Annotated in this window: 61 protein-coding genes (1 of these 61 only partly in view); 30 read left to right on the top strand and 31 right to left on the bottom strand. The window is 57.2% G+C overall.

Annotation, left to right across the window (positions count from 1 at the left end; genetic code table 11):
• The 3 genes from AC2FNC_RS03780 to AC2FNC_RS03790 form a co-directional block, all read left to right on the top strand.
• Window positions 1-595, top strand: a 595-nt coding sequence (locus AC2FNC_RS03780; RefSeq protein ID WP_496714662.1) for a sulfite exporter TauE/SafE family protein, incomplete at its 5' end; no start/stop codon positions are given.
• A gap of 91 nt (window positions 596-686) precedes the next feature.
• Window positions 687-1607, top strand: a complete 921-nt coding sequence (locus AC2FNC_RS03785) for a sulfite exporter TauE/SafE family protein (RefSeq protein WP_480475128.1) — start codon at window positions 687-689, stop codon at window positions 1605-1607.
• A 2-nt stretch (window positions 1608-1609) separates the two neighbouring features.
• A complete protein-coding gene (locus AC2FNC_RS03790) occupies window positions 1610-2377 on the top strand; it encodes a TIGR02186 family protein (RefSeq protein WP_480483180.1) in 768 nt (255 codons plus the stop codon).
• Between the two features lie 3 nt (window positions 2378-2380).
• Here the strand turns inward: AC2FNC_RS03790 and AC2FNC_RS03795 are convergent, their stop codons facing one another.
• From AC2FNC_RS03795 to AC2FNC_RS03820, 6 genes are all read right to left on the bottom strand, one after another.
• Entirely contained in the window at window positions 2381-3109 is a 729-nt protein-coding gene (locus AC2FNC_RS03795; protein WP_496714663.1) for an SDR family oxidoreductase, read from the bottom strand.
• On the bottom strand, window positions 3097-4638 hold the full coding sequence (locus AC2FNC_RS03800; RefSeq protein ID WP_496714664.1) for an AAA family ATPase: 1542 nt from the start codon (window positions 4636-4638) through the stop codon (window positions 3097-3099). Before AC2FNC_RS03800 ends, AC2FNC_RS03795 begins: the two co-directional genes overlap by 13 nt.
• 60 nt (window positions 4639-4698) lie before the next feature.
• The gene (locus tag AC2FNC_RS03805) at window positions 4699-5337 is read right to left on the bottom strand and encodes an acyl-homoserine-lactone synthase (protein WP_480518471.1); all 639 of its coding nucleotides are present in this window, start codon (window positions 5335-5337) and stop codon (window positions 4699-4701) included.
• Between the two features lie 82 nt (window positions 5338-5419).
• A complete protein-coding gene (locus AC2FNC_RS03810; protein ID WP_496714665.1) occupies window positions 5420-6139 on the bottom strand; it encodes a helix-turn-helix transcriptional regulator in 720 nt (239 codons plus the stop codon).
• A gap of 367 nt (window positions 6140-6506) precedes the next feature.
• On the bottom strand, window positions 6507-7790 hold the full coding sequence (ccrA, locus tag AC2FNC_RS03815; RefSeq protein ID WP_480475116.1) for a crotonyl-CoA carboxylase/reductase: 1284 nt from the start codon (window positions 7788-7790) through the stop codon (window positions 6507-6509).
• A gap of 134 nt (window positions 7791-7924) precedes the next feature.
• Window positions 7925-9289, bottom strand: a complete 1365-nt coding sequence (locus AC2FNC_RS03820; protein WP_480475114.1) for a 1-acyl-sn-glycerol-3-phosphate acyltransferase — start codon at window positions 9287-9289, stop codon at window positions 7925-7927.
• Window positions 9290-9340: 51 nt separating this feature from the next.
• On the opposite strand from AC2FNC_RS03820, the gene AC2FNC_RS03825 reads away from it, so the two are divergent.
• The 3 genes from AC2FNC_RS03825 to deoD all read left to right on the top strand — a co-directional run bounded on the left by AC2FNC_RS03825 (window position 9341) and on the right by deoD (window position 12571).
• Window positions 9341-11401, top strand: a complete 2061-nt coding sequence (locus AC2FNC_RS03825; RefSeq protein ID WP_480475112.1) for a methylmalonyl-CoA mutase family protein — start codon at window positions 9341-9343, stop codon at window positions 11399-11401.
• 124 nt (window positions 11402-11525) lie between these two features.
• Window positions 11526-11843, top strand: coding sequence for an H-NS histone family protein (locus AC2FNC_RS03830; protein WP_480494290.1), 318 nt, complete (start codon window positions 11526-11528; stop codon window positions 11841-11843).
• 17 nt (window positions 11844-11860) lie between these two features.
• A complete protein-coding gene (gene deoD / locus AC2FNC_RS03835) occupies window positions 11861-12571 on the top strand; it encodes a purine-nucleoside phosphorylase (protein ID WP_480622915.1) in 711 nt (236 codons plus the stop codon).
• Window positions 12572-12595: 24 nt separating this feature from the next.
• Here the strand turns inward: deoD and AC2FNC_RS03840 are convergent, their stop codons facing one another.
• From AC2FNC_RS03840 to AC2FNC_RS03895, 12 genes are all read right to left on the bottom strand, one after another.
• Window positions 12596-13459: an urea carboxylase-associated family protein gene (locus tag AC2FNC_RS03840; RefSeq protein WP_480518457.1), complete on the bottom strand. Its 864-nt coding sequence runs from the start codon at window positions 13457-13459 to the stop codon at window positions 12596-12598.
• A gap of 290 nt (window positions 13460-13749) precedes the next feature.
• On the bottom strand, window positions 13750-13890 hold the full coding sequence (locus AC2FNC_RS03845) for a hypothetical protein (protein WP_267363816.1): 141 nt from the start codon (window positions 13888-13890) through the stop codon (window positions 13750-13752).
• A 122-nt stretch (window positions 13891-14012) separates the two neighbouring features.
• Window positions 14013-14792 carry a succinate dehydrogenase iron-sulfur subunit gene (locus tag AC2FNC_RS03850; RefSeq protein ID WP_117870326.1) on the bottom strand — a complete coding sequence of 260 codons (780 nt, stop codon included), beginning with the start codon at window positions 14790-14792 and terminating at the stop codon, window positions 14013-14015.
• Window positions 14793-14823: 31 nt separating this feature from the next.
• Entirely contained in the window at window positions 14824-15450 is a 627-nt protein-coding gene (locus AC2FNC_RS03855) for a sulfotransferase (protein WP_496714666.1), read from the bottom strand.
• A 96-nt stretch (window positions 15451-15546) separates the two neighbouring features.
• Window positions 15547-17352 carry a succinate dehydrogenase flavoprotein subunit gene (sdhA, locus tag AC2FNC_RS03860; protein ID WP_480554209.1) on the bottom strand — a complete coding sequence of 602 codons (1806 nt, stop codon included), beginning with the start codon at window positions 17350-17352 and terminating at the stop codon, window positions 15547-15549.
• Window positions 17353-17370: 18 nt separating this feature from the next.
• The gene (gene sdhD / locus AC2FNC_RS03865) at window positions 17371-17742 is read right to left on the bottom strand and encodes a succinate dehydrogenase, hydrophobic membrane anchor protein (RefSeq protein WP_480475100.1); all 372 of its coding nucleotides are present in this window, start codon (window positions 17740-17742) and stop codon (window positions 17371-17373) included.
• 13 nt (window positions 17743-17755) lie between these two features.
• Window positions 17756-18142: a succinate dehydrogenase, cytochrome b556 subunit gene (sdhC, locus tag AC2FNC_RS03870; protein WP_480475098.1), complete on the bottom strand. Its 387-nt coding sequence runs from the start codon at window positions 18140-18142 to the stop codon at window positions 17756-17758.
• 215 nt (window positions 18143-18357) lie between these two features.
• Window positions 18358-19020 carry a DUF1194 domain-containing protein gene (locus tag AC2FNC_RS03875; protein ID WP_480475096.1) on the bottom strand — a complete coding sequence of 221 codons (663 nt, stop codon included), beginning with the start codon at window positions 19018-19020 and terminating at the stop codon, window positions 18358-18360.
• 54 nt (window positions 19021-19074) lie between these two features.
• Window positions 19075-20103: a MaoC family dehydratase gene (locus AC2FNC_RS03880; protein ID WP_480518447.1), complete on the bottom strand. Its 1029-nt coding sequence runs from the start codon at window positions 20101-20103 to the stop codon at window positions 19075-19077.
• Complete coding sequence (locus tag AC2FNC_RS03885; RefSeq protein WP_209506521.1) at window positions 20103-20309, bottom strand: DUF1737 domain-containing protein; 207 nt, start codon at window positions 20307-20309, stop codon at window positions 20103-20105. Before AC2FNC_RS03885 ends, AC2FNC_RS03880 begins: the two co-directional genes overlap by 1 nt.
• A gap of 12 nt (window positions 20310-20321) precedes the next feature.
• Window positions 20322-20876 carry an NnrU family protein gene (locus tag AC2FNC_RS03890; protein WP_496714667.1) on the bottom strand — a complete coding sequence of 185 codons (555 nt, stop codon included), beginning with the start codon at window positions 20874-20876 and terminating at the stop codon, window positions 20322-20324.
• A 6-nt stretch (window positions 20877-20882) separates the two neighbouring features.
• On the bottom strand, window positions 20883-21740 hold the full coding sequence (locus AC2FNC_RS03895; protein WP_480494304.1) for an HpcH/HpaI aldolase/citrate lyase family protein: 858 nt from the start codon (window positions 21738-21740) through the stop codon (window positions 20883-20885).
• Between the two features lie 169 nt (window positions 21741-21909).
• On the opposite strand from AC2FNC_RS03895, the gene AC2FNC_RS03900 reads away from it, so the two are divergent.
• The gene (locus AC2FNC_RS03900; protein WP_480494306.1) at window positions 21910-22215 is read left to right on the top strand and encodes a hypothetical protein; all 306 of its coding nucleotides are present in this window, start codon (window positions 21910-21912) and stop codon (window positions 22213-22215) included.
• Here AC2FNC_RS03900 and AC2FNC_RS03905 read toward each other — a convergent pair whose 3' ends face one another.
• Window positions 22216-22971, bottom strand: a complete 756-nt coding sequence (locus AC2FNC_RS03905; protein ID WP_480475086.1) for a sulfite exporter TauE/SafE family protein — start codon at window positions 22969-22971, stop codon at window positions 22216-22218.
• Between the two features lie 161 nt (window positions 22972-23132).
• On the opposite strand from AC2FNC_RS03905, the gene mdh reads away from it, so the two are divergent.
• The 10 genes from mdh to lpdA all read left to right on the top strand — a co-directional run bounded on the left by mdh (window position 23133) and on the right by lpdA (window position 34886).
• Window positions 23133-24095, top strand: coding sequence for a malate dehydrogenase (gene mdh / locus AC2FNC_RS03910; protein ID WP_480518443.1), 963 nt, complete (start codon window positions 23133-23135; stop codon window positions 24093-24095).
• Between the two features lie 308 nt (window positions 24096-24403).
• Window positions 24404-25597 carry an ADP-forming succinate--CoA ligase subunit beta gene (gene sucC, locus AC2FNC_RS03915; RefSeq protein WP_267363198.1) on the top strand — a complete coding sequence of 398 codons (1194 nt, stop codon included), beginning with the start codon at window positions 24404-24406 and terminating at the stop codon, window positions 25595-25597.
• Between the two features lie 97 nt (window positions 25598-25694).
• On the top strand, window positions 25695-26522 hold the full coding sequence (locus AC2FNC_RS03920) for a glycosyltransferase family 25 protein (RefSeq protein WP_496714668.1): 828 nt from the start codon (window positions 25695-25697) through the stop codon (window positions 26520-26522).
• 13 nt (window positions 26523-26535) lie between these two features.
• Window positions 26536-27417: a succinate--CoA ligase subunit alpha gene (gene sucD / locus AC2FNC_RS03925; protein WP_209506539.1), complete on the top strand. Its 882-nt coding sequence runs from the start codon at window positions 26536-26538 to the stop codon at window positions 27415-27417.
• Window positions 27417-28157: a hypothetical protein gene (locus AC2FNC_RS03930; protein ID WP_480554212.1), complete on the top strand. Its 741-nt coding sequence runs from the start codon at window positions 27417-27419 to the stop codon at window positions 28155-28157. The genes sucD and AC2FNC_RS03930 overlap by 1 nt, the downstream gene beginning before the upstream one ends.
• Window positions 28154-28696, top strand: a complete 543-nt coding sequence (locus AC2FNC_RS03935) for a DUF805 domain-containing protein (protein ID WP_480554213.1) — start codon at window positions 28154-28156, stop codon at window positions 28694-28696. Before AC2FNC_RS03930 ends, AC2FNC_RS03935 begins: the two co-directional genes overlap by 4 nt.
• The gene (locus tag AC2FNC_RS03940; protein WP_480475078.1) at window positions 28693-31650 is read left to right on the top strand and encodes a 2-oxoglutarate dehydrogenase E1 component; all 2958 of its coding nucleotides are present in this window, start codon (window positions 28693-28695) and stop codon (window positions 31648-31650) included. Before AC2FNC_RS03935 ends, AC2FNC_RS03940 begins: the two co-directional genes overlap by 4 nt.
• Before the next feature lie 3 nt (window positions 31651-31653).
• On the top strand, window positions 31654-33153 hold the full coding sequence (gene odhB / locus AC2FNC_RS03945) for a 2-oxoglutarate dehydrogenase complex dihydrolipoyllysine-residue succinyltransferase (RefSeq protein ID WP_480518439.1): 1500 nt from the start codon (window positions 31654-31656) through the stop codon (window positions 33151-33153).
• 2 nt (window positions 33154-33155) lie between these two features.
• Window positions 33156-33425, top strand: coding sequence for a hypothetical protein (locus AC2FNC_RS03950; protein ID WP_480483134.1), 270 nt, complete (start codon window positions 33156-33158; stop codon window positions 33423-33425).
• Window positions 33426-33497: 72 nt separating this feature from the next.
• Entirely contained in the window at window positions 33498-34886 is a 1389-nt protein-coding gene (lpdA, locus tag AC2FNC_RS03955) for a dihydrolipoyl dehydrogenase (protein WP_480554216.1), read from the top strand.
• A gap of 21 nt (window positions 34887-34907) precedes the next feature.
• On the opposite strand, the gene AC2FNC_RS03960 is transcribed toward lpdA, so the two are convergent.
• A complete protein-coding gene (locus tag AC2FNC_RS03960) occupies window positions 34908-35486 on the bottom strand; it encodes a TetR/AcrR family transcriptional regulator (RefSeq protein WP_480475070.1) in 579 nt (192 codons plus the stop codon).
• Between the two features lie 102 nt (window positions 35487-35588).
• On the opposite strand from AC2FNC_RS03960, the gene AC2FNC_RS03965 reads away from it, so the two are divergent.
• Window positions 35589-36182, top strand: a complete 594-nt coding sequence (locus AC2FNC_RS03965; protein WP_480518435.1) for an NAD(P)H-dependent oxidoreductase — start codon at window positions 35589-35591, stop codon at window positions 36180-36182.
• 19 nt (window positions 36183-36201) lie between these two features.
• On the opposite strand, the gene AC2FNC_RS03970 is transcribed toward AC2FNC_RS03965, so the two are convergent.
• The 4 genes from AC2FNC_RS03970 to AC2FNC_RS03985 are packed head-to-tail and all read right to left on the bottom strand — an operon-like array spanning window position 36202 to window position 39107.
• Complete coding sequence (locus AC2FNC_RS03970; protein WP_480475066.1) at window positions 36202-36807, bottom strand: pyridoxamine 5'-phosphate oxidase family protein; 606 nt, start codon at window positions 36805-36807, stop codon at window positions 36202-36204.
• Window positions 36794-37534 (bottom strand): lysophospholipid acyltransferase family protein, encoded by a 741-nt coding sequence (locus AC2FNC_RS03975; protein WP_480475065.1) that lies wholly within the window; start codon window positions 37532-37534, stop codon window positions 36794-36796. The genes AC2FNC_RS03970 and AC2FNC_RS03975 overlap by 14 nt, the downstream gene beginning before the upstream one ends.
• Entirely contained in the window at window positions 37534-38433 is a 900-nt protein-coding gene (locus AC2FNC_RS03980) for a cell division protein FtsX (RefSeq protein WP_480518429.1), read from the bottom strand. The genes AC2FNC_RS03975 and AC2FNC_RS03980 overlap by 1 nt, the downstream gene beginning before the upstream one ends.
• Complete coding sequence (locus AC2FNC_RS03985) at window positions 38430-39107, bottom strand: cell division ATP-binding protein FtsE (RefSeq protein WP_480476894.1); 678 nt, start codon at window positions 39105-39107, stop codon at window positions 38430-38432. Before AC2FNC_RS03985 ends, AC2FNC_RS03980 begins: the two co-directional genes overlap by 4 nt.
• Window positions 39108-39289: 182 nt before the next feature.
• Between AC2FNC_RS03985 and AC2FNC_RS03990 the strand changes: the two genes are divergently transcribed.
• Window positions 39290-40012: a zinc-ribbon domain-containing protein gene (locus tag AC2FNC_RS03990; RefSeq protein ID WP_480475061.1), complete on the top strand. Its 723-nt coding sequence runs from the start codon at window positions 39290-39292 to the stop codon at window positions 40010-40012.
• Window positions 40013-40015: 3 nt separating this feature from the next.
• Here the strand turns inward: AC2FNC_RS03990 and AC2FNC_RS03995 are convergent, their stop codons facing one another.
• The 4 genes from AC2FNC_RS03995 to argH all read right to left on the bottom strand — a co-directional run bounded on the left by AC2FNC_RS03995 (window position 40016) and on the right by argH (window position 45751).
• Window positions 40016-42499, bottom strand: coding sequence for a TIGR02302 family protein (locus tag AC2FNC_RS03995; RefSeq protein ID WP_480518636.1), 2484 nt, complete (start codon window positions 42497-42499; stop codon window positions 40016-40018).
• 96 nt (window positions 42500-42595) lie between these two features.
• Window positions 42596-43861 (bottom strand): diaminopimelate decarboxylase, encoded by a 1266-nt coding sequence (gene lysA / locus AC2FNC_RS04000; protein WP_480518427.1) that lies wholly within the window; start codon window positions 43859-43861, stop codon window positions 42596-42598.
• A 304-nt stretch (window positions 43862-44165) separates the two neighbouring features.
• Window positions 44166-44366 carry an argininosuccinate lyase gene (locus tag AC2FNC_RS04005; protein ID WP_480518426.1) on the bottom strand — a complete coding sequence of 67 codons (201 nt, stop codon included), beginning with the start codon at window positions 44364-44366 and terminating at the stop codon, window positions 44166-44168.
• Window positions 44363-45751: an argininosuccinate lyase gene (argH, locus tag AC2FNC_RS04010; RefSeq protein WP_480518424.1), complete on the bottom strand. Its 1389-nt coding sequence runs from the start codon at window positions 45749-45751 to the stop codon at window positions 44363-44365. The genes AC2FNC_RS04005 and argH overlap by 4 nt, the downstream gene beginning before the upstream one ends.
• Before the next feature lie 21 nt (window positions 45752-45772).
• Between argH and AC2FNC_RS04015 the strand changes: the two genes are divergently transcribed.
• The 10 genes from AC2FNC_RS04015 to yddG all read left to right on the top strand — a co-directional run bounded on the left by AC2FNC_RS04015 (window position 45773) and on the right by yddG (window position 53599).
• Window positions 45773-46339: a TlpA family protein disulfide reductase gene (locus AC2FNC_RS04015; protein ID WP_496714669.1), complete on the top strand. Its 567-nt coding sequence runs from the start codon at window positions 45773-45775 to the stop codon at window positions 46337-46339.
• Between the two features lie 63 nt (window positions 46340-46402).
• Window positions 46403-46528 (top strand): hypothetical protein, encoded by a 126-nt coding sequence (locus AC2FNC_RS04020; RefSeq protein WP_480554220.1) that lies wholly within the window; start codon window positions 46403-46405, stop codon window positions 46526-46528.
• Window positions 46529-46642: 114 nt separating this feature from the next.
• Window positions 46643-47029: a hypothetical protein gene (locus tag AC2FNC_RS04025; protein ID WP_480554221.1), complete on the top strand. Its 387-nt coding sequence runs from the start codon at window positions 46643-46645 to the stop codon at window positions 47027-47029.
• Complete coding sequence (locus AC2FNC_RS04030; protein ID WP_209506579.1) at window positions 47026-47997, top strand: sterol desaturase family protein; 972 nt, start codon at window positions 47026-47028, stop codon at window positions 47995-47997. The genes AC2FNC_RS04025 and AC2FNC_RS04030 overlap by 4 nt, the downstream gene beginning before the upstream one ends.
• Before the next feature lie 91 nt (window positions 47998-48088).
• A complete protein-coding gene (locus tag AC2FNC_RS04035) occupies window positions 48089-48277 on the top strand; it encodes a hypothetical protein (RefSeq protein ID WP_480475045.1) in 189 nt (62 codons plus the stop codon).
• A gap of 103 nt (window positions 48278-48380) precedes the next feature.
• Window positions 48381-49214 (top strand): EAL domain-containing protein, encoded by an 834-nt coding sequence (locus AC2FNC_RS04040; protein ID WP_480554222.1) that lies wholly within the window; start codon window positions 48381-48383, stop codon window positions 49212-49214.
• Between the two features lie 190 nt (window positions 49215-49404).
• On the top strand, window positions 49405-50580 hold the full coding sequence (locus AC2FNC_RS04045) for an acetyl-CoA C-acetyltransferase (RefSeq protein WP_480475041.1): 1176 nt from the start codon (window positions 49405-49407) through the stop codon (window positions 50578-50580).
• 187 nt (window positions 50581-50767) lie between these two features.
• Window positions 50768-51490, top strand: coding sequence for an acetoacetyl-CoA reductase (gene phbB, locus AC2FNC_RS04050; RefSeq protein ID WP_209506587.1), 723 nt, complete (start codon window positions 50768-50770; stop codon window positions 51488-51490).
• Between the two features lie 298 nt (window positions 51491-51788).
• Window positions 51789-52736, top strand: a complete 948-nt coding sequence (locus AC2FNC_RS04055; protein WP_480622938.1) for a transcriptional regulator GcvA — start codon at window positions 51789-51791, stop codon at window positions 52734-52736.
• A complete protein-coding gene (gene yddG, locus AC2FNC_RS04060; RefSeq protein ID WP_480554225.1) occupies window positions 52733-53599 on the top strand; it encodes an aromatic amino acid exporter YddG in 867 nt (288 codons plus the stop codon). Before AC2FNC_RS04055 ends, yddG begins: the two co-directional genes overlap by 4 nt.
• Here the strand turns inward: yddG and AC2FNC_RS04065 are convergent.
• From AC2FNC_RS04065 to AC2FNC_RS04075, 3 genes are all read right to left on the bottom strand, one after another.
• A complete protein-coding gene (locus AC2FNC_RS04065) occupies window positions 53596-53760 on the bottom strand; it encodes a YdcH family protein (RefSeq protein WP_083445267.1) in 165 nt (54 codons plus the stop codon). The genes yddG and AC2FNC_RS04065 overlap by 4 nt on opposite strands.
• A gap of 131 nt (window positions 53761-53891) precedes the next feature.
• Window positions 53892-54656: a tRNA1(Val) (adenine(37)-N6)-methyltransferase gene (locus tag AC2FNC_RS04070; RefSeq protein WP_480554226.1), complete on the bottom strand. Its 765-nt coding sequence runs from the start codon at window positions 54654-54656 to the stop codon at window positions 53892-53894.
• A complete protein-coding gene (locus AC2FNC_RS04075) occupies window positions 54653-54868 on the bottom strand; it encodes a putative signal transducing protein (protein ID WP_050604033.1) in 216 nt (71 codons plus the stop codon). Before AC2FNC_RS04075 ends, AC2FNC_RS04070 begins: the two co-directional genes overlap by 4 nt.
• Window positions 54869-54924: 56 nt before the next feature.
• Between AC2FNC_RS04075 and AC2FNC_RS04080 the strand changes: the two genes are divergently transcribed.
• A protein-coding gene (locus AC2FNC_RS04080; RefSeq protein WP_480554227.1) for a polyprenyl synthetase family protein crosses the window boundary here: on the top strand, window positions 54925-55476 show its 5' portion. Its footprint extends 447 nt past the window's final position; only the first 552 of its 999 coding nucleotides appear in the window; the start codon lies at window positions 54925-54927; the stop codon falls past the right edge of the window.

A 55476-nucleotide genomic window follows, 5' to 3' on the forward strand; every position in this document is an offset into this window, starting at 1 on the left:
CGATCTGGCTGTACAGATTTGCTATGTCGTGTTTCTGGGGGCCATCGGAACCCTGATGTTCATTGAAAGCCTTGCCGCCATCCGAAAAGCCAGAAAGTCCGGGTATCAACCTGCCCCCAAGCGACGCCAGCGTACATGGGTTCACGCACTGCCCTTCAAGATGCGGTTTCGGGCATCAAGCCTTTACATCTCGGTCATACCACCTGCACTGGTCGGGTTTGGTGTTGGCATCCTGTCGGCGATCATGGGTGTCGGCGGCGGGTTCATCATGGTACCCGCGATGATCTATGTTCTTGGCATTCCGACCAAAGTGGTTATCGGGACATCCCTGTTCCAGATCATTTTCGTCGCCGGTTTCACAACCATGATACATGCGTCGACAAATTTCAGCGTCGACATAGTGCTTGCCCTGTTCTTGTTGCTTGGCGGCGTTCTGGGCGCGCAATTGGGGACGCAGATCGGTGCACGTCTGAAAGCCGAACAGCTGCGCATTCTGTTGGCGTTGCTGGTCATGGGCGTTGCCGGAAAGATCGGATTTGACCTTCTATTGCCGCCGTTGGAGATCTTTTCTCTGGCAGAGCCTGGAGGGGTATGATGTTGTTTTCTCCGTACCACGCGACAATAACCGCTCTTGAATTCGAGTTTGATAGAAGGCAAGCCAAGACCCAGCGCAAAGTGACGGTATCATGCATATTTACCTGCCCATAGCCGAAGTCTCGGTAAATGCATTTCTACTCCTTGGTCTGGGTGGAATGGTTGGAATTCTGTCGGGGATGTTCGGGGTCGGCGGCGGGTTTCTCATGACGCCGCTGCTGTTTTTCATTGGCATACCACCGGCTGTTGCGGTTGCGACAGAGGCCAATCAGATTGTTGCATCGTCCTTTTCCGGGGTGCTGGCCCATTTTCGACGAAAGACCGTTGACCTCAAGATGGGTACGGTTTTGTTGACAGGCGGTCTAGTCGGGGCTGCATTGGGCGTTGTTGTCTTTAACTATCTAAAAAGCCTGGGCCAGGTCGACCTTCTGGTAACCCTTTGTTACGTGGTCTTCCTTGGTATCATTGGCAGCCTGATGTTCATCGAAAGCTTGAGGGCGCTGCGCAAAGCCAAGAAAGGCGGGGCAGCGCCAGCCAAGCGCCGCCAACGTGGCTGGGTTCATTCGATGCCCTTCAAGATGCGCTTTCGCACATCAGGTCTTTATATCTCGGTCATTCCACCGGTTGTAGTTGGTCTAAGCGTCGGGGTCTTGTCCGCGATTATGGGGGTCGGTGGCGGCTTCATCATGGTCCCGGCGATGATTTACCTGCTGGGAATGCCCACGAAAGTCGTTGTCGGCACATCGTTGTTTCAGATCATCTTCGTAACCGCATTTACCACGATGCTGCACGCGACCACCAACTATACAGTGGACATTGTCCTGGCGGTATTGCTGCTGGTCGGGGGCGTCATTGGCGCCCAGATCGGAACCGTAATCGGTTCGCGCATGCCGGCAGAACAACTACGCGTTCTGTTGGCGGCGCTGGTTCTGGTCGTCTGCGGCAAGCTGGCCCTTGATTTGCTTCTTGAACCATCCGAGCTTTATTCGCTTGGCAACAGCGGGGGGCATTAAGAATGCTGCGCTATGTCTTTGCCGCTTTGTGCCTGTTCTGCCTGCCCGCCGCAGCCGATGAAGAGCAGGTCGTCCTGGGCCTCAGCCAGGATCGTGTTGCGATCACTGCCGACTTTGACGGGTCTGAGATCCTCATTTTCGGGGCCATCAAACGGGAATCACCCATTCCGCCAGGCCCACCAGTCGCGGTTATTGTAGCGGTTGCAGGCCCGTCCGAGCCCGTAACGGTTCGCCGCAAAGAGCGAAAGCTTGGGATTTGGGTAAACACCGATAGCGTTCTGGTCGACCTGGCACCAAGTTTCTACGCAGTTGCCACCAGCGAACCGTTGGATCAAATTCTGACCGATACCGAAGACCTGCGTCACCGCATTTCGATCGAACGCGCGATCCGGTCGGTCGGAGCGGCGATGCACATCCGTGGTGCTCAGGATTTTGCAGATGCCGTGATCCGTATCCGTGAATCTGAACAGCTGTATTCCATCCGCGAGAACACTGTGGCCGTGGACGAACAAACCTTGTTCCGGACGTCAATTGACATGCCTGCGGACCTGACCGAAGGGGATTACTCAGCTCGGATCTTCCTGACCCGCGGAGGAGAGGTTGTATCGCAATACGAAACCAAAATCGACGTCCGCAAAGTCGGGTTGGAGCGGTTTCTGTACAATATGTCCCGTCAGCAACCCGTTTGGTACGGGCTGATGTCATTGGTTATCGCAATTGCCGCGGGTTGGGGCGCGTCGACAGCGTTCCGTCTGTTGCGGGAAAACTGACACTCACCCCCTGCCGATATAGGGCATGGTCGTGGCCATGACCGTCATGAACTGCACATTCGCTTCGGGCGGCAGGGTGGCCATATGCAGAACGGACCGCGCGGCATCTTCAACCGCCATGGTTGGGTCCGGCGTCTGGCCTGCCGCCTGCGCCGCATCCACCAGATCCTGAACCATCTGCGTGCGTGCGTTGCCGATATCGATCTGACCACATGCAATTCCAAAGGATCGTCCATCCAGTGAAAGGCTGCGCGTCAGCCCCGTAATGGCATGTTTGGTCGCCGAATAATGTACAGAATTCGGACGCGGAACATACGCTGCAATCGATCCGTTATTGATGATCCGCCCGCCCTGCGGGCTTTGATGACGCATGATCCCAAAGGCCTCACGCGCGCATAGAAACATACCGTTCAGGTTGACGTTGACGGTTTGATACCAATCGTCCAACGCGATTTCGTCGATTGTGCCCCCGCGGGCAAAAATACCAGCGTTGTTAAACAGAACATCAAGTCGCCCTGTCCGATCCATGAATACGTGGAACGCCTGTTTGACTGCGTCCGGGTCGGTCACATCGGCGGGCATTGCTATGGCCGCCGGGTATTCTTGCGCGAGGGCATTCAGCTTGTCCGCGCTGCGCGCCAGCAGCCCGACCGTCCAGCCCTGCGCCAGAAAAAGCTCGGCGGTGGCCCGACCGATGCCAGAGCTTGCACCAGTTACGATTATGGAACCCATGTCTCTTCTGCCTTCAGTGCGAGTGAAACTGCGGGGACCGCGCGCAAATCATCTATCTGCAACGGGTGGGTGGGTTTTGACAATCGATTGCGAACCACCCAGATCAAACGCTCCTGTGCGCGGGTGATCGCGACATAAGCCAAACGCTTCCACAAAGGCTGCCCGGCCTCAGTACGGCCCATCCGGGCGGCGGCGTAAATGTCAGGGGCAAACACCTGAACCGTGTCCCACTGTGATCCTTGTGCCTTGTGTATCGTCACTGCAGCCCCGTGCAAAAACGTCGCCCCCATACGGGCGGCAAAAGGAATGAAGGGCTCTTCCTCATCCGGTTTTTCGATCTGGACAATCGACGCGGCGCTGACCTGTGGGTCTTCGGCCCCGATCACATGCAAGCGAGAAAACCCCGGCTTGCGACCGGGACCAAGATAGACAACCTGGGCCCCCTTGATCAGGCCGCGCGCCTCAAGATCCAACCGCTTTTTGCGGTGCTTCAACGGCAACTCGATCCCGTCGCAGATCAGCGGCTCACCTTCCAAAAGCTCCGTATCCGGTGCGCCATGAACTTGCCTGAACGCCTGTATCAAACGAATGCGCGTGGCGTTGCGCCAGACCAGAACCGGGCTGCGCGCCATCAGATCAACTTCGACCCGCTGCCCCCAAACGACCCTGTCATCCCGGCGGGCGGTGTCTTCGACCAAACGCTCAAATTCTTCAAATCCCATCGACGGATTGGCAAGAGCGTGCGCCAGATCCAGGATCGGGTTATCCGCGTCTTGCCGATGTACCCGCTGAAGCGTCAGCTTTCGTGGTTCGGGCAAGGCTTCAAACACCATGCTGCCGGACTGATTGACCGGAGCCAGCTGTGCGGGATCACCGAACAGCAGAAGGGTCGGGAATATCTCTTTCAGGTCTTCGAACTGACGATCATCCAGCATCGACGCCTCGTCGACAAACCCGATGTCCAGCGGTTCCTCGCGGCGTTTCCAACCTGTAATGAAGTCAGATCCGCGCAATCCGGCAGCGGCCAGCGCTCCGGGAATCGATTTGTTGTTACGATAAAACGCAGCAGCACGGTCCAAAGCTTCGTCTGTCAGACCTTCGATCTCGGGGCGCTCGTCATTTCCGGCCAGCCATTCGGCGATACGCTCGTATTCCGGGTCATAGACCGGCGTATAAAGGATGCGGTGAATTGTGGTTGCCGGAACACCTCGAAGGCGCAGAACACTTGCGGCTTTGTTCGTAGGGGCCAGAATAGCAAGGCTGCGCTTGTCTCTGGATTTACGACTTTCGTAGTCGCCGGACACGACCTGAACACCGGTCTCAGCCAGCGCTTTGTAAAGTTTGGCCAACAGCAACGTCTTGCCGGACCCGGCCTTGCCGATCACAGCCATCACGCCAGACTTCCCTGCCCCCGGCAGTTTCAGAAGGGCATCGTCCTCCAGGGCGACACCGGCTGAGCGCAGCATCTCGGCGATGCTGTCATACGCGGCGGCCTGATCATCTGAGAAGGTCACATTCGGCAAAGACATGGCGCGACCCTACAGGGCCGCGCCAACCATCACCAGATGCGGATTTGCGTTTTCCGGTCCTTAGGCAGACAGGGCAAATCGGTGCAGTTTGGATCGCCCGAAAGCTGCATTGAACCACATGCGCGAAAGCTCACGCGGGATGCCCGCCCGTTCGGCCACGCGGTTGCAATCATCCGCTGAATAGGGCCATAGCCCGACCGAGATCTGGTCACGCCCTGTGCCTTGGGTTCCAAGAACCTCGGGGGACGACCCGATCAGACGATAGATCCGGATCATGCGGGCATCAAATACACCGGCAATATGCGTCAGGCCAAAGCCCTCCATCATCTCACCGCCGCTGAGCATGATGGCCCCGGCAGTGTGCGGGCTGGCTGTGCGGGACAGGCAGAACCGGGTCACCTCCCAGATCAGAGGGCTGCAAATCGGCTTTCCACCGTTGAGATGCCCAAACACCTCATTGATCATTACCCGGCCGGTTGTCGGCAATACCCGCATTGACCCACCATGGCTGCCATCCGGTTCTTCCCAGATGACATAAAGCGGGTTGAGGTCGTCGTACTCATCCCGCTCTTCTCCTTTTTTGTTGACATGGACGTCCCACCCCAACCGGGTTTTGAACTGATCTGCGCGATCCTTGAACATCCCCTCAGCCAGAGTCGGAAATCTGTGTAACTCATCGGCATACAGATAACGCAACATGACTTTTCCCCTTGTCGTCCTGTGCAGGAACGAAGGGGGTACAGAGTCGTGGTTAATATTGCGTTTTGAGGACGCTTTGCCCTTAAACGACTATTAATCCCCGGCTGAGTGCCGTTGCGATTGCGTGGGTCGTGTTAAGGGCTCCGAGTTTCGATCGGGCGCTTTCAATGTAAACGCGTAACGTGTGTTCGGAAATCGACAGGGAATGCGCCACCTGAGCGCGGCTGTAACCCAGTGCCAAAAGGGTAATGGCGTCGATTTCACGGGGCGACAGGCTGCGCGTTGCATCCGGTTGCCTGTCTTTTTCAAACTCCAGCGCTTTGCGATTGATATAGTGCGCAACAAGAATCAACTCGCGCCCAAAGGTCGAGATGAAGGTCTGCCAAGTTTGATCGTCGCAACTATGGTTAACGGTAAAAAGAGCGAACTGGCCGTTTGGCCCTCGGATCGGGATCGAGTATCCCTGATTGCCGACCCCATGGTCGTGGGCATCCTGAAGGAATGATTTGGCCACCTTGCTGGACCAGTCCAGAGACTTCCAGTCAACCGGGTGAAATCGCTGGAAACACCCCAGAATTACAGGATCAATACGATGATAGTTTTTTTCCCTGTATCGTTCGTACCAGGCGTCTGAGTAGGTCGTATAGCCGTATTGGTCCCCCGCGCCGTCAACCCAGTGATATGTCAGATGTGCGACCTTCAAAGTGTCTCGCAGACATTCGGCAACGGTGCTGAGCTCTTCAAGCGTGCTGGTGTTTTCCAAATCCTGAAGGATTTGACCCAAATCGGTTTTCGTTCCCATCCGCGGGCGCCCGTGCCTCGTTCTTTAGGGACGCGATCTCGGCCGCCGCAATCAGCCTTGTATCATCAAGCTGTTCTGCAAGCGCGCTCAACCCATTCGCAACGGCAAAAGCGTTGAGGTCCGATAGTACGTCCAATATCCACTCATTTTGCGCCATCAGGGTCTCTCTGAAACAGTTAACGAAGCGTTAACACAACCATAACATGTATGATCTTTTTCGACCTATTCACCGGTTTCTACTCCCCAAAAATAGCGGGAGTAATAATCGCAAGCATTTGAAACCATGAAAAAGGTCTGCAAACAGCAAACCACCCGCGAACCGGCAGTGCGATTCGCGGGTGGTTTTTGTCTAAGGTCCTGAACTGTTTCAGCCTGCGTCCAAAACTTCTTCGAGTGTGCGCAGCCCGGTACGCGGCGCCTGAACAAGCACAGACATGTTGCCCGGCTTGTGTTCATTCCGCAGCATTTTCATATGTGCTTCCGGAAGGTCGTTCCAGGCAAACACCTCGGACATACAGGGGTCCAGACGGCGCTCGACCATCAGCTTGTTCGCCGCTGCCGCTTGTTTCAGATGGGCAAAATGCGAACCCTGCAGGCGTTTCTGGTGCATCCACATGTAACGTACGTCGAATGTGCAGTTGAACCCGGACGTCCCCGCACAAATCACAACCATGCCGCCTTTTTTCACCACGAAGGTCGAGACCGGGAAGGTGCTTTCGCCCGGATGCTCGAACACCATGTCGACATTGTTGCCCTTGCCGGTGATATCCCAGATCGCCTTGCCGAACTTGCGGGCCTCTTTGAACCACTCGGCGTATTCAGGCGTATTGACCGTGGGCAGTTGGCCCCAGCAATTAAAGTCGCGGCGGTTCAAAACCCCTTTTGCGCCCAGACCCATGACGAAATCGCGCTTGCTTTCGTCCGAAATCACCCCGATCGCGTTTGCCCCGGCTGTGTTGATCAACTGGATAGCATAAGACCCCAGACCGCCCGAGGCACCCCAGACCAGAACGTTCTGACCCGGTTTCAGGTCGTGCGGTTCGTGACCAAACAGCATACGGTAAGCTGTCGCGAGTGTCAGCGTGTAGCACGCCGCTTCTTCCCAGGTCAGGTGCTTGGGGCGCGGCATCAACTGCTGAGCTTGCACGCGTGTGAACTGGCTGAACGAGCCGTCAGGTGTTTCATAGCCCCAGATCCGCTGGCTGGTCGAGTACATTGGGTCGCCGCCGTTGCATTCTTCGTCATCGCCATCGTCCTGGTTGCAGTGGATGACAACTTCATCGCCAACCTTCCACCGCTTGACCTTGTCGCCAACAGCCCAGACGATACCCGATGCATCAGAGCCTGCGACATGGTACGGTGCCTTGTGGCCATCGAAGGGGCTGATCGGCTGGCCCAGTGCGGCCCAGACACCGTTGTAGTTAACGCCTGCTGCCATCACCAGAACAAGTACCTCATTGCTGTCCAGCGTGGGTACATCTACCACTTCCTGCTGCATTGCAGTGTTTGGCTCGCCATGGCGTTCCTTTCGGATGGCCCATGCGTACATTTGTTTCGGGACATATCCCATCGGAGGGATCTCACCCATTTCATAGAGGTCTTTTTCAGGTGCCTCATACGACGCGATACCGGTTTCGGTGTCCAAAGCCATGCTGGCCTCCTTTTTCAATACTTTTGCCGCGACGCAGAATCGCGTGCTTTATCAGATGAAATATTGGCCATCGCGAAATATTGCAACCGTTTTTGATGCTAAATTGTAATTTTATGACCCAGCGGTTGCAGAAATTATTTTGCATACGCAGAAACAGAAGGGCGCGCGGAAACCGGTACAGATGCTGCATAATACTCCAGCAAATCACCGCGTTGCCCAGATTCGGAAAGAACATGCCCCTGCCGCTTGAGTATCCGTCGTTCAATCAACTGATCCAAAGCGCTTGATATGGCCGACGCATTGTCTTGGGTCTGCTTACCGTCACGTTCCATCATCGCCTGAATACAGGACCGCAGATCCTGTTCCGCCATCGGCCCATTGTCACGTATCAGCAAACAAGCCGCAGGGGCCGGGACCAACGGGATCGCGTTCTGGATACGCTGCATCAATGTGCGCGCCAGATCGGTCATCATGTCATCACTGCCCTTGGCCCGGAACTCTTTCAGAGAAATCGGGATTCCGTACCGGACCGATGCCAGCCCAAACCGCTTGTAACGCCCGATCACTCGCCGCCAGAACTGTTTGAGAATCCAACGCGTGATGACCCCGATCCGGGCCCGAAAACGACGCTCTTTTCCCAGTGCCGCACGGGTCAGAATGGTGTCTTCGAGCACACGGTCATAATTCAAAGCGACAGGAACGAATACGACATCACGCCCCTGCGACGTCGTCCCATCCATTATATACTTGAGCAATCCAAGCTTTGGGCGGGCGAGCGCTCCTGTCAGGCTTAAACCACCTTCTGGAAACATGGCTTGCGTAACACCGGCTTCGGTCGCATGGCGCACATAGGTGGACAAAACCTGCCGGTAGAGCTCGCTGCCTGACTTGCGCCGGATAAAGTAGGCCCCCATTGCCCGGATCAACCGGCTCAGCGGCCAAACCCGCGCCCATTCTCCTACTGCGTAGGATAAAGCAGAGTGCGGGGCCGCCAGATATGTAACCAATACGTAGTCCATATTGCTTCTGTGGTTCATCACAAAAACAACGGTTGCATCAGGGTCGATTGTCCTGACCGCGTCTTCGTCCTCGTAGCTAAGCCGCACCTCGTAGAACGTGTTGCTTAACAGCCGGGCTAGCCGGATCGCAAAACTGAAATAGGCGAAGGCGGAAAAGGACGGCACGATCTCGCGGGCATAGCGGCGTGCCTGCTCGGACGCAACGGCTTCGGGTATTCCAGTTTCGAGGGCGTGATGCTGAACCGCTTTACCAACCTGCGGATCATAAATCAGCCGTTGAATCATGTCGTGCCGACGGGCCAGCTTGAACGGTTGGATCGGACGTTGCAGGCGCTGGTTCAAACGCGCCACGGCACGTTCCAACCGGCGGCGGAAAAACCATCGGACTGACGGGAACAGAAAATGTGAAGCGAAAGTAACCATGGCAAAGACCACGATCAGCACAAAAAGCCAAAGCGGAAGTTCCACGGTTTGCGTCATGGCCGCACCTTGCCACCAATCGAAGCTGCTCACAATCTGAACAATTGCAGGATGCCGCAACGCAGCGAATTGACATGTCCCGAAAATTGCGCTTTAGAACCTCAGGACGTAATTTTATTGCCCACCGAAACGCGAGGCCCCTTCATGACGCAGATGCAGAAAGATCGCCCCTGGCTCATCCGGACCTATGCCGGTCATTCCACCGCCAAGGCCTCGAACGCGCTTTATCGTGGCAACCTCGCCAAAGGGCAAACCGGTCTTTCGGTTGCCTTCGATCTGCCCACCCAGACCGGATATGACAGTGACCACACGTTGGCACGTGGCGAAGTTGGCAAAGTCGGGGTGCCCGTCTGCCATCTGGGCGATATGCGGGTTTTGTTCGATCAGATTCCGCTGGAACAGATGAACACGTCAATGACGATCAACGCGACCGCCCCTTGGTTGCTAGCCCTTTACATCGCCGCGGCCGAGGAACAAGGCGCTGACGTTTCCAAATTGCAGGGCACGGTCCAGAACGACCTGATCAAGGAATATCTGAGCCGGGGCACTTATGTTTGCCCGCCAAAACCGTCGCTGAAGATGATCGCAGACGTGGCTGAGTATTGCTATTCCAATGTCCCCAAGTGGAACCCGATGAATGTGTGTTCCTATCACCTGCAAGAGGCAGGCGCGACACCGGAACAAGAACTTGCTTATGCGATGGCAACAGCCATTGCCGTGCTGGACGAGCTGCGCCCCCGTGTTCCGGTCGAAGATTTTCCGGCACTGTGTGGTCGGATTTCGTTTTTCGTGAATGCAGGAATCCGTTTTGTTACCGAAATGTGCAAAATGCGCGCGTTTGTTGATCTTTGGGATGAAATTCTGCAACAGCGGTATAGTGTTGAGAACCCAAAGTTCCGCCGCTTCCGCTATGGTGTGCAGGTAAACTCACTGGGCCTGACCGAACAGCAGCCAGAGAACAACGTGTACCGTATCCTGATTGAAATGCTGGCCGTGACGCTGTCGAAAAGCGCGCGCGCCCGCGCGGTGCAGTTGCCTGCATGGAACGAGGCACTTGGCCTGCCACGCCCCTGGGACCAGCAATGGTCCATGCGGATGCAGCAAATTCTGGCCTATGAAACTGATCTGTTGGAATTCGATGACCTGTTCGATGGCAACCCGGCTGTTGATGCCAAGGTCGAAGAATTGAAAGCAGGCGCGCGGGCAGAGCTGGCGAACCTGGATTCGATGGGCGGTGCGGTTGCGTCTATTGAGTATATGAAATCCCGCCTTGTGGATTCCAACGCCGAACGTCTGAACCGGATCGAACGCAACGAAACCGTCGTGGTCGGCGTGAACAAATGGATGGAAGGCGAGGCTTCCCCCCTTCAGACTGAAGATGGCGGCATCATGGTCGTTGATCCTGCCGTGGAACAGGAACAGATCGACCGCTTGAATGCGTGGCGGGCTGAGCGGGACGAAGCGGCTGTTGCAGCGACCTTGGCCGCGTTGCGCCAAGCGGCTCAGACAGGAGCAAACGTCATGGAGCCGTCCATTGCCGCTGCCAAGGCGGGTGTGACCACCGGCGAATGGGCCGAAGAGATGCGCAAGGTCTTCGGCACTTATCGTGGTCCGACCGGCGTTTCCGGATCGGTCTCGAACAAAACCGAAGGGTTGGATGACCTGCGCGCGGCGGTTGATGCCGTCAGCGACAAACTGGGGCGACGCCTGAAATTTCTGGTTGGAAAACCGGGATTGGACGGCCATTCCAACGGCGCCGAACAAATCGCGTTCCGTGCCCGCGACTGCGGCATGGATATCAGCTATGAGGGTATCCGGCTGACCCCGGAAGAAATTGTCACCTCAGCCCGCGACGATGACGCACATGTCATCGGGTTGTCGATCCTGTCCGGTAGCCATCTGCCTTTGGTCGAAGATGTAATGGATCGGCTGCAGAAGGCTGGCTTGTCTCACATTCCCGTGGTTGTTGGCGGAATTATTCCGGATGACGATGCCGCAAAATTGAAAGCCATGGGTGTAGCCAAGGTTTACACCCCCAAAAACTTTGAACTTAATGCGATCATGAGCGATATCGTAACACTGGTTGACCCCAAAAACCTCGCAGCCGAGTAACTGAGGTTTTAGACCCTTAATTCCCCGTTTCTTCCCTTTTGATATTTGGGATGGAATAAACCATTCGTTATAATTACGGTGCGCACTCAAGTGCACCGTAAATAATATCCTTCGGAGATGAATGATGGGGATCAATCTTGAACAGATGTCGCGTAAAGACCTTTTGGCATTGCGTGACGATGTCGAAAAAGCCTTGGTAGGAGCCGAAAAACGCGAGCGCCGTGAGGCTTTGAAAGCCGCAGAAAAGGCTGCCGCGGAATTCGGATACTCGCTGTCCGAGCTTTCAGGCGACGCACCCCGCGCATCCAAGAACACGAAAACAAAAGAAAAATACCGCAACCCTGCCAATCCGGAACAAACCTGGACAGGTCGTGGCCGCAAGCCGAAATGGGTGCATGACGCGTTGCAGGCGGGTGCCGATATTTCCGATCTTGAAATCTGATCGGGGCGGAACAAACAATGACAATTCATATCGGCGCTGAAAAAGGTGAAATTGCAGAAACCGTTCTATTACCCGGAGATCCTTATCGGGCGAAATGGGCGGCCGAGACGTTTTTGGACGATGTGAAGCAAGTCAATAACGTTCGGGGGATGCTTGGGTTTACCGGAAATTGGAAGGGGAATCCTGTAACGATACAGGGTAGCGGCATGGGAATGCCCTCGCTCTCCATTTACGTAAACGAGTTAATTCGCGATTACGGCGCAAAAACCCTGATCCGAATTGGGTCGTGTGGCGGAATGCAGGACAGCGTAAAAATACGAGACGTCATTCTGGCAATGACGTCAACAACGCTGAGTACGCCGTCACGCGGTATCATGAAAGAACTGAACTTTGCACCCTGCGCCGATTGGAGTTTGTTGCAGGCGGCCGCAAAGGCGGCGGCTGCCAAAGCAACCCCTACCCATGTCGGCGGGATTTATTCTTCGGACGTTTTCTATGATGAGCGCCCGGACCTGAATGAACAGATGGTGCGCCACGGGATTCTCGGCGTCGAAATGGAGGCGGCCGAGCTCTATATCCTTGCAGCGCGCCACAAATGCCGTGCTCTGGCAGTTCTCACCGTTTCCGATCACCTTCTAACGGGAGAGGCTCTGCCATCCTCGGAACGTGAAAGCAGCTTTGGAGACATGGTGGAAATCGCGCTACAGGCCGCATTTCCGAGCAGCTGACAATGATGTAGTTGCCCGCTGAACCTAGCGCCCGTGCGTGCGATCATAGCCATTGCGCGCCGGGCTTTCCCAGCCATCCAGGTCTGTGACCGTCGCGGCAAATGTTTCGACCAACAAGGGAAAACACGCGGCTGTGTCCGAGGAATGTTCGGAGGAACAATCCCCACCCGGACAAGCGCTGAGATTGCCCAGCAGATCGATCTCAGCAAAGAACTCCAGATAGTCGCCGGGGCGAACGGGCGATGCTTTCATGAAATACTGACCTGTATCCCGAGTGAAACCGGTACACATGAAGACGTTCAGAACGTCGTGCACCACAGGTTCGGCCTCATCCATCGGAATACTCAGATGATCCGCCAGCGCGCGGGTCAGGTTGGAATGACAACAGTGGTGATACTGCGTGCCGGACAGCAAATTGCCCGTATATGGATCACAACGCGTGCCGATTACGTCATGAACCGATCCCCCGTATGCATCGATCCCGTACCATTCCAGTGTATCCGCTATGATCGTGGCCATCGGGCGCAGATGTGGGAAACTGGACCACATCCGCTCTCCGGTGGTCAGGTGCGTGCCATGCAAAGCCCGCGTTTTTCCGGAATAAAAGCGCTCGGATAAATCATTGCGGTTCCACAGGTTCAAATCGCCAACCTGCGGGCCTTCAACCGATGTGATGCGAAAGAAATGCCCGGCAGGTACATCAAAACAGCACGCCTCACGCGGAGGAACCAGGACTTCGCCGGTTTTGACTGCCCGTTGGCGTACAGATCTCATCCAGGGCAAATCTGGTCGCGGCAAGGCATCGTTCGGATAACAAATAACAGGGGCGACCGAACGACGGGCTTCGGCATCTTCGGGGGGGCGGGCAGTATTCTCAGAACCAGTCATGGCGTGCAGAGTGGCGGATTCTCTGGCTCGCGAAAAGCCCTATTCTCAACCATCACTTGCCTTCAGGCATCGCATAGGTTGGTCCGTCGCAGCGATTTCCGCTCCACAATAGTTGCACCGCCAGATGCCATGACGTCTGTCCTGTCGCCAGCGACAATCACGTGTCAGCGTTGAATGGCGCGAGCGCCAGAAAAAATAGGCGAACACTCCGGCGACCAACAAAAGCAGAAGAACAGGCATTCCTCTGCTTTGCCGATTGACCGAAGTTTTTCAAGGGCTGTCGTATTGGATCAGGCCGCGTTTGCGTATTCGAACAGCTCGGGCTCTTTGTCGGCTTTAACCGGTTCCGGCGTGTAGTAGGCCCATGCCTGCTCCAGCAGTTTCAGCGCCTCTTTAGCGTCGATTTTTTGTTTGGATGTGTTTGCATTCATTGGAGTGATCCTGACTCGAACTCATCACTCCTCCCTGACCAAAAAATAAGGCAATGCAGCCGGGGCCACATCGCCTTATTTTGCAAGATCGACATGCGTTTACCGCAATTCGGTGCAGGTTATTATACCGCGCGTTCGACCATCATCTTTTTAATCTCGGCAATCGCCTTGGCCGGGTTCAAACCTTTGGGGCAGGTCTTGGCACAGTTCATGATGGTGTGGCAGCGATAGAGCTTGAACGGATCTTCCAACTCGTCCAGACGCTCACCCGTGGCCTCATCCCGGCTGTCGATGATCCAGCGATATGCGTGCAACAGAGCAGCAGGGCCGAGATACCGGTCGCCGTTCCACCAGTAGCTCGGGCACGAGGTCGAGCAGCTGGCGCACATCACACACTCATAGAGACCATCCAGCTTTTTCCGATCTTCGATCGACTGCTTCCATTCCTTTGCAGGACGGTTGGTCTTGGTTTCCAGCCACGGCATGATCGACGCATGCTGGGCATAGAAATGGGTCAGATCAGGGATAAGGTCCTTGACCACAGGCATATGCGGCAGCGGATAGATTTTCACGTCGCCCTTGATCTCATCCATGCCATAGATACAGGCCAGCGTGTTGATCCCGTCAATATTCATCGCGCACGAGCCGCAGATGCCTTCACGGCATGACCGGCGAAATGTCAGGGTCGGGTCGATTTCGTTCTTGATCTTGATCAGCGCGTCCAAAACCATCGGCCCGCACGTGTCCATATCTACAAAGTAGGTATCGACACGGGGGTTCTGTCCGTCATCCGGGTTCCAGCGATAGATCTGGAACTTTCGCACATTGGTCGCGCCATCCGGCTTTGGCCAAGTCTTGCCGGTGATAATCCGGGAATTTTTGGGCAGGGTCAGTTGAACCATGTCAATTCTCCATTCAGCACAAGGCCGCCTTTCAGCCTGTCCGGGCGCGCTGAGACGCCCCTCGGTTATAATGCCCCCAATGGGCGATGTTCACGTCAAAATCCGACGCGAGCCAGTCCGCAACGCGTTGCGGATCGTCACAGTCGATATCAAAGCGCAGGAAGCGCGGGTTGCCGTCGAAATAGGCTTCTACTTCGGCATGGTGCACATCATACATATGTGCCCAGCCGTGTTTCACTTCATCGGCCGTTTGTCCATTGGCCTTGCAGCATCGCTCAAGGTACCTACCGCCGGAATGGTTGGCACGGGATGCGATCCAGTCATCGCGATTGCGCGTGTTCAGCAAGAAAAAGGCGTCCGGGTAAGCCGCATGCAATTCACGGAAGAAACGCGCCCCGTCCAGCATGAAGCGTGAGCTGACGAAAGCGATGTCGGTGAAGGCCCGCACCGCTCCGAACCCGTCCAGTGGTCGTCGCCCCATGGCTATGTTGGTCAACATGCGGTGCGCAAGGTTTCGGCCCTGGTCATCTTCCCAATGAACTGACGGTATCCTGCTGTTCTGGAACAGCCTGTGAAACGAGGTCGTTGCACAGCGGTTCAGCCCGATCAGGATGATCTTGGGATAGCCTGAACCGGATTGCAGGACCTCGACCGTCATGACAAGCACCGGACGCGGACCGACCACTGGCCAATGGCCATTGCGGTTTTCGTGGGTATTTGGCGCTTGCTCACCATTGCCTGCTGTCCGAGCCTTTTAGAACGTACGTGCCTTGGGTGCGATTTTCTTCAGGCTGATGCCACCTTCGTCTTCGGTCGTCAGCGGATCGACGATCACGGGACGATAGCTGAGCTCAACCTTGTTGCCTTCGACCCGACTAACCGTGTGAACACGCCAGTTTTCGTCATCACGTGCAGAGAAATCCTCGTGCGCGTGGGCACCACGGGATTCCTTGCGCGCCTCTGCGCCGACGATCGTGGCCAGCGCGTTAGGCATCAGGTTGGTCAGTTCCAGCGTTTCCATCAGGTCACTGTTCCAGACCAGCGACCGGTCTGTGACTTTCAGATCGTCCATCTTCGCAGCGATTGCCGTCATCTTCTCGACGCCTTCGGCCATGGTCTTGGCGGTACGGAACACGGCAGCATCCGCCTGCATGGTTTTCTGCATCTCAAGCCGCAACTCGGCGGTCGGGATGGAACCGCTAGCGTTGCGCACCGCGTCGAACCGGTCAAAGGCCTTATCGACCGATGCCTGGTTCAGAACCGGGTTCGCAGCTTCAGGATTCACGACTTTGCCTGCCCGGATCGCCGCCGCGCGGCCAAAGACCACAAGGTCAATCAGCGAGTTCGAGCCCAAGCGGTTCGCGCCGTGGACCGAGGCGCAACCGGCTTCGCCCACTGCCATCAGGCCCGGAACCACAGCTGTCGGGTTCTCGGCCGTTGGGTTCAGAACTTCACCCCAATAGTTTGTGGGGATACCGCCCATGTTATAGTGCACGGTTGGCAGAACCGGGATCGGTTCCTTGGTGACATCCACGCCGGCAAAGATCTTGGCGCTTTCCGAGATGCCGGGCAGACGTTCTGCCAAAGCTTCGGCTGGGAGGTGACTGAGGTTCAGGTGAATATGATCCCCTTCCGCACCGACACCACGGCCTTCGCGGATTTCCAAGGTCATCGAGCGCGAGACGTAATCGCGCGGTGCGAGGTCCTTGTACTGGGGGGCGTAACGCTCCATGAACCGTTCACCTTCCGAGTTGGTCAGGTAACCGCCCTCGCCACGCGCGCCTTCGGTGATCAGGCAGCCCGATCCGTAGATGCCGGTCGGGTGGAACTGAACGAACTCCATATCCTGCAGCGCCAAGCCCGCGCGGGCCACCATACCGCCACCGTCACCGGTGCAGGTATGGGCCGAGGTCGCGCTGAAATAGGCGCGGCCATACCCGCCGGTCGCCAGCACAACCATCTTGGCATTGAAGACATGCATCGTGCCATCGTCCAGCTTCCAGCAGACAACACCCTGACACTGGCCGTCATCGGACATGATCAGGTCGATGGCGAAGTATTCGATATAAAACTCGGCATTGTTCTTCAGCGACTGGCCATACAGCGTATGAAGGATCGCGTGGCCGGTCCTGTCCGCAGCGGCACAGGTGCGCTGGACTGCCGGGCCTTCGCCGAATTCAGTGGTGTGACCACCAAACGGGCGTTGATAGATCTTACCCTCTTCGGTTCGGCTGAACGGAACGCCATAGTGCTCCAGTTCGTAAACAGCCTTGGGCGCTTCCCGAGCTAGGTATTCCATCGCATCGGTATCGCCCAGCCAATCCGAGCCTTTCACAGTGTCGTACATGTGCCACTGCCAGTGGTCGGGCCCCATGTTTGACAACGACGCGGCGATACCGCCCTGAGCGGCCACAGTATGCGAACGGGTTGGGAAAACCTTGGTTACGCAAGCCGTGCGAAGACCCTGTTCCGCCATACCCAGTGTTGCCCGCAGACCGGCCCCACCGGCACCGACAACGACCACGTCATATTCATGCGTTTCGTATTCGTATGCAGCCATTTCTTTCAGCTCCGGGAATTAAAGGGCAATGCGAGCGACGGCAAAGATGCCAGCCGCAGCCGCGCCATAAGACAAGCAGGTCAACAGAATGATCAGGACCTTTTCAAGCGTGCCGTGAACATAATCTTCAAGCATCACCTGCGCACCGTCCGCGAAGTGTTTGAAGCCAACCGCCAGCGTCAGTGCTGCCACGATGGCAGGGAAAGGTCGCGAGTAGTAGTCGAGAACGACCTCGAATGGCTGGCCCAGGATCGGGCCAAAGGTGAATACAAACAACGGCACAAGGATCAGCAAAGCAACCGAGCTGACTTTCATCGCCCAGAAATGGGCAGTACCGGATTTCGCCGAGCCAAGTCCAGCGGCGCGTTTGCGGTCGGTCAGATAACGCATGTCAGGCCTCCAATCACGCGACGAGGACAAGGGTCAGAAGGGTCAAGACGACCGATCCGATAACAACAGCCCAACCCATTTTGGTCGCTGTCGGAATATCCAGACCAACTGCATTGTCCCAGATCAGATGCCGCACACCGGCCAGCGTGTGATACCAAAGCCCCCAAACGGACAGCGCCATCACAAGGTCTCCAAGCATCGAGGTTATTACCCCATTCGCTACGGCAAAGGCCTCGGGCGAGGTTGCAGCGGCCAGAAACCACCAGACGATCAACAGAGCTGCGAGCAGAAGGGCGTTACCGGTGATGCGCGTCAGGATGGACGTGATCGACGTCAGCTGCGGGCGATAAATCGACAGATGCGGCGAAAGTGGGCGATTGCCCCGATTTACATCGGCCATGGCGGCTCCTTTTCGGTTGGCTACCGAACGTTTTACTGGTTTTTGCGACACTGTCACGTGCTGCGAGTGCAAAAACCATCAAATTGCGCTCAATTATACGGATAATTCAATTATGTGATCACACAAAATAATCTCGTGATCACATATCACATTCCGCACTGTCAATGTTAGCGTTTTCAAGGCCGAAGAGATGTGATCACGAATCTCTCAAGCCGTCATTTCAGGTCTGCCGTTTGCTGCGTCACTTCGCGCAGCAGTTTTCGACGAATTCGTTCCGGGTAATCCGCGAACCCGGTGGCAGAAACGACAAAGGCACCTTCGCCCACGATGACATTCTCAAAGAAATATGCCGTCAGGTCCGGTTCGCTTTCCTCAATAGCCAGCGCGTTGACAACGATTCCCTCGGCGCGCAGGGCCGCATGTACCCGAGTAGGTTCAATCCCTTCATTGGACACACCGTCCCCTGACAGGTCAATCAGATGCCGTCGGCAGTCGGAAACCGAATCAAATGAACTCAGGGTCATTTGAAGCGCCTCGCCGATTGCCGTCGAAAAATTCCGCCAGATGCGCGGATCGGCGGCGACCCGGTCTGCAAACTGATCCAGCGTGGCAAAGCTATCGATACGGGTCCAGGGGATAGTGATCCGCTGGCGCGATGAGCCGGTCCACTGCACCAGCATCAGCCGCGCCTGCCCCCGCACCAGTGCCTCGGACACGATCGGGTCGCGCAAACCTGCGGCCAACCCATCCATCTGGATGCGATATTCGCTGCTATCGACCGAACCAGAAACGTCCACAGCCAAAGCCAAGGCCAGATCGCAGGCCTGAGCCGCAGGTGCCAGAGTGACGCTGGCCAATATCGCGCGTAGCAGGTTCATTGTGCGAACCTATCACGCCTTGCAAGCAGTGGCGTCACATATCCGTCAGATCACCTATTTGGGCATCAATGCCCAATAGTCGAGATCCAGAAGAACATCTGGCAGGTACCGCCCTTCTTCGTTCTTCAGCTTGAACGGATCACCGCCCTTGGTCGCGACCAGACGCAATCGCACAGCGCCTATGCCGGGAACCCCGGTTTCCGCTTTGTCCAAAACTTCGGACCATGCCTTGATCGTATCACCCGCAAAACAAGGGTTAGCATGGGCGCCACCATTCAAGCCGACAATCATCTGCGCATTTGCAAGGCCATTGAAGGAAAATGCCCGCGCCATCGAGATTACATGCCCACCGTAAATGAGCCGCCCTTCCGGACGGAACGTCAGGTCGTAATGCACCTTGGCGGTGTTCTGCCACAAACGTGTGGCTAGCATATGCTCGGCCTCTTCCACGGTGACACCGTCCACATGATCGATGGTTTCACCGACCTCATAATCGCCCCAGCGGTGCGCCTCGCCCGCGAGGGCAAAATCGTAGTTTGCAAAATCGAGCCCTTCCGGCACGATCAGGTCCTGCGGATCAAGCACAGCCTTCAAATCGGGAACAACCGTCTCGGGCGCGGGTGCATCCATGTTTGCCTTGCGCACCATGACCCAGCGCACATATTCAAGAACCACCTCGTCCAACTGGTTCAACCCGCGGGTACGAACCCAGACAACACCAGTTTTTCCGTTGGAATTCTGCTTCAGGCCGATAACCTCTGATACGGATCGCAGCGTATCGCCGGCAAAAACAGGTTTCAGCCAACGACCTTCGGCATAGCCCAGATTGGCAACCGCGTTCAGAGAAACATCAGGCACGGTCTTGCCGAACACGATGTGGAACGCGGCCAGATCATCTATCGGGCTTTCCGGCAACCCACAGTCCCGGGCAAATTCATCCGAGGAGTAAAGCGCGTGACGTGCGGGATAGAGCGCGTGATACAAGCCGCGCTCTCCCTCGGTCACGGTGCGAGGTACTGCATGCTGCAACACCTGCCCGACAGAATAGTCCTCGAAAAATCGGCCCGGATTTGTTTTTGCCATTACTGCTGTCCCAGTTTCATGTCGGGGGAATAGTCGGCCTCGACCTCTTTGGTCACGGCCTGCGCGCAACGCATTACATTGCCGTTGGCATCAAAGGCGTACGCCGGGTCACCATACAGCTCCCATCCCTTTGAAAGGGCGTCGGACACCTTGTGACAGAAGGCCGAAGTGTCTTCTTCGGTCAGCAAGCGATAAAGCTTCGACATCAAATCAAATCCTTATGAGCCGAACGGAGATGGGCCAACCAGCCCATGGATGTATCCGATAATTCCCATCAGAACGATCGAAGCCACAAAGAACATCGCATCCTTGCCGTAAGTGCCAGGCTCTGCCGGGGTCCACTCGGGTTCAGACTTGTTGATTACAATGACTTCGACCACCGCCCAGGCCAGAAGGCCACCAAACAGGATGATCGAGGCCAAATCGCCGTTCACCAACAGGTGCGCAAAAGCCCACAGTTTGAACCCGCCCAGCATCGGGTGGCGCAGCTTGTACAGCAGCCGGCCTTTTGTGCCCGCAGGGCTCATCAAATAAATCGCGATCAAAACCAACAGATTGTTGACGTGAATCAGAAAGGTCGGCGGCGCCCAAACATGGATGAAGTCGGTCATGCGATACCCGAAGATCATCAGAAGGATCGACGCGACCAAAGCCAGGGCAACAGCGCCTTTACCCGCGTCACCCATTGCGGCACGGCGTTCAGGTGCCACACGTTTGAACAGATGCGCCCCCCACCACAGCGCCACACCCAAGATCAGAAGAACAAAGCCCATGCTGGCCTACCCCGCTTGCAAAGCTAATATCGCCTCTGCTTTTGCCAGAATTTCGCGGGCAGTTACAACGTGCAGATTTTCGACAATCTTGCCATCGACAACGGCGACCCCTTGGCCAAGGGCCTCGGTCTCTTCAAAGGCCGAGATCTGGCGGCGAGCCAGGTCGATCTCATCATCCGATGGCGCGAAGGCGGTATTTGCCACTTCGACCTGGGCCGGGTGGATCAGCGTTTTGCCATCAAAGCCCATATCGCGGCCTTGCGCACATTCGAACGCCAGACCTTCGACATCCTTGAAGGCGTTGTAAACACCGTCGATGATGATCAGCCCTTCGGCCTTGGCAGCCAACAAGCACAGCCCTAACGAGGTCATCATCGGCAGGCGATCTGGGCGGAAGCGGGTTTGCAGCTCTTTCGCCAGATCATTTGTTCCCATCACGAATCCGGCCATCAGCGGATGCGCGGCGATTTCTGCTGCGTTCAGCATTCCACGCGGGGTTTCCATCATAGCCCAGATCGGCAAATCTCCGGTGATCGCAGCCAGCGCGTCTACGTCAGCCGCCGAATTCACTTTAGGCAACAGGACAACGTCGGCATCCATTTCGCGCACAGCCTCGGCATCCGCACGGCCCCATTCGGTGTCTAACCCGTTGATCCGAACAATCTTGACGCGTGATCCGTACCCTCCGGCAGCCAAAGCCGCCTTGAGCGTTTCGCGCGCATTGTCCTTTTCGTCGGCTGCGACCGCATCTTCCAGATCAAATATGATTGCATCTACCGGCAGAGTGCGGGCCTTTTCCAAAGCCCGGTCCCGGGACCCGGGGATATAGAGAACCGAACGATAGGGGCGCTGACGAGGATCCATGGACCACTCCCATTGAAATAAAGTTGCGCGGAATGGGGCATTTTTTACCGGAAAGTTCAAGCCCAAAATTGCCGCACCGCAGCAAACACGACGCAACGTGCTTTGCCTTAACTGAATTTCGGCCCCTGCGCGGCACCCTGACCGGCAGAGGGAACCGAAAGGATTCGGGATGCGAAAGACAATGTTCAAGATGACGATGGGACTAGGGATCATGGTACTTGCGGCACAACAGGTACAGGCCCAGGGGCAAAACTGCGCACCGCGAGAGGATGTGCTGGAAAGGTTGACCGACACTTATGGCGAAACGCGCAGGGGCTTTGGTCTGGCCCAGCAAGGCGCGGTCATGGAACTTTTCGCCTCAACTCAAAGCGGCAGCTGGACCATCACGGTGACCTTGCCCAACGGGGTCACCTGCCTCGTCGCTTCGGGGCAAGCTTTTGAGGCTGTAGCCGAAGCGCTGCCCCCGAACGCCTGATCAGGTAAGTGCGTCCCAGATCAGCTTACCGCCGGTGAGGGTCAGCAGCACATAGGCAATTCCAAAGAACAGGCGTTCGGACAACATGAAATGTGCACGGACGCCCAGCCAGGCACCGAGAACAGCAAACGGTGTTAACAGCATATCGGCCCATGCCGTCTGCCACGTGAACATGCCAAGATAAGCGTAGGGTACAAACTTCGCGATATTAATCACCCAGAAGACCAATACTGTACTGGCTTGAAACTCGGTCTTGGTCAGCCGTTGGGACAACAGGTAAACGGCAGCCGGAGGGCCTCCGGCATGGCTGACAAAGCTGGTGAATCCCGCGACCAGCCCTGCAAACAGGCCAGCGGAGGGCGGCAACCGTCTGGCAAACCCGCGCACCCAGCCTTTTGACTGTGCGATGTGCCAGATCACGAACCCGACCGAGATGCCGCCTATCAACAGGCGCAGCAGGTCATCATCCGTTGAACGGTAGAGCCATGCCCCCATTGCCACACCGGGTACAGCACCCAGGATCAGCAGGCGCGCATCCCCCCAGTTCCACCGCTTCCAATAAGGGCCCAAAGTGGCCACATCGATCACCATCAGAATCGGCAGCATCAGGGCCAGGGCCTGCCCGGGCGTTAGGATCAAGGCCAGAATCGATGATGACGCAAAGGCCACGCCCGAGCCGAAACCACCCTTCGAGATACCCGCAAAAATCACCGCCGGGATCGCCACTGCAAAAAACATCAGGTTCAATTCAAACATGCACCGGTCCCGGTTTTGGCTTGTCTCAAAGGCCCTTTAGCGCAACCACATAGGGTCTCGCAAACGGTATGCGGTTGTATGCCACGTCGCAGAACTCTTGCCTAATGCCGTTTTAACGACTAGCACAGCCGCGATTTCAAAACCGACCGGAGATATTCCAAATGGCCAGACCCAAGATTGCGCTGATCGGCGCGGGGAACATCGGCGGCACGCTTGCGCATCTTGCAGCTGTCAAAGAACTGGGTGACGTTGTCCTGTTTGACATCGCTGACGGGTTGCCACAGGGCAAGGCGCTCGACATCGCCGAATCCGGCCCGTCCGAAGGCTTTGACGCCTCGATGAAAGGCACCAGCGACTATGCCGATATCGCCGGCGCGGATGTCTGCATCGTGACCGCAGGCGTAGCCCGCAAACCGGGCATGAGCCGCGATGACCTGCTGGGCATCAACCTGAAAGTCATGAAGTCGGTCGGCGAAGGTATCGCAGCACATGCGCCCGATGCGTTCGTGATCTGCATCACCAACCCACTGGACGCCATGGTCTGGGCGCTGCGCGAATTCTCGGGCCTGCCGCATAACAAAGTCTGCGGCATGGCTGGCGTGCTGGATTCAGCACGTTTCGCGCATTTCCTGTCGGAAGAGTTCAACGTCTCGATGCGCGATGTGACCGCGTTCGTATTGGGCGGCCACGGCGACACCATGGTACCATCAGTTCGTTATTCGACCGTTGCTGGTATCCCTCTGCCTGATCTGGTTGAAATGGGCTGGACCTCGCAAGAAAAGCTGGACGCCATCGTACAGCGCACCCGTGATGGTGGCGCCGAAATCGTCGGCCTGCTGAAAACCGGATCGGCTTATTACGCGCCCGCCACCTCGGCGATCGAAATGACCGAAGCCTATCTGAAAGACCAAAAGCGTGTTCTGCCTTGTGCGGCGTACTGCAGCGGTGAGTTGGGCGTTAACGGCCTTTATGTCGGGGTGCCGACAGTCATTGGCGCAGGCGGCGTCGAGCGCATCGTTAACATCAAGCTGAACGAAGACGAGCAAGCCGGTTTCGACAATTCGGTCAACGCCGTGAAAGGCCTGATCGAGGCGTGCAAAGGCATCGACAGCTCGTTGGCGTAAAACTGCCAGACAATCCGAATTTGAGGCCGGCCCAATTATGGGCCGGTTTTCATTTTCCACCGCGGACCCCGGCCGCATATGTTGGCGCAAACGTCGCAAATCCCTTTTTTCGAATGTGATTTCAAAAAACTGTGCAGGAATATCGAATCAATCGATGGCACTTGAATTTTTGTGATCACACCCTAAAAACCCGTGATCACAAATGTTGAAAATCTTCGACAATTTCCCGTCTCAGGTCAAAAAACCCTTTAAATTTGCCCGCTAGACACGCCTATAACGGTTAAACGCAGTCAGACGGGACAATTTCGATGAACATTCACGAATATCAGGCCAAGGCTCTTCTTCGCAGCTACGGCGCTCCGGTCTCCGATGGTCGCGCCGTGCTGCGCGCCGAGGAAGCCAAAACCGCAGCCGGTGAACTGGATGGGCCGCTTTGGGTCGTCAAGGCGCAGATACACGCGGGCGGCCGCGGCAAAGGATCCTTCAAAGAGGCCGATGCAGGTGAAAAGGGCGGTGTCCGTCTGACGAAGTCGGTCGAAGAAGCGGCCGAAGAAGCCAAGAAGATGCTGGGTCGCACTCTGGTCACCCATCAGACGGGTCCGGCAGGCAAGCAGGTCAATCGCATCTATATCGAAGCCGGTTCCGGCATCGAGCGTGAACTGTACCTGGCCCTGCTGGTAGATCGTCAGACCAGCCGTATCTCGTTTGTCTGCTCGACGGAAGGCGGTATGGACATCGAAGAGGTTGCTGCCGCGACGCCCGAGAAAATCCTGTCCTTCTCGGTTGACCCGGCCACCGGTTACCAACCCTACCACGGCCGCCGCATTGCGTTTTCGCTGGGTTTGGAGGGCGCGCAGGTCAAGCAATGTGTCAGGCTTATGGGCATCCTCTACAAGGCCTTCGTCGAGAAGGATATGGAGATGCTGGAGATTAACCCACTGATCGTATCCGACAGTGGCGACCTGAAAGTGCTGGATGCCAAGGTTGGCTTTGACGGCAATGCGGTCTACCGCCACCCGGATATCGCCGAACTGCGCGACACGACCGAGGAAGATCCCAAGGAACTGGAAGCCAGCAAATACGACCTGAACTACATCGCACTGGATGGTGAGATCGGCTGCATGGTGAACGGTGCCGGTCTGGCGATGGCTACGATGGACATCATCAAACTGTATGGTGCCGAACCTGCCAACTTCCTCGACGTGGGTGGCGGTGCAACCAAAGAGAAGGTGACCGAGGCGTTCAAGATCATCACCTCGGACCCGCAGGTCAAAGGCATTCTGGTCAATATCTTCGGCGGCATCATGCGCTGTGACGTCATCGCCGAGGGCGTGGTGGCTGCGGTGAAAGAGGTCGGTCTGCAGGTTCCGCTTGTCGTGCGACTGGAAGGCACCAATGTCGAGAAAGGCAAAGAAATCATCAACAACTCGGGTCTGGACGTGATCGCGGCGGACAACCTGAAAGACGGTGCCGAGAAGATCGTCAAGGCGGTTAAGGGGTAAGCAAGTTGCTGTGGAGTGGGCTACAGGCCGACCCCACGGCAACTACAATCCAACTTTATCCATTTCACGCGGGAAATCGAAAGAAACAATCGATCTGATGTCCATCCCCATCTTCCTCATAGGTCTTGAACGCGCCACCGGGCGGGCGCGTTTGATGGCACAGGAGCTGCAAAAGGCAGGCCTGTCGGCGACGCGCGTCAACGCTGTTGATTGCGACGCCGCCACCCGTGAGGATTTTCTGCGTGAATGCCGGTCCGAGGGACCTTGGGGTTATTTCCATACCAAGGACATGGCCTGCACCCTAAGCCATGCCAGGGCGTGGGAGGCCGTTGTCGCCTCCGGTGCGGAACAGGCCTTGATACTTGAGGATGATGTTTTCCTGTCGCCAGAACTGGCGGATTGGTTGAACGATGCGTCCTGGTGGCCAGAGGATGCCGATATCGTGCGGTTCGAACGCTGGCGCAGTACAAAGTTTTACCTCGCTCTTGGGCGCAAGCGTGTGTCTCATCTGGGTCGGGAACTGTGCCTGATGCGCTCGCGCCACCCTGGCGGTGCCGCATATGCGTTGACCCGAAAAGCAGCAGAACATTTTCTGGCGCAAAAGCCCTATGACATCGCGCTGGATGGCCTGTTGTTCAACCCGTCAGCCTCGCCCGCGGCGCGTCGGGTCAATGTCTATCAGGTGATCCCTGCCATGGTCGAGCAAGGCAACGATTCGCCGGACGAAATCCAGATGGGTGCCCCCCGCGCACGCCCTACGGGCTGGCCGCTGGTCCGACAAAAAATCAGGCGCGGTATCGCCGAAATCAGCAGCGGCCTGCGCACGATGGCCGATCTGGCCCTTGGTCGCGCCACGCTTCAGAAAATCACCTATGCGCCGCAGGTTCTTCCAGCGGCTGAACCCTATCAATCCCACACCGCCTAGAGAAAGGGACAAAATGGCAGTCCTCATCGATGAAAACACCAAAGTGATCTGTCAGGGCTTTACCGGCTCGCAAGGTACATTCCACAGCGAACAGGCTATTGCCTATGGCACCAAGATGGTCGGCGGCGTGACCCCCGGCAAAGGCGGGATGGAGCATCTGGGCCTTCCCGTGTTCAACTCGGTCCACGAGGCCAAGCACGTGACCGAAGCCAACGCATCGGTGATCTACGTACCGCCCCCATTCGCGGCGGATTCGATCCTCGAAGCGATTGATGCCGAGATGGAAGTGATTGTCTGCATCACCGAAGGTATCCCGGTTCTGGACATGATGAAGGTGAAACGCGCGCTGGAAGGCAGCAAGTCGCGCCTGATTGGCCCGAACTGCCCCGGTGTCATCACGCCTGACGCCTGCAAGATCGGCATCATGCCCGGCCATATTCACAAACGCGGCAGCGTGGGTGTCGTTTCCCGCTCGGGTACGCTTACTTATGAAGCCGTGAAACAGACAACGGACGTAGGACTGGGCCAGTCCACCTGTGTGGGCATTGGCGGCGACCCGATCAAAGGGACTGAGCATATCGACGTGCTGGAATGGTTCCTGGCAGATGACGAGACCACGTCGATCATCATGATTGGCGAGATCGGCGGCTCGGCCGAGGAAGAGGCCGCACAGTTCCTGGCCGATGAGGCCAAGAAAGGCCGCAAAAAGCCGGTTGCAGGATTCATCGCAGGCCGCACAGCCCCTCCGGGCCGCCGCATGGGCCACGCAGGTGCCATCGTCGCCGGTGGCAAAGGCGGTGCCGAGGACAAGATCGAAGCCATGCGCTCGGCCGGTATCGTCGTGGCCGAAAGCCCGGCGCAGCTGGGTGAAGCTGTGCTGGAAGCGATTGGGTAATGGTCAGCGACCGAGTGTTTGTTCTTCGGGCAGTGCTCGGTTTGAAGGCGGGCGATTATCGCCTGCCTTTTGATGCGGCTTGGAGGCAGTTGAAGTTGGTGCGTCGAGTTAGTGCAGTGATCATTGCTTTGCTTGCGATCACCGCTCAAACAAAAGCTCAAGCAGCTATGGAAGACGCGCTTGGCGTCCAGATTGCCAAACTCTGCCGGGAACTTGTTCAAGCGTCCGAACCAATCGCCGAAGGTCTGGCGGACAATGGATTTGTTCTGGCTGAAGGCGACGCATTAGACGCCATCGCCCGCCACATGAGCTATAGAAGAAGGCTGGAACGTGCTGCTGGCTCCACCTATGTCCCCGATCCTGAGAGTTTCCCGGCGGAGTTGGAAAAAGCAAGGGCAACGCTGGATAACTTAAACAAGATTTCATTTATCAGCGTTCTCATTCACCCTGACCATCCAAATTACTTCCTAAACGCTCAAGAAAAAGGAACACGGTCCTGTGGTTTCACCTATGTAGGTGACTTTACGGGCTGGCCGGAGCGACTTGGGTTCACAAGCGATAACTCTATATCGTTTGAAGAACGGTTCGCTTCGGGTCAGGACTTATCAGTCAAAATCTTGCACGGCCCAAAAGACAAAGCGTCAGATTTAGGAACTTTAGTTGTGCTTGGTCCGAGCCTTAGCGCAGGCTCAAATTTTGGCGGTTCGGATTTTGCGATCCGTTGGTCGGTGAGCCCATGACCTTCTCTGACTCCATCCGCACCTGCTTCTCCAAGTTCTTCACCTTCTCGGGCCGTGCCTCGCGGCCCGAATACTGGTTCTTTTTCCTGTTCATCGTGATCTGGAACATCATTGCCGGGATCATCGACTGGCAGTTCTTCACGCAGGTTGCGGTGACGGAAACAGAAACCTCGAAATCCGTATCGGCCACGTCCTCGCAACCGGTGCAGGGCATCGTCAGCCTGATCGTCTTCTTTCCCCATCTGGCCGTCGCTTTCCGGCGGATGCACGATACCGGGCGCAGCGGGCTGTATGCTCTGCTGCCGATCCTGTTGATCCTTGGCGCCGGAGCTGTGCTCGTTTTTGGTATCGGCTTGGCCTCTCATTTCCAGCATGGTGGCAGGCTGGATATTCTGTTCACACGCGCCACGTTGCTCATCGTTCTTCCGACACTACTGGTACTGGTGGTGTCGCCCCTCCTGGTTCTATGGTGGCTGACACGCCCCAGCCAGCCAGGCACCAATCAATACGGTCCCAACCCAACAGAGGTAGCCCTATGACCGAACATTCGCCCAATTCCGCCTTTCATGCCTCAAGCTTCATGCAGGGGCATAATGCCGAATATCTGGAGCAGCTTTATGCGCAATATACAAAGAACCCCGGTGCGGTGGATGCCGCATGGGGCGCGTTCTTTGATGCCATGGGCGATGATGCCCCCGATGTTCAACGCGAAGCCGAAGGCCCGTCCTGGGCGCGCACCGACTGGCCGCCGATGCCAGCAGACGACCTGACTGGTGCGCTGACTGGTGAATGGGCCGAGATTGACGCTAAAGCGGCGGGCAAGAAGATCAAGGACAAGGCGGCTGAAAAAGGGGCTGAGGTCAGCGACGACCAGATCAAACGCGCCGTGCTGGACAGTTTGCGAGCACTGATGCTGATCCGGGCCTATCGCATCCGGGGCCATCTGGCCGCGGATCTGGACCCGCTGGGCATGCGCGCTGCCAGCACCCATCCTGAGCTGGACCCGAAGACTTACGGTTTCACCGATGCCGACATGGATCGCCCGATCTTTATCGACAACGTGCTGGGATTACAGGTCGCTTCGATGCGGCAGATCGTTGAGATCGTGAAACGCACATATTGCGGCACCTTTGCGCTGCAATACATGCATATCTCGAACCCGGAAGAGGCCGCGTGGCTGAAGGAGCGGATCGAGGGCTATGGCAAGGAAATCGCGTTCACCAAGGAAGGCCGCAAGGCGATCCTGAACAAGATGGTCGAGGCCGAGGGCTTTGAGAAGTTCCTGCACGTCAAGTACATGGGCACCAAGCGCTTCGGTCTGGACGGTGGCGAGGCGCTAATCCCGGCGATGGAACAGATCATCAAGCGCGGTGGCGCGCTTGGCCTCAGTGACATCGTCATCGGGATGCCGCACCGGGGTCGCCTGAACATTCTGGCCAACGTGATGGGCAAGCCTTATCGCGCGATTTTCAACGAATTCCAGGGCGGTAGCTTCAAGCCAGAGGACGTGGACGGCTCTGGCGATGTGAAATATCACCTCGGCGCCTCCAGCGATCGCGAATTCGATGGCAACAGTGTGCATCTGTCATTGACCGCCAACCCCTCTCACCTTGAGGCGGTAAACCCGGTAGTTCTGGGTAAGGTTCGCGCCAAGCAAGACCAACTGGGCGACACGGACCGTACCAGGGTCATGGCGATATTGCTGCACGGTGACGCGGCCTTTGCCGGTCAGGGTGTTGTGGCCGAGGGCTTTGGCCTGTCCGGCCTGAAAGGGCACAGAACCGGCGGCACCATGCACATCGTGGTCAACAACCAGATCGGGTTCACTACCGCGCCGCATTTCAGCCGCTCGAGCCCCTATCCCACCGATATCGCGCTGATGGTCGAGGCCCCGATCTTCCATGTGAACGGCGACGACCCCGAGGCGGTAGTTCACGCCGCGAAGGTGGCGACCGAGTTCCGCCAGAAGTTCCATAAAGACGTGGTTCTGGACATCTTCTGCTATCGCCGGTTTGGCCATAACGAGGGCGACGAGCCCATGTTCACCAACCCGATCATGTACAAGAAGATCAAAACCCATAAGACAACGCTTTCCTTGTATACCGAGCGACTGGTCAAGGACGGGCTGATCCCCGAGGGTGAGATCGAAGATATGAAGGCCGCCTTTCAGGCCCATCTGAACGACGAATTCGAGGCCGGGAAGGACTATAAACCCAACAAGGCCGACTGGCTGGATGGGCGCTGGTCGCATCTGGACAGGAACAAGGATGATTATGTCCGGGGTGAAACAGCGATCTCGGCAGAGACACTGGCGGAAATCGGAGCCGCGCTGACCAAGGCTCCTGACGATTTCGCAATGCACAAAACCGTTGAGCGGTTGCTGGAACATAAGAAACAAATGTTCGAGACCGGTGCAGGCTTCGACTGGGCCACGGGCGAGGCACTGGCGTTTGGCTCGTTGCTGACCGAGGGATACCCCGTGCGTCTGGCCGGACAGGATGCAACACGGGGCACGTTCAGCCAGCGACACTCTGGGTTTGTTCATCAGGAAACCGAAGAACGGTATTACCCGCTTAACAACATCCGTGCCGGGCAATCCCAATACGATGTCATTGATTCGATGCTGTCGGAATACGCGGTGCTGGGTTTCGAATACGGCTATTCGCTGGCAGAACCGAACGCTCTGGTTCTGTGGGAGGCGCAGTTCGGCGACTTTGCCAACGGTGCGCAGATCATGTTCGATCAGTTCATCAGCTCGGGTGAAAGCAAGTGGCTGCGGATGTCCGGTCTGGTCACACTGCTGCCGCATGGCTTTGAAGGGCAAGGCCCAGAACACTCGTCAGCGCGTTTGGAACGGTTCCTGCAAATGTGCGGTCAGGACAACTGGATCGTGGCGAATTGTACGACACCCGCGAACTATTTCCACATCCTGCGCCGTCAGTTGCACCGGACCTTCCGGAAACCACTGATCCTAGTGACGCCGAAGTCGCTGTTGCGTCACAAGCTGGCCGTCAGCACGGCGGATGACTTCACCACAGGCTCCAGCTTCCACCGGGTGCTGTGGGATGACGCGCAAAAAGGCAACTCTGACACCAAGCTGGTGGCCGATGACAAGATCAAGCGCGTCGTCATGTGTTCCGGCAAGGTCTATTTCGACCTGTTGGAGGAACGCGATGCGCGTGGCATCGACGACATCTACCTGATGCGGATCGAACAATTCTATCCGTTCCCGGCACATTCACTGATCAACGAACTCGAACGGTTCAAGAATGCCGAGATGGTCTGGTGTCAGGAAGAGCCCAAGAACCAAGGTGCGTGGACCTTTATTGAACCCAACATTGAATGGGTCCTGTCCCGTATCGATGCAAAACACACGCGCCCGACCTATGCCGGTCGCGCCACATCGGCCTCGCCCGCAACGGGGCTGGCCAGCCAACACAAAGCCCAACAAGAAGCGCTGGTAAACGAAGCGCTGAGCATTGAAGGAAAGTAAGCGATGACGATTGAAGTTCGTGTTCCCACGCTTGGCGAATCGGTCACCGAAGCCACAGTTGCAACCTGGTTCAAAAAGCCCGGTGATGCGGTCGCCATGGATGAGATGCTGTGTGAGCTGGAGACAGACAAGGTCACCGTCGAGGTTCCTTCACCCGCAGCGGGTGTAATGGGTGAAATCGTGGCAGCCGAAGGCGAAACCGTCGGTGTTGATGCCTTGCTGGCAACGATTGCGGCTGGAGAAGGCGCAGCGCCAGCTGCAGCTCCGGCAGCGGCACCTGCCGCATCGGCCGGGTCGGTTGACGTGATGGTGCCGACACTTGGTGAATCTGTGACAGAAGCAACCGTTTCGACCTGGTTCAAAAAGGTTGGCGACAACGTCGCGCAGGACGAGATGCTGTGCGAATTGGAAACCGATAAAGTCTCGGTTGAAGTTCCCGCACCGACTTCGGGTGTTCTTGCAGAAATCGTTGCTCCAGAAGGTTCGACCGTGGATGCGGCTGCCAAGCTGGCTGTCATCTCCGGAGCAGCCGCTGGTGCAACAGCCGCGCCGGCCCAGGCAGCGGCGGCTGCGCCCGCAGCAACCAGCACAGGAAAAGACATCGCAAACGCGCCGTCAGCCCAGAAGGCAATGGCCGAAGCCGGACTGTCAGCTGATCAGGTCACCGGAACAGGCCGCGACGGTCGCATCATGAAGGAGGACGTGGCCAAAGCCGTTGCAGCAGTTTCGGCCCCGGCACCTGTGGCGGCTGCCCCCACCCCTGTGGCCCAAGCCCCGCGCGCCCCTGTGGCTGCCGAGGACGAGGCACGCGAAGAACGCGTGCGGATGACCCGCCTGCGTCAGACAATCGCCAAGCGTCTGAAAGATGCACAGAACACAGCCGCGATCCTGACCACCTACAACGAGGTGGACATGACCGAGGTCATGGCCCTGCGCAATCAGTACAAGGACCAGTTCGAGAAGAAGCACGGCGTAAGGCTGGGCTTTATGTCTTTCTTCACCAAGGCCTGCTGCCATGCCCTGAAAGAAGTGCCCGAGGTCAATGCCGAGATTGACGGAACCGACATCGTCTACAAGAACTTCGTGCATATGGGTGTCGCCGCCGGGACGCCGCAGGGTCTGGTCGTGCCAGTCATCCGTGATGCCGACAGCATGTCCTTTGCCGCGATCGAAAAAGCGATCGCCGAAAAAGGCAAGCGCGCCCGTGACGGCAAGCTGAGCATGGCTGAGATGCAAGGTGGCACCTTCACCATCTCGAATGGTGGTGTCTATGGCTCGCTGATGTCCTCGCCGATCCTGAACCCCCCGCAGTCGGGTATTCTGGGCATGCACAAGATCCAGGACCGTCCGATGGTCATCAATGGTGAGATCAAGATCCGCCCGATGATGTATCTGGCCCTGTCCTATGACCACCGGATCGTCGATGGCAAAGGTGCCGTGACCTTCCTCGTCCGTGTGAAAGAGGCGCTGGAAGACCCGCGCCGCCTGCTGATGGACCTGTAAGCATGGCAACGCATGTCCTCTGGCAGGCCGATGTGGCCGATTTCAATGCTTGGCTGAAAGTGTTCCGCGAGGACAAACCGATGCGCAAGGCCGCGGGTATCCGCGACCTTCATGTCTGGCGCGACCCCGACCAAAAGGACCACGCCATCGCGATGTTCGAGGTTACAAACCTGGACAAGGCCAAAGCCTTCTTTGGTTCCGAAGAATTGGCGATGCATCACGAGCGGGGCGGAATTGCCCATATCTCGATCAAGCTGCTGGAACCTGTTTGACAAAGACTATTTCCGACCCGCCAAATCGGGTCGGGGAAGCGCCGGATCGTCCGGTCGATTTAGGAGAATGTAATGGCAAATTATGACGTCATCGTAATCGGCGCCGGACCCGGCGGCTATGTCTGCGCGATCCGCTGCGCTCAACTGGGTTTGAAAACCGCCGTGGTCGAAGGGCGCGAAACACTGGGTGGCACTTGCCTGAACGTGGGCTGCATTCCCTCTAAGGCGCTGCTACATGCCAGCCATCAGCTGCACGAGGCCGAGCATAACTTTGCCAAGATGGGCCTGAAGGGCAAAGCGCCTTCGGTCGATTGGAAGCAGATGCAGGCCTACAAGGACGAAGTCATCGACGGCAACACCAAGGGCATCGAATTCCTGTTCAAAAAGAACAAGATCGACTGGCTGAAAGGTTGGGGATCAATCCCTGCCGAAGGTCAGGTAAAAGTGGGTGATGAAGTCCACGTGACCAAGAACATTATCATCGCATCCGGGTCGGAACCATCTTCCCTGCCCGGTGTTGAAGTTGATGAGAAAGTTGTCGTGACCTCGACCGGTGCTTTGTCACTGAACAAGATCCCGAAGAAAATGGTTGTGATCGGCGCGGGTGTGATCGGTCTGGAGCTGGGATCGGTTTACAGCCGCCTGGGCGCTGAAGTTACCGTGATCGAGTTCCTCAAGGAGATCACGCCGGGCATGGACCCAGAGGTGCAAAAAACCTTCCAGCGCATTCTCAAGAAACAGGGCCTGACATTTGTCATGGGCGCGGCGGTGCAGAAAACCGAAGCGACCAAGACCAAGGCCAAAGTTACTTACAAGCTGCTCAAAGACGACAGTGAACATGTGATCGACGCCGACACTGTGCTGGTTGCCACAGGCCGCAAACCCTATTCGGATGGTCTGGGACTGGACGCTCTGGGCATCGAGATGACACCGCGTGGTCAGATCAAGGTTGGTGCCGACTGGCAGACCAACGTGCCGGGCATCTATGCAATTGGCGACGTGACCGAAGGCCCGATGCTGGCGCACAAGGCCGAAGACGAAGGCATGGCCGCAGCCGAGCAGGTTGCAGGCAAGCACGGTCATGTCAACTATGGCGTGATTCCGGGCGTGATCTACACCTGGCCCGAAGTCGCCAATGTCGGTGAAACCGAAGCGACGCTCAAAGAACAGGGTCGTGCCTATAAGGTCGGCAAGTTCATGTTTATGGGCAATGGGCGTGCCAAGGCGAATTTTGCGGCAGACGGGTTCGTCAAGATTCTGGCCGACAAGGAAACCGATCGCATCCTGGGTGCCCATATCATCGGCCCCGGCGCGGGCGATCTGATCCACGAAGTTTGTGTGGCAATGGAATTCGGTGCTTCTGCCGAGGATCTGGCGCTCACCTGCCACGCGCATCCGACGTATTCAGAAGCGGTGCGCGAGGCTGCCCTGGCCTGCGGAGACGGCCCGATCCACAGCTAACACCCCTGACCCCGGCGGCGATCAGCTTGCCGGGGTCAGCCATGCATCCAGATATGTTTCCAGTCTGTCTGTGAACGTTGTCGCTGAATGCAGCGCGCAATATTGTAAGGACATGGCCTGAATGGCAAAGGCCTGCACGCCTTCTGCCAACAGCTCAGATGGTACATCCTTGCGCACCTCTGCGGTTTCAAGCCACATCATCACGACCCGAAAATATCGTTCAAAACAATAGGCAATCGGCCCAATATCTGCGATAGCCGTTGCCCCCGAGTATCTGATCAACAGATCGAACACGTACCGTTCGGACGTCATGAATTCGTGGACCGGTTCCAGCGAAGCGATGATCTCTGGTACCGTTTTGGGTGGAGTTCCGGATTGGGCCAGATCCAGACACGCATTCAGCTTGTCCGCTATCAAGATTTCCATCAGCGCGTCCTTGTCGCGGAAATGCGCAAAGAAGGTCCCCTTGGCAACACCCGCGGCCTTTACAACTTCATCCACCCGCAAAGCTTCATATCCGCCGTGTCGGATAACCTCTTCCGCAGCTGAGAGAAGCTTGGCGCGGGTCTTGATGGTACGTTTCTGGATCGTTTTTTGCATAACGCCCAATCGCACATTTTTTGACCGTGGTCAAATTTTATATTGACCGTGGTCATTTTTTGATTCTATAAACTGACCACGGTCATTTTCAGGAGAACTACAATGCACCCCAAGAAAATCCTCATCCTCGATGGACATCCTGCAGAAAGCAGCTTGTCACGCACATTCGCAGAAACCTATGGCGAGGCAGCCCGCAAAAACGGACATGACGTCCGGATAGTCCATCTGAGCGACCTACAGTTCGATTTTGATTTCGGTCAGGGCAACTATCACGACTTCAAGCCGCTTGAACCGGTTCTGGAACACGTGTTGCAGGACTTCGAATGGAGCGATCATTTGGTCCTGACCACACCTATGTGGTGGGGCGGGCTGCCTGCAAAACTCAAAGGATTGATTGACCGGATGTTCATACCTGGACGGACATTCGACACCCGCAACACGACGATGGCCGGCCTGCCAGCCCCGATGCTGACCGGACGCACCGCGCGCGTTATCCTGACCTCAGATACGCCCGGCTGGTTCATGCGTCTGATGTACAGGCAAGCGCTTATTCGGCAGGTTCGCGGCCAGATCCTCGGGTTTGTTGGCTTCAAACCAACGCGGTTTACGTACTTTTCAGGCGCAAGCTATCCCAAACCGGGCAGCGTTGATCGCTGGATCAAAAAGGTGTCCAGAATCGGAGCCGCCGCAGCTTGACTGAACAGCCGTCCGTTACCTACCACATTGTTTTGGCGGCGCGTGCAGCCCAGTCTTTGTCATATTGCGCGCCGCCCTCTTCACCTTCTGACGCCTCGGACAGAAGCTGCCCAATCGTCGGAAGGTCCTTGCTTTCGTCGCCACAAGTCCAAGTTCGGGCGCGTATCAGTGCACGCGCGCACTGGCTGTAAATTTCATCAATCTGCACAACGATAACCGTCGCCGGAACCTTGCCAGCCTTTTCGAACTGGTTGCGCAATGCCGCGTCTGCGGTCAATCGGGCCGTTCCGTTCACCCGAACGACATTGTCAGAGCCCGGCACAAAGAACATCAGCGAAACGCGCGGGTCCCGAACGATGTTACGCAAGCTGTCCAGGCGGTTGTTTCCCCGCCAGTCAGGCAGCGCCAATGTTTTTTGGTTCAATTCGCGCACAACAGCACCATCGTCCCCGCGTGGGCTTCCGTCTACCCCCTCGGGACCAACTGTACTGAGAATGCAAAGACGCGAGGCTTCAATCCACTTGCGATAGAGCGGAGTTAAGTGTCGAACGACCTTTCGTAACGAAGCAGCACCTGGCGTTCCGTACAACGCCTCGAGAGCTTCTACTTTTTCAATGAATTCCATCAGGATCAAACCCCACTTCGCGCATCAACTCGTTCGAGCGTGTTTCAATCACTTTCTCCAACCGCGCGAGGAACTCATCGCGGGCAACACCCGGTTTGATCGGCTCCAGAAAATCTACAATAGCAAGGCCGGGTTTACGCAAAACGCCTGTGCGGGGCCAGAACACGCCAGCATTCGTCGCAACCGGAACGCACGGAAAACCAAGGCCTTCATACAGAATCGCCGTACCAACCTTGTAGGGTTTCTTTGCGCCCGGCGCCACACGCGTGCCCTGCGGATAGATCACCAGCTGTCCGGGTTCAGAAAACTCTTTTGAGACGTCCTTGACCATTTTTGCCACAGCCGCACCGCGCTTGCCTCGATTGACCGGGATACAGCCAAGGCGTCGCGCATACATGCCAATAACGGGTGTGAACAACAGCTCGCGCTTCATGATAAACTTGCCGTGCGGAATGGCGTCGAAAATCATGATGATATCAAGAAACGACTGATGTTTGGCCCCGATGACCACTTCATTCGTCGGGGCATTGCCCCGCACCTCGCAGCGAATACCAACCATCCACCGGGCCAGCCACATGGTGCTTTTGGCGTAGGTTTTACACGCTTTCAGCGCACCGTTTTTAGAAAACAGAGCATAAGGCAGAAACGCGATGCCAAGGATCAGCATCCAGGCATAGATTACAATCATGAAGATGAGGGAACGAACCCACTGAATTGCCATCAACATCAGGAAAGCTCCTTCAACTTGCGTCGGGCTGCGGCCCATGTGGCAACAAAGGCAACGGCTGCCCCAAGGACGGGGATAAGAACCGGCAACACCCAGTCTTTACCCTGAAATCCAACTCCGGTCAGAAATCCGCCCGCGTCCGAAGCTTCGGGCAAAAGCAAGACACCAGTCATTCCCAGCAGGGTCCCAACCGAGGCGCCGAAAAACGCGCGATAGGTAAACCGCCGCACAAAAGCACCTGCGATGAAACCATCCTGCGCGCCAACCAATCGCAGAACTTCGATAATCTGCGCATTGGCCGCAAGTGAGGCGTTGGCTGCAAGGGTAATCATCGCAGCGGTCGCACCGCCAATCAGCAGGATTGATATCCACCCCAGACGACGCAGGGACATCGCAGCATCGACCAGCGGTTCGCGCCATCGCGTATGATCATCCAGAACCGCGCCGGGTACCTCGGCCCCCAATCGCAATCGCAGCCCGAGCGCATCCAGACCGGGTTCGCCCTCGATGATCTCGATCAGCTGTGGGATTGGCAAAGTATCCAACGGCAGGTCCGGCCCGAACCAAGGTGACAGCAACGCGGCTTGTTCATCTGCGCTAAGCGCACGGGCAGACGCGACACCGGGTGTCTGGCTGAGGACGGTCAATGCCGCTTCTGTTTGGGCAGCAAGCTGCTCGGCCGGTGCATTGATGCGTAAGGTTGCGGCGCCTGCCAGTTCCGAAGCCCACCGATCCGCGATGCGGCCAGAGGCGAGGGACAAAGCCAAAGCGAAAACAGCAAGAAATGCCATGGCACCAGCGACAAACAGGGTCAGGTGGGCAGTGTAGCCGGTTGGCGGAACAACGCGGTCAGCACGGGTATCGCCGCGCAGCAGGTTTCGGATATCAGCCCCAGTCACAGGTCTGCCCCCGCCAGATGCAGCTTTCGCTGCGAAATCCGCAAAACACGCGCCTGAACATGGCTTTTTGCAGCTCGGATCAGGCTCAGGTCATGGGTGGCAATCAGAACGGTCTTTCCCATGCGGTTCAGTTCAACCAGAAGGTGCAACAAACGTTGCGACATCTCCCAATCGATATTGCCCGTGGGTTCATCCGCCAATATGACATCGGGCGACAGGATGACGGCACGCGCCAGAGCTGCTCGTTGACGTTCACCGCCGGATAATTCCGGTGGCCGTGCTTCGAGACGTGCACCAAGCCCCACCCAGCTAAGCAGTTCGGTCAGATTGTCTTGCCCGGACGATTCCCCGCGCCCGGACACCATCAGTGGCAAGGCGACATTTTCAGCAAGCGTCATATGGTCAAGAAACTGGCAATCCTGATGCACAACGCCGACACGGCGGCGCAGCACGGCCAGCTGATCCCGATCAAGGGTCGAGACGTCCTGATCAAACACGCTAAGACGCCCTGAGGTCGGCAACAGCGCCCCGTAACACAACTTGAGCAATGTCGTCTTGCCCGCCCCCGACGGCCCGGTCAGAAAATGGAACGACCCTGGCTGTAATTGAACCGAGACATCGCTCAGCAACTCGCCGCCACCGTAGGTATAGCTGACATTTTCCAGCTCGATCACACGTGCCCCCAATATTTTGCCGCTCTTCTTGCCCGAGCAGGGCGACGGTTTCAATGGCTCTACCGAGTCCAATTGGTGACACTTGACCTATGAAACCGAAAACGCCCTTTGCTGTTGGGTCTTAACGGAATATCATCCCTGAAAAAACTATTATCGGCCCTTCACCCGGTCGAGGAGGCAGTATGCGTCTTACATGTCCGAATTGCACTGCGCAGTACGAAGTTCCTGACGAGGTCATCCCCGAGGAAGGCCGCGACGTGCAGTGTTCGAACTGCGATCAAACCTGGTTTCAGGCCAAGCATCCATCCGAGCCGACGGTTGAACCGAACGCGCCCGAGGACAAGCCTGTTGTGGCAGATACACCTGACACCGAGGTCGAGGCCCAGAAGGACGCCGAGCCCGCAGAAAAAACAGCGCCAGAGGTTGAAAAACCTGCTGCATCCACAGGAAATGTTGCCCCATCAGTCGCCAGTATCCTGAAAGAAGAAGCCGCACGAGAAGCAGAGTTGCGCGCGCAGGAAGGCGGCGGCCTGGAAAGCCAGCCCGATCTGGGCCTAGAAGCCCCACCAGAGCCAAAGGTCAGGCCCAAACGCCCTGCAACTTCGGAAACCGCCGTTGATGCCGGGCAAAAGGATGCACTGCCGGATGTCGATGCCATCAACTCGAGCATGCGGTCCGACCCCGCAGAAGATGTGGCGCAGGCGCCCCGCAAGTCCGGCGGGTTCTTGCGTGGTTTTGCGCTGATGCTGATCATCGGCGTGGTTCTGTACCTGATCTACGGGAATGCCCGCCAAATCAGCGAGGCTGTACCGCAGGCCGATCCGCTGCTCAGCTCATATGTGTCGCTGGTGGATCAGGCGCGAATCTGGCTCGAAACTCAGGCAGGATCTGGAGCGCAGAACTGAGAGCTAGAACCGCTCCAGCAACCGCTTGAGGTATTCCAACTCGATCTGGGGACGGTCTGTTTCACCGGTCCGGCGACGGATTTCATCCAGCAACTCGCGGGCCCGGCGATAGACATCTTCGCCTTGCAACAGGTTCTCGTCGGTTGAAATCGAACCCGCAGCACCCGGGTTTCGGCCCAGCGGATCGCGGTTGTTGGCCTGCATGTCGCCGTCTTGTGTTCCCTGCCCCGGTTGGTTCTGCTGTTCCTGCGCCATAGCTTCACCCAGCGACCGCATCCCTTCGCGCAACGCTTCCATCGCTTCGGACTGACGGTCGATAGCTTCGGCGAGATCATCGCCACGCAGGGCCTGCTCGGCCTCGTCCATGGCACGCCCGGCCCGATCCAGCGCTTCGCGGGCGGCGTCACCTTCGGGTGTGCCGACACCGGGCAGTCCTTGTTGCTGGCGACCCAGCTCGTCTCTCAACGCTTGCTGTCGGTCGGCGAGCGAACCTTGCCCCTGCTCACCGTCTCCGGCCTGATCCGAACCTTCACCCTGTCCGCCCTGCCCTTCGTGGCTTTGCCCCCGACCTTGACCACCGTTGCGACCTTCGTTCCCTTGGCTTTCACCTGATTGCGCGCCGGGGTTGAACTGTTCCTGCAAATCACGAAAGGCCTGATCGCTAAGACCCTGCTGTTCGCGCAGGGTTTCGGCGAGACCTTCCATGGCCTGCTGGCCTTCAGATTGCTGCCCTTGGCCCTGACCCTGAGTTACACGCATGTTCTCCATCATCTGCTGGAATTCTTCCAGCGCCTGCTGAGCTTCGGCCATGCGACCTTGTTCCATCAGTTCCTGAATACGGTCCATCATGCGTTGCAGGTCATCCTGCGTCATTTGCAAAGATTCACCATTCTGGCCGGGCTGACGCTCGCCGTCTTCACCATTTTGCTGTGCCAGCCGTTGTAATTGCTGCAGGTAATCCTGCGTCGCCTCGCGCAATTCCTGCATCAACTCCGCTATTTCTTCATCGCTGGCCCCGTTCTTCATTGCTTCGGTCAGACGTTCCTGCGCGCGGCGCATTCGTTCCAATGCATCCGCCAGCGTCCCGTCCTCGATCAGTACGGCAAGGTCCCACAGGGCCTGTGCAATCTCCTCTTGTTGTTTGGGTTTCAACCCGTATCGATGAAAAGTTTCCAATCGCCGCAGAACAACCCGCAGACGCAGATAGGCTGTGTCAGAACGAAACAGTTCCTCAGGGCGGTGCGACACAGCCCTCAGGACTTGCGAGACACGAGGCGCATTGGAACGCGACCAAAGCAAGTCGCGCCTTTGCTCAATCACGGCTGCCGCCAGCGGATCAAAGAAGCGCCGTGCTGGCAATGCCGTCGCATAGGGATCCGAAGACGTTTGCTGATCCGCTGCATCTGTTGCCCTCAAGGTAATCCTGACCGGCAGATGCGCCCACGGATGTTGCGAGAAATCCTCGATCAGGTCTTCGGTGAAATCTGCGCGGTCACCGGTGATCGGCATGGGTAATTCGATTTCGATCACCTCGCGCGGCTCTGGCTCGACCGCCAGTCCGTACCGACGGTCAATCGCCGCCTGATCCAACTCGATCCGGGCCAAGCCCGAAACCACGCCGTAATCATCGCTGGCGGAAAATGGCAGCTTCATCTGCCCGCCCGCTTCAGACTCGGCGGTTCCGGAAACCGCGATCTTCGGAGCCGCGTCATCAATGACCAGCACCGACCAGTCCTGCCCCGCCGGTCCATCTATGCGCAACTGACCCGAGCGTTCGGCGACAAACTCCAGTTCCGGGTCTGTTGCCGCCTCGGTTCCGCTGGCAGAACTGCTCTCGGTCAGACTATGTGCGCCGACCTCACCGTACAGTCTCAAGGTGATGCGACTGCCCTTGGGAACAGAAAGCGCCGCCCCCGTTTGGTCGGCAAGATATAAGGTCGGCAAACCTGTGTATCTGGGGGGTTCCACCCATCCTTCCCAAGTTGGACCCTGTCCAGCCACGGCCGTGCCCGGGGTCATGTCCGCCACTGAACCCACACGCCACAACGATCCAAAGATCAGCGCCACAACAAATGCCAGCAGAGCGGCATAGCGCAACGCATACGGGTCGCGCGACGCAAGCCGAAGATCTGGTTTCACAGCCTCAGCAGTGGCCGCACGCTGTGCCATGCGGGCTTTGTGCGCCTGCCACAAGGCAACCGAGTCCCCATCGTTGGCACCGATTGCCTGATCATCGAGCAAAGCCTGAATCGGTCGACCGGGCAGAGCCTCATCCAGCCGCGCCAGCGCATCAGCGCGGGACGGCAGTTTGAATTTCGTGACACCCCGGACAGATGCTGCACCAAAAGATATCAACGACAGCGCACCAGCACCCCAGACAATTTCAACGGGCAGATGATCCTGCAACCCCAGCATCAGAGCGGCGAGCAAAGCCAGAACAATCGAGAACGCAGGCCAGAACGCGCGCAGCACCTGTTCAGCCACCATACCGAGATGGGTTAGCCACAGGGACAGGCGCGGAATGGGCAGGTTCGTTCTGTTGGTCAAGACGGGCCTCCGGGACGGGCCCGCGCGGTTATCGCGTCAAAGCCACGATGGTATGGTATCGCGGTTTATGATTTCGTCAAAGCTTGGCCGTTCACGAATGACTGCAAATTGATCGCCATTCACCAGAACTTCGGGGATCAACGGGCGGGTGTTGTATTCGCTGGACATCACCGCACCGTATGCACCCGCGCTGCGAAATGCGACCAGATCACCCGATTTCAGCGGCGGCATATTGCGCTGCTTGGCAAAGGTATCCCCGGATTCGCAGACCGGACCGACAATGTCGTAAGGGCGCTGTTCCACACCGGCGACAGGTTCCTGCACCGAAACGATATCGTGGTAAGCTTCGTACATTGCGGGGCGGATTAGGTCGTTCATCGCCCCATCAAGGATCAAAAAGTCGCGACCTTCGCCTGATTTCACATAGATCACCTTGCTGACCATGATCCCGGCGTTGCCCGCGATCAGGCGTCCGGGCTCAATCTCGATCTCACAGCCCAGATGGCTCAGAGTTTTCTTGACCAGCGCACCATATTCAATCGGCAATGGGGGTGCGTTGTTCGACCGGGTGTAAGGAATGCCCAGACCACCACCCAGATCGAGACGCCGAATGTTGTGACCTTCAGAGCGGAGGCGTTCGGTTAGCTCGGCCACCTTTGTGTAGGCCAGCTCATACGGTTCAAGTTCGGTCAGTTGCGAGCCAATATGAACGTCGATGCCGATCACCTCCAGCCCCGGCAGGCTGGCGGCGTGGGCGTAAACTTCCGAGGCGCGGGCAATCGGAATGCCAAACTTGTTCTCAGACTTGCCGGTGGCAATCTTAGCGTGCGTCCTGGCATCGACATCCGGGTTCACCCTGACGGTGATCGGCGCTATTACGCCAAGATCAAGCGCAATGGCGTTGATCACTTCCATCTCGGGCTCGGACTCGACGTTGAACTGGCGAATGCCACCGCTCAGCGCTATGCGTATCTCGTCCGCTGTTTTCCCCACACCTGAGAACACGATTTTGTCACCGGGAACACCAGCCGCCTTCGCCCGCAGATATTCTCCACCCGAGACCACGTCCATCCCAGCGCCTGCTTGGGCCAATGTCTTAAGGATCGCCTGATTGCTGGCCGCTTTCATCGCGTAGCAGATCAGATGATCGGTGCCGTCCAATGCGTCATCGAACAGTTTGAAATGCCGCAACAATGTAGCCGTGGAATAGACGTAGAACGGTGTTCCAACCGCGGCTGCAATTTCGGAGACGGGGACATCCTCGGCGTAAAGCGCGCCGTCGCGGTACAAAAAGTGATCCATGCTTGCGCGCTTAGACCATAAAAGGACTTCGGATCAATGGATTCCGTATCCTTGGTCCCGGTTTAGTTTTGAGTTGAAACACCAACTCGGCCATAGCCCGAGATAGAAATGCCGGTGCCCGATTGTTTTGGTTCGGCCGCAGGTTCCGGGCGTCGCGCTGACGAAGGCTCACAGGCCGCCAAAACCGCAAGTGCACAAACCAGTCCCAGAATTCTCATCTCAATACCATTCCTTTGTGTGACAGGTGATCGATACGCGCGCGCAACATGAGGTGTCAGGACCGGAGGCGCAACACGCAAAGGGGTCAGAATCCAAGATAAATGCCCAGCGGCCCGCGACTTAGGCCGACACCTCCGCCGACATACGCACCGCTTGATCCAACCCCGATTGTGGCACTGACCGCGGGCTGAGGGGCAGTTGGTTGGTCAGGCTCGCCATCAGCCCCGCACCCGGCCAGTACCAGGCCGGAAACCGTAATCAGGATCGCACGTAGCGCGGTCGTCATACCATTGCCTTCCATCGTTCGATCTGGACCCGCACCTGATCGGGGGCGGTACCGCCGTAGGACTGGCGCGAGTTTACCGAATTGTCGACGCCAAGGACAGAGTAGACGTCATCCGAAATTTCACCATGGACCGATTGCATATCGTCCAGTGTCAGGTCGGGCAGGTCACAACCCTTACCCTCGGCCATGGCCACCAGTGATCCGGTGACGTGATGCGCATCCCGGAACGGCAGGCCCAGCACGCGTACCAGCCAGTCGGCCAGATCCGTCGCGGTCGAGAAACCCGAGCCGGCGGCGGCGGCAAGGCTGTCGCGGTTGGCGGTCATGTCCTTGACCATCCCTTCCATCGCCGCCAGCGCCAGCATCCAGTTGTCGGCGGCGTCAAAGACCTGTTCCTTATCTTCCTGCATGTCCTTTGAATAGGCCAGCGGCAGGCCCTTCATCACCATCATCAGCGCGGTGTTGGCCCCATAGATGCGCCCAACCTTGGCGCGGATCAGTTCAGCTGCATCCGGGTTCTTTTTCTGCGGCATGATCGACGAGCCGGTCGAAAACCGGTCGGACAGGGACACGAAACGGAACTGGGCCGAAGACCAAATCACCAATTCCTCGGCAAAACGCGACAGGTGCAAGGCGCAGATCGAGGCGGTCGACAGGAATTCCAATGCAAAATCGCGGTCGCTGACGGCATCCAGCGAGTTGGCGGCGGCGCGATCAAAGCCCAACGCCCGCGCTGTCATATGGCGGTCGATGGGGAAGGATGTGCCTGCCAGCGCGGCAGCCCCCAACGGGGATTCGTTCATTCGGGCACGGGCGTCGCGGACTCGGCTCAGGTCGCGGCCAAACATCTCGACATAGGCCATCATGTGATGCCCCCAAGTTACGGGTTGCGCAGTTTGCAGATGGGTAAAGCCCGGCATGACCCAATCGGCGCCTGCTTCGGCCTGCGCCAAAAGCGCGCGGATCAGGGCCAGAATACCGGACTCCGCCGCATCAAACTGATCCCGGACCCACAGTTTGAAATCCGTCGCCACCTGATCGTTACGCGAACGCCCTGTGTGCAAACGGCCTGCCGGCTCGCCAATGATCTCTTTCAGCCGCGCCTCGACATTCATGTGGATGTCTTCCAGCGCGGTCGAAAACTGAAACGTGCCGCTCTGGATTTCTGACAAAACGGTGAGCAGCCCTTCCCGAATGGCCTGCGCATCACTATCACTTATGACGCCTGTGGCAGCCAACATGGCCGCATGGGCGCGCGAGCCTGCGATGTCCTGGGCTGCCATCCGCTGATCGAACCCGATCGAGGCATTGATCGCCTCCATGATCGCGTCTGGACCGGCGGCAAAGCGGCCGCCCCACATCTGGTTCGAGGATTGATCGGTCATGTAAGAAAACCCGGAGTTGATATGCGCCTAATTCGTTTGATCCCCCTTTATATGGCCCTTGCGCTGGGTGCAAACGCCGCTTTTGCGACCGATGCAGAAACGCTGGCTCCTCTGCGGGAAGACAGCCTGAAACGTCTGATCCTGCACGAGGAGCCCAAACGGGCAAAAGTGATCGAGTTTCAGCGGGAAGATGACGGGGGTGTCGGCACGCTGGCCGATTATGAGGGTAAGTATGTTCTGCTGAACTTCTGGGCCACCTGGTGTGCCCCCTGCCGCAAAGAAATGCCGCAGATCGCCGAATTGCAGGACGAGTTTGGGGGTGACAAGTTTCAGGTCCTGACCCTTGCCACAGGCCGCAACTCACCAGCAGGGATCAAGAAGTTCTTTGAAGAGAATGGCATCTCCAACCTGCCGCGTCATCAGGACCTCAGCTCGGCTGCCGCGCGCGAGTTTGGCATCATCGCGTTGCCCATCACGGTCATTCTGAATCCCGAAGGTCAGGAAATCGCGCGGCTGATCGGTGATGCTGAATGGAACTCGGATAGCGCGAAGGCGATTATCTCGACGCTTGTTGGCGCAGAAAACTGAGGAAATAGCCTTAATATCAGCAAATCTTGATTTCCTCCGGGCATTCAACTCGGAGGATTTTTGATGAATTCTATTGCAGGAGTTGCCGCGATGGCGGGTGTTTTTTGGATGGCCACCGATGCTGCTACCACCAAAGATGTACGCAAGAGAGGCAAGGGAGATCAAGTAACCTACATGATCTCCGACTAGTATTCCTGCTTGTCGGATGGCTGCGATCAAAGCCTTGGTTTTGGAACACAGCTGACGCGACGCCACCTTTGACAGTGTTTCGACTCCTTTGCACTCTGCGCTAAGGAGGACGGAATGCCGCTGGAAATTCTATTGGTGTTGGTCGTTGGGGGCATAGCCGGGATTACGCTGTTGCTGCATCTGACAGGCAAGTCGCGGTTGCATGTGCTGACGCCGGACACGGCGCCACGCCAGTGGCTCCGGCATTTTCCCGATGACACGGTGATCGGCGTGACAATCGCCCATGACGGTCACGCGGCGCTGGTGCGGACACAGAATGGGGCCGGGTTGATCTGGTCCTTCGGGGCCGACACCGTTGCGCGGCAACTCCAGGATTTCGACTGGCTTGAGACTGCCAATGGCATCGAAGTTCGGTTTCACGACTTCAGCACCCCACGCGCGACCCTTCACCTTGACCAGACCGAACGCCAACACTGGCAACACTTGATGAGGCCCGCATGACAGACCAGGTAAGCTTCCCCGATGCGGTGCAATGGGCCGTCCCGTTTTTCATCGCTGCTATTCTGGCAGAATTCCTGTGGATCGCAGTCAAAGGCAAAGGCGGTCGGTATGAAACGCGCGATGCGGTGACCTCGCTGATCATGGGGGCCGGGAACATCGCGTCGGGCTTTTTGCTGGGCTTTATCGCCTATGCGTTTTTCATGTGGCTTTGGCAGATCACTCCTCTGGATCTTGGCACGTCAATTCCCGTTATCATTCTGTGCTTTGTTCTGGATGATCTTCGCTATTACTGGGTACATCGTTTTGGGCATCGCATTCGCTGGGTCTGGGCCAGCCATGTCAACCACCACAGCTCGCAGCACTACAATCTGACCACAGCGCTGCGGCAAACTTGGACCTATACCTTTACGTTCATGATGGTCGTTCGCGCGCCGCTGATCCTGCTGGGTTTCCATCCGGCCATGGTTCTGTTCGTTGGCGGATTGAACCTGATCTATCAGTTCTGGATTCACACCGAGGCCATCGGCAAGATGCCCCGATGGTTTGAGGCGGTCATGAATACCCCCAGCCATCATCGCGCGCATCACGGCCGAAACGCACGGTATCTGGATTGCAATTACGCCGGAGTTTTCATCATCTGGGACAAGATGTTCGGGACATTTGTGCCTGAACAGGAAAACGACCGGGTCGATTACGGGCTGGTTCACAATATCGGCACCTTCAACCCTTTGCGCGTTGCGTTTCACGAATGGGTCGGCATCTGGCACGACGCCACGCAGCCCGGCCTGACACTGCGGCAACGTCTGGCCTATTGTTTCGCACCGCCGGGTTACAGCCACGACGGCAGCCGCGACAACTCGGAACAGATAAAAGCTAAGCACCTGGCTCGCCACCCCGAGGACCGGGGAACGCCCGGATTTGAGCAGGTCGACAAGATTCTGCCGAAAGGACAGGCGGAACAGGCCTGACACAGCTGTCAGGCCCCACTACGACTTGAACTCCAGCCTTTGCACGCCATATCGGTCATTGAATGTGGCGCATAGTTGAGCGAGGGGCGGCATGAAACGTTTGGCAACCATTTCGACCTTCGTCGGGTTATTTGGCCTGTTGCTGGCCATGCTTGCCGCGCTCGGCAGCTTTGTTGGCACGCTGATCGCACTGGGTTTTGTCCTGATGATTCTGGGTGCGACAGGAGCCCTTCTTGGAGCCGCGGTATCACTGGCCCGTGCCGGACATTCCGCGCGCTGAAACCGCATTAAGCAACTTCTTCTGACGCTTTAACCGCAGATTCATCTGTTTGCCCCGAAACTGTGTCAAAACACCTGTTTCGGACACAAGAGAATCTGCGCCTATGGGAAACAAAAAGCTCGCCAATCTTCCCGAAGGGTTGGACACCCCTTTGAATGCAGCAGTGTCAACACGGGATCGTTCGGTGGTTCAGATGGCAACCGATGCTGTGAAGCACAAGCAATGTCGGTTGGCCTTTCAGCCAGTTGTTCAGGCGCACCCGCCGCATGGCATCGCGTTTTATGAAGGGTTCATTCGCGTGATGGATGAAACAGGGCGTGTTATACCCGCCCGCGAATTCATGCCGCAGGTTGAAAACACCCCGATCGGACGTGATCTCGACTGCGTCGCGTTGGAACTTGGTCTGCGCACGTTGGTGAAGAACCCCCAGATCCGCCTGTCGATCAACATGTCCGCCCGCTCGATCGGTTATTCCAACTGGTCCGGTATACTGGACCGGTTTCTGAAACGGGACCCGCAGCTGGGCGAACGGCTGATCCTAGAAATCTCCGAAAGCTCTTCCATGCAGGTGCCTGAATTGGTGGTCGACTTCATGGACCGCCTTCAGGATCGCGGCATCGCCTTTGCGCTGGACGACTTTGGTGCCAGCAACTTCAGTTTCCGCCACTTTCGCGAATTTCTGTTCGACGCCGCAAAGATCGATGGTCAGTTTATCAGGGGTATCAGCGACAGCCCCGACAACCAGGCTTTGGTGCGGGCCTTGATTGCCGTGGCGCGTGAGTTTGAAATTCTGGTCACTGCCGAATCGGTCGAAACACAGAAGGATGCGGCATTTTTGCTTGCAAGTGGCGTGGATTGCATGCAGGGCTTTTTGTTCGGTGCGCCCAGTGTTTCACCCCCGTGGAAGCAGGAAAGAAGTTCAAAAACAGCAAGTTGATCCGTGGGTGATCGACATTTTTCCGCCATTTCCCAAGCTGAGACAAGCTGCCCGTTGCTGCAAGTGCAGCATTACGCTATTGCAGAAGTACTTGAGCGGGGGATAACGGGGCGCTCTTGTTTCGAGAGGGAAACTCTCGGCCTGCGCCGTCAGACATTCCGCCAGATAATGACGGTAAAGGACTGATCATATGACCAACGTAGTAATCGCATCCGCCGCACGAACAGGTGTTGGCAGCTTTAGTGGTTCGTTTGCGAACACCCCCGCACATGATCTGGGCGCGGCCGTCCTGGAAGCAGTTGTCGAGCGCGCCGGGATTGAAAAAGGCGAAGTCAGCGAAACCATCATGGGTCAGGTTCTGACTGCGGCTCAGGGCCAGAACCCGGCTCGGCAGGCGCATATCAACGCCGGTTTGCCGCAGGAAAGCGCCGCCTGGGGAATCAACCAGGTTTGCGGCTCGGGCCTGCGTGCCGTCGCATTGGGCGCTCAGCACATCCAGCTGGGCGATGCCGATATCGTCGCCGCTGGTGGCCAAGAGAACATGACCCTGTCACCCCACGCCGCCGCCCTGCGCGCGGGTCACAAGATGGGCGATATGAAATATATCGACACCATGATCCGCGATGGTCTGTGGGATGCCTTCAACGGCTATCACATGGGTCAGACGGCGGAAAATGTTGCCGAGAAATGGCAGATCAGCCGCGACATGCAGGATGAATTCGCTGTCGCTTCGCAGAACAAGGCCGAGGCGGCGCAAAAAGCTGGCAAGTTTGTCGACGAAATCGTGCCCTTCACCATCAAGACCCGCAAGGGCGACATCGTGATGGACAAGGACGAATACATCCGCCACGGCGCTACAATGGAAGCCATGGCAAAGCTGCGCCCCGCCTTTACCAAGGACGGATCGGTCACAGCTGCAAACGCTTCAGGCCTGAACGACGGCGCCGCCGCGACCCTGCTGATGTCGGCTCAAAACGCAGAAAAGCGCGGAATCGAACCTTTGGCTCGCATCGCGTCCTACGCAACTGCCGGGCTGGACCCGTCGATCATGGGCGTTGGCCCGATCTACGCTTCGCGCAAGGCATTGGAAAAAGCAGGTTGGTCCGTCGACGATCTGGACCTGGTTGAAGCCAACGAAGCCTTTGCCGCGCAAGCCTGCGCAGTGAACAAGGACATGGGCTGGGACCCGTCGATTGTGAACGTGAACGGCGGCGCAATTGCCATCGGCCACCCGATCGGTGCATCAGGTTGCCGCGTTCTGAACACGCTGCTGTTCGAAATGAAGCGCCGCGACGCAAAGAAAGGTCTGGCCACCTTGTGCATCGGCGGCGGCATGGGTGTCGCCCTGTGTGTGGAGCGCGACTAAGTGCGTCAATAACCAAATAGAAAAGGGCGTCCATGGGACGCCCTTTTTTGTTACACTGGGGTCGTACCCCTTAGATGCGACGATATTGCCATCCGAAATAAACACCTTAACGACGAAACAATATTGCGCACAAGCATCTCTCAAAGTAACAGCATTACCAAGGCGACTAAAATTGGAGGAGTCCTAAATGGCACGTACAGCACTCGTTACCGGCGGTTCCCGCGGCATTGGCGCAGCAATTTCCAAGGCGCTCAAAGCCGAAGGATATAACGTTGCGGCCACCTATGCAGGGAATGACGAAGCCGCCGCGAAATTCACCGAAGAGACCGGCATTAAGACCTACAAGTGGAACGTCGCCGATTATGACGAATCCAAAGCAGGTATCGAAAAGGTTGAGGCCGAGGTTGGCCCCATCGATATCGTTGTCGCCAACGCTGGCATCACCCGTGATGCACCTTTCCACAAAATGACACCCGATCAGTGGAAAGACGTGATCGACACCAACCTGACCGGCGTGTTCAACACTGTGCACCCTGTCTGGCCTGGCATGCGCGAGCGCAAGTTTGGCCGTGTCATCGTCATCAGCTCCATCAACGGTCAGAAGGGCCAGTTCGCTCAGGTGAACTATGCTGCGACCAAAGCTGGCGATTTGGGCATCGTGAAATCTCTGGCGCAGGAAGGCGCGCGGGCGGGCATCACGGCCAACGCAATCTGCCCCGGTTATATCGCAACCGAGATGGTGATGGCGGTGCCTGAAAAGGTACGCGAATCGATTATTGGCCAGATCCCTGCCGGTCGTCTGGGCGAGCCTGAAGAGATTGCACGCTGTGTGACCTTCCTGGCCTCGGACGAATCTCAGTTCATCAACGGCTCGACCATCTCGGCCAACGGTGCTCAGTTCTTCGTCTGATCCAGGCTTGTGAACAAAAAAACGGGCCGGCCCCTTTGGACCGGCCCTTTCTGATCCCGTAAGAACGCGCGCGCTGCGATCAGCGGGAACCCAATACCCAATTCCACATCTGCCGGACCACCTTGCCACGCTCTTCATGAGCGCGCAGGATCGCCACTTGGGCGGCGGGATTTGTTGTCATCTCGATCATGGAAGCCGCCTTTCAATTCAGTTTTGCTTGACCTGATGTGAATATGAAGGTCACCTAAAGCCGTGACAAACGAAGTTTCCTGAACCTTCAGTTAAGAATTTCTTGGCTATGAGTGATTATCTGCCCCCACTTACCGCGCTTCGGGCTTTTGATGCCGCGGCCCGGCACATGTCCTTCGCGAAAGCGGCGGAAGAGCTGCACGTGACGCCAGCGGCCCTGTCCTTTCAGATCAAATCGCTTGAAGAGCATCTGGGCCGCCCTCTGTTCCGCCGTCTGAACCGCGCTGTGGAACTGACCGATGCGGGCCGCGCCCTGGCCCCCGGCGCGGCAGAAGGCTTTGCCACCTTGCAAGCCGCGTGGCGTGCCGTACGCAGGCAGGAGGATGACACCGGACTGACCGTCACTGCAGGTCCGGCGCTGACCGCAAAGTGGCTGGCGCCTCGCCTTTACGAGTTTGCCCGTGCGCATCCGGAAATCGATCTGAAATTCTCGGCCACGTTGCGCAATATGGATCTGGAGCGGGATGATGTGGATGTTGCCATCCGGTTTGGCAATTCCGCCGATGAGGGGCTGTATTCCGTACCTGTAAGAAAGGAGTGGCTGACTCCGGTCATGACCCCGGAGCTGGCGGAACAATTCACCACGCCAGACAGCCTGCGCGACGCACCGTTGATCCACGACGATTCGATCAACTTTCTGACCCCACCCTGCGACTGGCCTGCCTGGTTCCGCGCTGTGGGTATCGATTTCACACCCACTCATGGGGCGCATTTTTCCAACGCAGATCACGCGATTGACGCCGCTGTCGCTGGTGTTGGTGTCGCCCTTGGACGGCGTGCCATGATCCTCAAGGACTTGACCGAAGGTCGGCTGGTTGCCCCCTTCAAGGTCGCGCTGGAAACGCAGGGCCGGTTCCGATTCCTGTGCCTTCCGGGGGCCGAGAAACGTCCTCAGATCGCAGCATTTCGGGATTGGTTCCTGACCGAGATTGAAAAGACCGCGCATATTTCGGATGAGTTCGACATTATTCCGATCGAAGAGGTTTCCGGATCATGACCAAAACGCGCGCAACAGCCATCGGTTTTGGGGCCGTACTATTATGGGCTTTGCTGGCGCTTTTGACCGTCGGCTCTGCACCTACACCGCCTTTGCTGCTGAACACGATCTGCTTTTCGATTGGTGGTACACTTGGGTTGATCTGGACAGCCGCAACCGGTGGGTTCAGCGGGTTGAAACAGATCCCCTGGACGACCTACCTGTTCGGTTCATTGGGCCTGTTCGGGTACCACGCATTGTATTTTTCAGCCCTACGCATGGCCCCCGCGGCCGAGGCCGGACTGATTGCCTATCTCTGGCCCCTTCTTATCGTTCTGTTTTCCGGCCTGCTACCGGGCGAGCAGCTTCGCGCTGGTCACTTGATTGGGGCGTGCCTTGGCTTTGCTGGGGCTGCTTTGATCATCACCGGAGGCGGGAGCGCAGGTTTTCAGGCGCAACATCTGCCAGGATACACATTGGCCCTGCTTTGCGCGATGACATGGTCAGGCTATTCAGTTCTGTCACGCAGATTGGGTGATACACCCACCAGTTCGGTTGCGGTCTTTTGTCTGATGGCTGCGTTGGCTTCGGGTCTGCTGCATCTGGCCGTTGAAGACACCGTGCTGCCCGACTCGACACTAGGGTGGGTTTCTGTACTGGCACTTGGCCTTGGGCCCGTTGGGCTGGCCTTTTATGTTTGGGATATCGGGGTGAAGCAGGGTCATATTCAAATGCTCGGGACCTCATCTTACGCGGCCCCGCTATTGTCGACACTTGCTTTGGTGATGGCCGGGATCGCTGCCCCATCCTGGGGGCTGGCGATCGCGGCTTTTCTGATTACCGGCGGGGCCTTGATCGCGGCCCGTTCCAGTTTGAAATCTTAAGCAGACAGTCGCTCGATCTCTTCCTTCAGCTTGAGCTTCTGTTTCTTCAGCTGGGCTATGTGGAGATCATCGATGCCTGGCGAGCGTTGGGCTTGTTCTACTTCTAGACCGAGAGATTCATGCTTTTTCTTCAGTTCTGTCAGATGTGCGCTCACGCTCATTGCGATCCTCCTTTTATACGTGTCTGTATGTCACGTAAGAAGTTGATCACATCGTTTCCACCCTGTCACGCTGCAGACGCACAGAATCTGAAACAAATCCGACAAAATCGGCTGGACATTGCCGGTCGTCGTCAGAACCCGGGCAGGGCAGCGGCCTTCCGAAGCACAGCCGAAACCGCATCCGTATAGCTTTCGCCGTCTTTTTTGTGACGTTCACCCGCGTGCAGAATCAAAGGTGGGTGGAGGCGAAATGCCGCACGCCCTCCTTTGCGGGCGCGCAGAATGATCAGTTCAGCCTCTCGCCCTGTCCGTGGGCTTAGCGGCAACAACTCTACCGATCCCAATCTCCCTTGGCACGCTGCCAGCATGTCGGGCAGTCGATCGGCTTTCTGGATCATGTGCAGGTACCCTTTTTGCGCAAGGCGTCTGGCAGCCACTGCAATCCAGTCGGCCAACTGGGTGTCTTCGCTCAGGGCCACACTTCTTCCAGCATCCTTTGCAGGGCTATGCGCCCCCGCCCGATAATAGGGCGGATTCGCAATGACGTGATCGAACTGGCGCTGCCGAAGCGCCTCGGGCAAAGCGGTCAGGTCAGCTTCGACAACTTCCAGTTCTATCCCGTTGATTTCCGCGTTTCTACGGGCCAATTCCGCATAGGCGGGCTGGAGCTCGATACCTGTCACGTGCAAACCGGGCACTCGTGAGGACAAGCAAAGAATGGCGGCACCGGCACCGCACCCCAGCTCCAACACAGACTGACCTGCCCTGACCGGAACGGATGCGGCAAGCAATACCGGATCGACCCCGGCACGATAACCCGACTGAGGTTGCAGCAACCGGATCCTGCCCCCCAGGAAATCATTGCAGCTGAGTTCACCATCGGAAAACCGGTTCATCGGCCCAGCGGAATTTCATTGTCGCGCATCACACGTTCGGCACGGGTCAGGTCTTCGGCGCGAACCATCAGTCGGCGGGGAAAGATCCCGATCCCACCTTCGAGGATGCTCATATTTACGTCCATCTGAAAGCAGTCTATATCCTCGCCTTCAAGGAGAGCGGATGCAAAGGCCAGGATCGTCGGATCGGTACTGCGCAATAGTTCTTTCATGGGGATGGATGTAAGGGCAAGGCGGGGCGGAAGTCGAGCCTTGTATCAGGAGTGTGATGACCGTCGGCATGATCTCAAAACCGCATGAGCGCCTCGCTGAAATTCTGGCGGGTGAAATGGAGGCTGTGAACACGTTGATCCGCGCCCGGATGGCGTCGGACCATGCCCCACGTATCCCCGAAGTGACCCAGCACCTGGTCGAGGCAGGCGGAAAGCGCCTGCGCCCAATGCTGACATTGGCAGCGGCGCGGCTGTTTCGCTATTCAGGTGAGCACCACGTGCGCCTTGCTGCCACGGTCGAGTTCATCCACACCGCCACCCTTCTGCACGACGACGTTGTGGATGAGAGCGCCCAACGGCGCGGACGCCCGACCGCAAATCTACTTTGGGATAACAAATCCAGCGTGCTGGTCGGTGATTACCTGTTTTCCCGCAGCTTCCAATTGATGGTCGAAACGGGTTCGCTGCGGGTTCTGGATATCTTGGCTAATGCCTCAGCAACCATCGCCGAAGGCGAGGTGCTGCAAATGACCGCGGCAACCGACCTGCGTACAGATGAAAGCGTTTACCTACAGGTCGTGCGCGGCAAGACAGCAGCTTTGTTTTCA

It is taken from the genome of Ruegeria sp. BHSA123 (assembly GCF_059613425.1).

Coding starts and splice junctions, on each gene's coding strand:
- sucD (WP_209506539.1), top strand. CDS start 26,536: ATGGCAGTCCTCATCGATGAAAACACCAAAGTGATCTGTCAGGGCTTT.
- deoD (WP_480622915.1), top strand. CDS start 11,861: ATGACAATTCATATCGGCGCTGAAAAAGGTGAAATTGCAGAAACCGTT.
- AC2FNC_RS03850 (WP_117870326.1), bottom strand. CDS start 14,792: ATGGTTCAACTGACCCTGCCCAAAAATTCCCGGATTATCACCGGCAAG.
- AC2FNC_RS03855 (WP_496714666.1), bottom strand. CDS start 15,450: ATGACGGTCGAGGTCCTGCAATCCGGTTCAGGCTATCCCAAGATCATC.
- AC2FNC_RS03805 (WP_480518471.1), bottom strand. CDS start 5,337: ATGTTGCGTTATCTGTATGCCGATGAGTTACACAGATTTCCGACTCTG.
- AC2FNC_RS03950 (WP_480483134.1), top strand. CDS start 33,156: ATGGCAACGCATGTCCTCTGGCAGGCCGATGTGGCCGATTTCAATGCT.
- AC2FNC_RS03940 (WP_480475078.1), top strand. CDS start 28,693: ATGACCGAACATTCGCCCAATTCCGCCTTTCATGCCTCAAGCTTCATG.
- AC2FNC_RS03970 (WP_480475066.1), bottom strand. CDS start 36,807: ATGGAATTCATTGAAAAAGTAGAAGCTCTCGAGGCGTTGTACGGAACG.
- ccrA (WP_480475116.1), bottom strand. CDS start 7,790: ATGGCTTTGGACACCGAAACCGGTATCGCGTCGTATGAGGCACCTGAA.
- AC2FNC_RS03900 (WP_480494306.1), top strand. CDS start 21,910: ATGCGAAAGACAATGTTCAAGATGACGATGGGACTAGGGATCATGGTA.
- odhB (WP_480518439.1), top strand. CDS start 31,654: ATGACGATTGAAGTTCGTGTTCCCACGCTTGGCGAATCGGTCACCGAA.
- AC2FNC_RS04015 (WP_496714669.1), top strand. CDS start 45,773: ATGCGCCTAATTCGTTTGATCCCCCTTTATATGGCCCTTGCGCTGGGT.
- AC2FNC_RS04030 (WP_209506579.1), top strand. CDS start 47,026: ATGACAGACCAGGTAAGCTTCCCCGATGCGGTGCAATGGGCCGTCCCG.
- AC2FNC_RS03790 (WP_480483180.1), top strand. CDS start 1,610: ATGCTGCGCTATGTCTTTGCCGCTTTGTGCCTGTTCTGCCTGCCCGCC.
- sucC (WP_267363198.1), top strand. CDS start 24,404: ATGAACATTCACGAATATCAGGCCAAGGCTCTTCTTCGCAGCTACGGC.
- AC2FNC_RS03840 (WP_480518457.1), bottom strand. CDS start 13,459: ATGACTGGTTCTGAGAATACTGCCCGCCCCCCCGAAGATGCCGAAGCC.
- sdhD (WP_480475100.1), bottom strand. CDS start 17,742: ATGCGTTATCTGACCGACCGCAAACGCGCCGCTGGACTTGGCTCGGCG.
- AC2FNC_RS04005 (WP_480518426.1), bottom strand. CDS start 44,366: ATGACGACCGCGCTACGTGCGATCCTGATTACGGTTTCCGGCCTGGTA.
- AC2FNC_RS04040 (WP_480554222.1), top strand. CDS start 48,381: ATGGGAAACAAAAAGCTCGCCAATCTTCCCGAAGGGTTGGACACCCCT.
- AC2FNC_RS03800 (WP_496714664.1), bottom strand. CDS start 4,638: ATGTCTTTGCCGAATGTGACCTTCTCAGATGATCAGGCCGCCGCGTAT.
- AC2FNC_RS03825 (WP_480475112.1), top strand. CDS start 9,341: ATGCCGCAACGCAGCGAATTGACATGTCCCGAAAATTGCGCTTTAGAA.
- AC2FNC_RS03880 (WP_480518447.1), bottom strand. CDS start 20,103: ATGGCAAAAACAAATCCGGGCCGATTTTTCGAGGACTATTCTGTCGGG.
- AC2FNC_RS03785 (WP_480475128.1), top strand. CDS start 687: ATGCATATTTACCTGCCCATAGCCGAAGTCTCGGTAAATGCATTTCTA.
- AC2FNC_RS03890 (WP_496714667.1), bottom strand. CDS start 20,876: ATGGGCTTTGTTCTTCTGATCTTGGGTGTGGCGCTGTGGTGGGGGGCG.
- AC2FNC_RS03935 (WP_480554213.1), top strand. CDS start 28,154: ATGACCTTCTCTGACTCCATCCGCACCTGCTTCTCCAAGTTCTTCACC.
- AC2FNC_RS03965 (WP_480518435.1), top strand. CDS start 35,589: ATGCACCCCAAGAAAATCCTCATCCTCGATGGACATCCTGCAGAAAGC.
- AC2FNC_RS03920 (WP_496714668.1), top strand. CDS start 25,695: ATGTCCATCCCCATCTTCCTCATAGGTCTTGAACGCGCCACCGGGCGG.
- AC2FNC_RS03960 (WP_480475070.1), bottom strand. CDS start 35,486: ATGCAAAAAACGATCCAGAAACGTACCATCAAGACCCGCGCCAAGCTT.
- AC2FNC_RS04035 (WP_480475045.1), top strand. CDS start 48,089: ATGAAACGTTTGGCAACCATTTCGACCTTCGTCGGGTTATTTGGCCTG.
- AC2FNC_RS03930 (WP_480554212.1), top strand. CDS start 27,417: ATGGTCAGCGACCGAGTGTTTGTTCTTCGGGCAGTGCTCGGTTTGAAG.
- AC2FNC_RS03885 (WP_209506521.1), bottom strand. CDS start 20,309: ATGTCGAAGCTTTATCGCTTGCTGACCGAAGAAGACACTTCGGCCTTC.
- AC2FNC_RS04065 (WP_083445267.1), bottom strand. CDS start 53,760: ATGAGCGTGAGCGCACATCTGACAGAACTGAAGAAAAAGCATGAATCT.
- sdhA (WP_480554209.1), bottom strand. CDS start 17,352: ATGGCTGCATACGAATACGAAACGCATGAATATGACGTGGTCGTTGTC.
- AC2FNC_RS04045 (WP_480475041.1), top strand. CDS start 49,405: ATGACCAACGTAGTAATCGCATCCGCCGCACGAACAGGTGTTGGCAGC.
- AC2FNC_RS03810 (WP_496714665.1), bottom strand. CDS start 6,139: ATGGGAACGAAAACCGATTTGGGTCAAATCCTTCAGGATTTGGAAAAC.
- lpdA (WP_480554216.1), top strand. CDS start 33,498: ATGGCAAATTATGACGTCATCGTAATCGGCGCCGGACCCGGCGGCTAT.
- yddG (WP_480554225.1), top strand. CDS start 52,733: ATGACCAAAACGCGCGCAACAGCCATCGGTTTTGGGGCCGTACTATTA.
- AC2FNC_RS03820 (WP_480475114.1), bottom strand. CDS start 9,289: ATGACGCAAACCGTGGAACTTCCGCTTTGGCTTTTTGTGCTGATCGTG.
- phbB (WP_209506587.1), top strand. CDS start 50,768: ATGGCACGTACAGCACTCGTTACCGGCGGTTCCCGCGGCATTGGCGCA.
- AC2FNC_RS03990 (WP_480475061.1), top strand. CDS start 39,290: ATGCGTCTTACATGTCCGAATTGCACTGCGCAGTACGAAGTTCCTGAC.
- AC2FNC_RS03895 (WP_480494304.1), bottom strand. CDS start 21,740: ATGGATCCTCGTCAGCGCCCCTATCGTTCGGTTCTCTATATCCCCGGG.
- mdh (WP_480518443.1), top strand. CDS start 23,133: ATGGCCAGACCCAAGATTGCGCTGATCGGCGCGGGGAACATCGGCGGC.
- AC2FNC_RS03845 (WP_267363816.1), bottom strand. CDS start 13,890: ATGAATGCAAACACATCCAAACAAAAAATCGACGCTAAAGAGGCGCTG.
- lysA (WP_480518427.1), bottom strand. CDS start 43,861: ATGGATCACTTTTTGTACCGCGACGGCGCGCTTTACGCCGAGGATGTC.
- AC2FNC_RS04025 (WP_480554221.1), top strand. CDS start 46,643: ATGCCGCTGGAAATTCTATTGGTGTTGGTCGTTGGGGGCATAGCCGGG.
- argH (WP_480518424.1), bottom strand. CDS start 45,751: ATGACCGATCAATCCTCGAACCAGATGTGGGGCGGCCGCTTTGCCGCC.
- AC2FNC_RS04020 (WP_480554220.1), top strand. CDS start 46,403: ATGAATTCTATTGCAGGAGTTGCCGCGATGGCGGGTGTTTTTTGGATG.
- AC2FNC_RS03875 (WP_480475096.1), bottom strand. CDS start 19,020: ATGAACCTGCTACGCGCGATATTGGCCAGCGTCACTCTGGCACCTGCG.
- AC2FNC_RS04055 (WP_480622938.1), top strand. CDS start 51,789: ATGAGTGATTATCTGCCCCCACTTACCGCGCTTCGGGCTTTTGATGCC.
- AC2FNC_RS03975 (WP_480475065.1), bottom strand. CDS start 37,534: ATGTTGATGGCAATTCAGTGGGTTCGTTCCCTCATCTTCATGATTGTA.
- AC2FNC_RS03995 (WP_480518636.1), bottom strand. CDS start 42,499: ATGGTGGCTGAACAGGTGCTGCGCGCGTTCTGGCCTGCGTTCTCGATT.
- AC2FNC_RS04075 (WP_050604033.1), bottom strand. CDS start 54,868: ATGAAAGAACTATTGCGCAGTACCGATCCGACGATCCTGGCCTTTGCA.
- sdhC (WP_480475098.1), bottom strand. CDS start 18,142: ATGGCCGATGTAAATCGGGGCAATCGCCCACTTTCGCCGCATCTGTCG.
- AC2FNC_RS03795 (WP_496714663.1), bottom strand. CDS start 3,109: ATGGGTTCCATAATCGTAACTGGTGCAAGCTCTGGCATCGGTCGGGCC.
- AC2FNC_RS03905 (WP_480475086.1), bottom strand. CDS start 22,971: ATGTTTGAATTGAACCTGATGTTTTTTGCAGTGGCGATCCCGGCGGTG.
- AC2FNC_RS04070 (WP_480554226.1), bottom strand. CDS start 54,656: ATGAACCGGTTTTCCGATGGTGAACTCAGCTGCAATGATTTCCTGGGG.
- AC2FNC_RS03830 (WP_480494290.1), top strand. CDS start 11,526: ATGGGGATCAATCTTGAACAGATGTCGCGTAAAGACCTTTTGGCATTG.